The organism is Methylobacterium brachiatum (assembly GCF_020523825.1).
Taxonomy (GTDB): domain Bacteria; phylum Pseudomonadota; class Alphaproteobacteria; order Rhizobiales; family Beijerinckiaceae; genus Methylobacterium; species Methylobacterium brachiatum.
The window spans coordinates 166085-220898 of record NZ_JAJALK010000003.1 but is presented as its reverse complement, the minus strand read 5'-3'; the positions used below and the strand labels follow the sequence as shown (position 1 = coordinate 220898).

At 69.5% G+C, this 54814-nt stretch carries 59 protein-coding genes (1 of these 59 only partly in view); 31 read left to right on the top strand and 28 right to left on the bottom strand.

Translation table 11 applies throughout. From position 1 onward, the window contains the following. From LGR69_RS08150 to LGR69_RS08140, 3 genes are all read right to left on the bottom strand, one after another. Positions 1-283 carry the 5' end (the start) of a M50 family metallopeptidase gene (locus LGR69_RS08150; RefSeq protein WP_091862803.1) on the bottom strand. Its footprint begins 872 nt before the window's first position, so only the first 283 of its 1155 coding nucleotides appear in the window; its start codon is at positions 281-283; its stop codon lies off the left edge, out of view. A 181-nt stretch (positions 284-464) separates the two neighbouring features. Next, positions 465-2048 (bottom strand): DHA2 family efflux MFS transporter permease subunit, encoded by a 1584-nt coding sequence (locus LGR69_RS08145; protein WP_230365723.1) that lies wholly within the window; start codon positions 2046-2048, stop codon positions 465-467. An 8-nt stretch (positions 2049-2056) separates the two neighbouring features. Further along, a complete protein-coding gene (locus LGR69_RS08140) occupies positions 2057-3301 on the bottom strand; it encodes an HlyD family secretion protein (protein ID WP_230365722.1) in 1245 nt (414 codons plus the stop codon). Between the two features lie 139 nt (positions 3302-3440). On the opposite strand from LGR69_RS08140, the gene LGR69_RS08135 reads away from it, so the two are divergent. Beyond that, positions 3441-4100, top strand: a complete 660-nt coding sequence (locus tag LGR69_RS08135) for a TetR/AcrR family transcriptional regulator (RefSeq protein ID WP_230365721.1) — start codon at positions 3441-3443, stop codon at positions 4098-4100. A 195-nt stretch (positions 4101-4295) separates the two neighbouring features. Here the strand turns inward: LGR69_RS08135 and dxr are convergent, their stop codons facing one another. The 4 genes from dxr to pyrH form a co-directional block, all read right to left on the bottom strand. Beyond that, entirely contained in the window at positions 4296-5474 is a 1179-nt protein-coding gene (dxr, locus tag LGR69_RS08130; RefSeq protein WP_230365720.1) for a 1-deoxy-D-xylulose-5-phosphate reductoisomerase, read from the bottom strand. A 19-nt stretch (positions 5475-5493) separates the two neighbouring features. Continuing rightward, positions 5494-6351: a phosphatidate cytidylyltransferase gene (locus LGR69_RS08125; protein WP_230365719.1), complete on the bottom strand. Its 858-nt coding sequence runs from the start codon at positions 6349-6351 to the stop codon at positions 5494-5496. 19 nt (positions 6352-6370) lie between these two features. Beyond that, entirely contained in the window at positions 6371-6934 is a 564-nt protein-coding gene (gene frr, locus LGR69_RS08120) for a ribosome recycling factor (RefSeq protein WP_007561074.1), read from the bottom strand. Positions 6935-7102: 168 nt separating this feature from the next. Next, positions 7103-7825, bottom strand: a complete 723-nt coding sequence (pyrH, locus tag LGR69_RS08115) for a UMP kinase (RefSeq protein WP_007561072.1) — start codon at positions 7823-7825, stop codon at positions 7103-7105. Positions 7826-8013: 188 nt separating this feature from the next. Between pyrH and LGR69_RS08110 the strand changes: the two genes are divergently transcribed. After that, on the top strand, positions 8014-8916 hold the full coding sequence (locus LGR69_RS08110; protein WP_230365718.1) for a diacylglycerol/lipid kinase family protein: 903 nt from the start codon (positions 8014-8016) through the stop codon (positions 8914-8916). Continuing rightward, positions 8913-9728 carry a metallophosphoesterase family protein gene (locus LGR69_RS08105; protein ID WP_230365717.1) on the top strand — a complete coding sequence of 272 codons (816 nt, stop codon included), beginning with the start codon at positions 8913-8915 and terminating at the stop codon, positions 9726-9728. The genes LGR69_RS08110 and LGR69_RS08105 overlap by 4 nt, the downstream gene beginning before the upstream one ends. A 609-nt stretch (positions 9729-10337) precedes the next feature. Here LGR69_RS08105 and LGR69_RS08100 read toward each other — a convergent pair. The 4 genes from LGR69_RS08100 to LGR69_RS08085 all read right to left on the bottom strand — a co-directional run bounded on the left by LGR69_RS08100 (position 10338) and on the right by LGR69_RS08085 (position 14026). Next, complete coding sequence (locus LGR69_RS08100) at positions 10338-11315, bottom strand: sterol desaturase family protein (protein ID WP_230365716.1); 978 nt, start codon at positions 11313-11315, stop codon at positions 10338-10340. Positions 11316-11454: 139 nt separating this feature from the next. After that, positions 11455-11607: a hypothetical protein gene (locus LGR69_RS08095; RefSeq protein WP_230365715.1), complete on the bottom strand. Its 153-nt coding sequence runs from the start codon at positions 11605-11607 to the stop codon at positions 11455-11457. Positions 11608-11915: 308 nt separating this feature from the next. Continuing rightward, a complete protein-coding gene (gene tsf / locus LGR69_RS08090) occupies positions 11916-12842 on the bottom strand; it encodes a translation elongation factor Ts (protein ID WP_050733772.1) in 927 nt (308 codons plus the stop codon). Between the two features lie 116 nt (positions 12843-12958). Further along, on the bottom strand, positions 12959-14026 hold the full coding sequence (locus tag LGR69_RS08085; RefSeq protein WP_007561064.1) for a 30S ribosomal protein S2: 1068 nt from the start codon (positions 14024-14026) through the stop codon (positions 12959-12961). A 225-nt stretch (positions 14027-14251) separates the two neighbouring features. Between LGR69_RS08085 and LGR69_RS08080 the strand changes: the two genes are divergently transcribed. Next, positions 14252-14509, top strand: coding sequence for a CCDC90 family protein (locus LGR69_RS08080; protein WP_230365714.1), 258 nt, complete (start codon positions 14252-14254; stop codon positions 14507-14509). Between the two features lie 24 nt (positions 14510-14533). On the opposite strand, the gene LGR69_RS08075 is transcribed toward LGR69_RS08080, so the two are convergent. Together LGR69_RS08075 and LGR69_RS08070 are read right to left on the bottom strand one after the other, a co-directional pair. Beyond that, a complete protein-coding gene (locus LGR69_RS08075) occupies positions 14534-15274 on the bottom strand; it encodes a pseudouridine synthase (protein WP_122162463.1) in 741 nt (246 codons plus the stop codon). Then, the gene (locus tag LGR69_RS08070; protein WP_122163006.1) at positions 15271-16176 is read right to left on the bottom strand and encodes a class I SAM-dependent methyltransferase; all 906 of its coding nucleotides are present in this window, start codon (positions 16174-16176) and stop codon (positions 15271-15273) included. Before LGR69_RS08070 ends, LGR69_RS08075 begins: the two co-directional genes overlap by 4 nt. Before the next feature lie 242 nt (positions 16177-16418). On the opposite strand from LGR69_RS08070, the gene LGR69_RS08065 reads away from it, so the two are divergent. Further along, positions 16419-18497, top strand: coding sequence for a prolyl oligopeptidase family serine peptidase (locus LGR69_RS08065; RefSeq protein WP_230365713.1), 2079 nt, complete (start codon positions 16419-16421; stop codon positions 18495-18497). A 99-nt stretch (positions 18498-18596) separates the two neighbouring features. Here LGR69_RS08065 and era read toward each other — a convergent pair whose 3' ends face one another. From era to LGR69_RS08040, 5 genes are all read right to left on the bottom strand, one after another. Beyond that, positions 18597-19583 carry a GTPase Era gene (era, locus tag LGR69_RS08060; RefSeq protein ID WP_091862839.1) on the bottom strand — a complete coding sequence of 329 codons (987 nt, stop codon included), beginning with the start codon at positions 19581-19583 and terminating at the stop codon, positions 18597-18599. Further along, positions 19580-20344, bottom strand: coding sequence for a ribonuclease III (gene rnc, locus LGR69_RS08055; protein ID WP_039902523.1), 765 nt, complete (start codon positions 20342-20344; stop codon positions 19580-19582). The genes era and rnc overlap by 4 nt, the downstream gene beginning before the upstream one ends. An 11-nt stretch (positions 20345-20355) precedes the next feature. Next, positions 20356-21156: a signal peptidase I gene (lepB, locus tag LGR69_RS08050; protein ID WP_007561051.1), complete on the bottom strand. Its 801-nt coding sequence runs from the start codon at positions 21154-21156 to the stop codon at positions 20356-20358. A 249-nt stretch (positions 21157-21405) separates the two neighbouring features. Beyond that, positions 21406-21804, bottom strand: a complete 399-nt coding sequence (gene acpS / locus LGR69_RS08045; protein ID WP_007561049.1) for a holo-ACP synthase — start codon at positions 21802-21804, stop codon at positions 21406-21408. Next, positions 21801-22550 (bottom strand): pyridoxine 5'-phosphate synthase, encoded by a 750-nt coding sequence (locus LGR69_RS08040; protein WP_230365712.1) that lies wholly within the window; start codon positions 22548-22550, stop codon positions 21801-21803. The genes acpS and LGR69_RS08040 overlap by 4 nt, the downstream gene beginning before the upstream one ends. Positions 22551-22925: 375 nt before the next feature. On the opposite strand from LGR69_RS08040, the gene rpsF reads away from it, so the two are divergent. The 10 genes from rpsF (at position 22926) to LGR69_RS07990 (ending at position 31620) form a co-directional block, all read left to right on the top strand. Beyond that, entirely contained in the window at positions 22926-23384 is a 459-nt protein-coding gene (gene rpsF / locus LGR69_RS08035) for a 30S ribosomal protein S6 (protein ID WP_007561046.1), read from the top strand. A gap of 3 nt (positions 23385-23387) precedes the next feature. Continuing rightward, positions 23388-23639 carry a 30S ribosomal protein S18 gene (gene rpsR, locus LGR69_RS08030; protein ID WP_007561044.1) on the top strand — a complete coding sequence of 84 codons (252 nt, stop codon included), beginning with the start codon at positions 23388-23390 and terminating at the stop codon, positions 23637-23639. A gap of 129 nt (positions 23640-23768) precedes the next feature. After that, complete coding sequence (locus tag LGR69_RS08025) at positions 23769-24803, top strand: hypothetical protein (protein ID WP_230365711.1); 1035 nt, start codon at positions 23769-23771, stop codon at positions 24801-24803. A gap of 41 nt (positions 24804-24844) precedes the next feature. Further along, positions 24845-25417 (top strand): 50S ribosomal protein L9, encoded by a 573-nt coding sequence (rplI, locus tag LGR69_RS08020; RefSeq protein WP_007561034.1) that lies wholly within the window; start codon positions 24845-24847, stop codon positions 25415-25417. Between the two features lie 303 nt (positions 25418-25720). Further along, complete coding sequence (locus LGR69_RS08015) at positions 25721-27208, top strand: replicative DNA helicase (protein ID WP_007561032.1); 1488 nt, start codon at positions 25721-25723, stop codon at positions 27206-27208. A gap of 94 nt (positions 27209-27302) precedes the next feature. Beyond that, positions 27303-27752 (top strand): cupin domain-containing protein, encoded by a 450-nt coding sequence (locus LGR69_RS08010; protein WP_007561030.1) that lies wholly within the window; start codon positions 27303-27305, stop codon positions 27750-27752. Between the two features lie 10 nt (positions 27753-27762). Then, complete coding sequence (locus tag LGR69_RS08005; protein ID WP_230365710.1) at positions 27763-28665, top strand: SMP-30/gluconolactonase/LRE family protein; 903 nt, start codon at positions 27763-27765, stop codon at positions 28663-28665. After that, on the top strand, positions 28662-29564 hold the full coding sequence (locus tag LGR69_RS32015) for a VOC family protein (RefSeq protein WP_230365709.1): 903 nt from the start codon (positions 28662-28664) through the stop codon (positions 29562-29564). Before LGR69_RS08005 ends, LGR69_RS32015 begins: the two co-directional genes overlap by 4 nt. Before the next feature lie 83 nt (positions 29565-29647). Next, a complete protein-coding gene (gene lgt, locus LGR69_RS07995) occupies positions 29648-30553 on the top strand; it encodes a prolipoprotein diacylglyceryl transferase (RefSeq protein ID WP_230365708.1) in 906 nt (301 codons plus the stop codon). After that, positions 30550-31620, top strand: coding sequence for a class I SAM-dependent methyltransferase (locus LGR69_RS07990; protein WP_230365707.1), 1071 nt, complete (start codon positions 30550-30552; stop codon positions 31618-31620). Before lgt ends, LGR69_RS07990 begins: the two co-directional genes overlap by 4 nt. Before the next feature lie 33 nt (positions 31621-31653). Here LGR69_RS07990 and LGR69_RS07985 read toward each other — a convergent pair whose 3' ends face one another. Beyond that, complete coding sequence (locus LGR69_RS07985) at positions 31654-31851, bottom strand: fibronectin-attachment protein (FAP) (RefSeq protein WP_230365706.1); 198 nt, start codon at positions 31849-31851, stop codon at positions 31654-31656. A gap of 146 nt (positions 31852-31997) precedes the next feature. Here LGR69_RS07985 and pgeF point away from each other — a divergent pair, with 146 nt between their 5' ends. The 3 genes from pgeF to LGR69_RS07970 all read left to right on the top strand — a co-directional run bounded on the left by pgeF (position 31998) and on the right by LGR69_RS07970 (position 34872). Further along, the gene (pgeF, locus tag LGR69_RS07980; protein ID WP_230365915.1) at positions 31998-32768 is read left to right on the top strand and encodes a peptidoglycan editing factor PgeF; all 771 of its coding nucleotides are present in this window, start codon (positions 31998-32000) and stop codon (positions 32766-32768) included. 292 nt (positions 32769-33060) lie between these two features. Beyond that, entirely contained in the window at positions 33061-33900 is an 840-nt protein-coding gene (locus LGR69_RS07975; RefSeq protein ID WP_122162452.1) for an outer membrane protein, read from the top strand. 210 nt (positions 33901-34110) lie between these two features. Then, entirely contained in the window at positions 34111-34872 is a 762-nt protein-coding gene (locus LGR69_RS07970) for a DUF2076 domain-containing protein (protein WP_007558752.1), read from the top strand. A gap of 84 nt (positions 34873-34956) precedes the next feature. Here the strand turns inward: LGR69_RS07970 and LGR69_RS07965 are convergent, their stop codons facing one another. Continuing rightward, positions 34957-36339, bottom strand: a complete 1383-nt coding sequence (locus tag LGR69_RS07965) for an LLM class flavin-dependent oxidoreductase (RefSeq protein WP_230365705.1) — start codon at positions 36337-36339, stop codon at positions 34957-34959. Positions 36340-36827: 488 nt separating this feature from the next. On the opposite strand from LGR69_RS07965, the gene LGR69_RS07960 reads away from it, so the two are divergent. From LGR69_RS07960 to LGR69_RS07930, 7 genes are all read left to right on the top strand, one after another. Then, complete coding sequence (locus LGR69_RS07960; protein WP_230365704.1) at positions 36828-37859, top strand: ABC transporter substrate-binding protein; 1032 nt, start codon at positions 36828-36830, stop codon at positions 37857-37859. A 4-nt stretch (positions 37860-37863) separates the two neighbouring features. After that, on the top strand, positions 37864-38763 hold the full coding sequence (locus LGR69_RS07955) for an ABC transporter ATP-binding protein (RefSeq protein ID WP_230365703.1): 900 nt from the start codon (positions 37864-37866) through the stop codon (positions 38761-38763). Next, the gene (locus LGR69_RS07950) at positions 38760-39632 is read left to right on the top strand and encodes an ABC transporter permease (protein ID WP_122162447.1); all 873 of its coding nucleotides are present in this window, start codon (positions 38760-38762) and stop codon (positions 39630-39632) included. Before LGR69_RS07955 ends, LGR69_RS07950 begins: the two co-directional genes overlap by 4 nt. Before the next feature lie 61 nt (positions 39633-39693). After that, positions 39694-41043 (top strand): LLM class flavin-dependent oxidoreductase, encoded by a 1350-nt coding sequence (locus LGR69_RS07945; protein WP_230365702.1) that lies wholly within the window; start codon positions 39694-39696, stop codon positions 41041-41043. Positions 41044-41300: 257 nt separating this feature from the next. Continuing rightward, positions 41301-41441 carry a hypothetical protein gene (locus LGR69_RS07940; RefSeq protein WP_230365701.1) on the top strand — a complete coding sequence of 47 codons (141 nt, stop codon included), beginning with the start codon at positions 41301-41303 and terminating at the stop codon, positions 41439-41441. A 106-nt stretch (positions 41442-41547) separates the two neighbouring features. Further along, positions 41548-42810, top strand: coding sequence for a sulfite dehydrogenase (gene soxC / locus LGR69_RS07935; RefSeq protein WP_230365700.1), 1263 nt, complete (start codon positions 41548-41550; stop codon positions 42808-42810). Continuing rightward, on the top strand, positions 42797-43339 hold the full coding sequence (locus LGR69_RS07930) for a c-type cytochrome (RefSeq protein WP_230365699.1): 543 nt from the start codon (positions 42797-42799) through the stop codon (positions 43337-43339). The genes soxC and LGR69_RS07930 overlap by 14 nt, the downstream gene beginning before the upstream one ends. Before the next feature lie 36 nt (positions 43340-43375). On the opposite strand, the gene LGR69_RS07925 is transcribed toward LGR69_RS07930, so the two are convergent. Together LGR69_RS07925 and LGR69_RS07920 are read right to left on the bottom strand one after the other, a co-directional pair. Then, positions 43376-44338 (bottom strand): aliphatic sulfonate ABC transporter substrate-binding protein, encoded by a 963-nt coding sequence (locus LGR69_RS07925; RefSeq protein ID WP_230365698.1) that lies wholly within the window; start codon positions 44336-44338, stop codon positions 43376-43378. Then, complete coding sequence (locus tag LGR69_RS07920) at positions 44335-44880, bottom strand: OsmC family protein (RefSeq protein WP_230365697.1); 546 nt, start codon at positions 44878-44880, stop codon at positions 44335-44337. The genes LGR69_RS07925 and LGR69_RS07920 overlap by 4 nt, the downstream gene beginning before the upstream one ends. Before the next feature lie 507 nt (positions 44881-45387). Here LGR69_RS07920 and LGR69_RS07915 point away from each other — a divergent pair. Together LGR69_RS07915 and LGR69_RS07910 are read left to right on the top strand one after the other, a co-directional pair. Next, positions 45388-46710: an O-acetylhomoserine aminocarboxypropyltransferase/cysteine synthase family protein gene (locus LGR69_RS07915; protein WP_230365696.1), complete on the top strand. Its 1323-nt coding sequence runs from the start codon at positions 45388-45390 to the stop codon at positions 46708-46710. Between the two features lie 2 nt (positions 46711-46712). After that, on the top strand, positions 46713-46913 hold the full coding sequence (locus tag LGR69_RS07910) for a hypothetical protein (RefSeq protein ID WP_230365695.1): 201 nt from the start codon (positions 46713-46715) through the stop codon (positions 46911-46913). A gap of 138 nt (positions 46914-47051) precedes the next feature. Here the strand turns inward: LGR69_RS07910 and LGR69_RS07905 are convergent, their stop codons facing one another. The 3 genes from LGR69_RS07905 to LGR69_RS07895 form a co-directional block, all read right to left on the bottom strand. Next, positions 47052-47228, bottom strand: a complete 177-nt coding sequence (locus LGR69_RS07905; RefSeq protein WP_230365694.1) for a hypothetical protein — start codon at positions 47226-47228, stop codon at positions 47052-47054. Between the two features lie 43 nt (positions 47229-47271). Then, positions 47272-47556: a hypothetical protein gene (locus LGR69_RS07900; RefSeq protein ID WP_122162439.1), complete on the bottom strand. Its 285-nt coding sequence runs from the start codon at positions 47554-47556 to the stop codon at positions 47272-47274. Between the two features lie 112 nt (positions 47557-47668). Beyond that, entirely contained in the window at positions 47669-47956 is a 288-nt protein-coding gene (locus LGR69_RS07895; protein ID WP_230365693.1) for a hypothetical protein, read from the bottom strand. 147 nt (positions 47957-48103) lie between these two features. On the opposite strand from LGR69_RS07895, the gene LGR69_RS07890 reads away from it, so the two are divergent. The 4 genes from LGR69_RS07890 (at position 48104) to LGR69_RS07875 (ending at position 50658) form a co-directional block, all read left to right on the top strand. Continuing rightward, the gene (locus LGR69_RS07890; protein ID WP_230365692.1) at positions 48104-48325 is read left to right on the top strand and encodes a hypothetical protein; all 222 of its coding nucleotides are present in this window, start codon (positions 48104-48106) and stop codon (positions 48323-48325) included. Between the two features lie 27 nt (positions 48326-48352). After that, positions 48353-48841 (top strand): CinA family protein, encoded by a 489-nt coding sequence (locus LGR69_RS07885; RefSeq protein WP_091862901.1) that lies wholly within the window; start codon positions 48353-48355, stop codon positions 48839-48841. A gap of 130 nt (positions 48842-48971) precedes the next feature. Continuing rightward, positions 48972-49736, top strand: coding sequence for a histidine phosphatase family protein (locus LGR69_RS07880; protein WP_230365691.1), 765 nt, complete (start codon positions 48972-48974; stop codon positions 49734-49736). Between the two features lie 37 nt (positions 49737-49773). Beyond that, positions 49774-50658, top strand: a complete 885-nt coding sequence (locus tag LGR69_RS07875; protein ID WP_230365690.1) for an NAD(P)H-hydrate dehydratase — start codon at positions 49774-49776, stop codon at positions 50656-50658. Between the two features lie 137 nt (positions 50659-50795). On the opposite strand, the gene LGR69_RS07870 is transcribed toward LGR69_RS07875, so the two are convergent. The 3 genes from LGR69_RS07870 to LGR69_RS07860 are packed head-to-tail and all read right to left on the bottom strand — an operon-like array spanning position 50796 to position 54509. Beyond that, positions 50796-52538 carry an ABC transporter ATP-binding protein gene (locus LGR69_RS07870; RefSeq protein ID WP_230365689.1) on the bottom strand — a complete coding sequence of 581 codons (1743 nt, stop codon included), beginning with the start codon at positions 52536-52538 and terminating at the stop codon, positions 50796-50798. Between the two features lie 10 nt (positions 52539-52548). Then, positions 52549-53253, bottom strand: coding sequence for a siderophore-iron reductase FhuF (gene fhuF / locus LGR69_RS07865; protein WP_122162434.1), 705 nt, complete (start codon positions 53251-53253; stop codon positions 52549-52551). After that, on the bottom strand, positions 53250-54509 hold the full coding sequence (locus LGR69_RS07860; RefSeq protein WP_230365688.1) for an MFS transporter: 1260 nt from the start codon (positions 54507-54509) through the stop codon (positions 53250-53252). Before LGR69_RS07860 ends, fhuF begins: the two co-directional genes overlap by 4 nt. Positions 54510-54814 lie beyond the last annotated feature (305 nt).

Sequence of the window (54814 nt, the reverse complement as noted above, 5' to 3'; positions counted from 1 at the left end):
CGGGATCCGGGATGCTCGCGCCGTTCACGTCGCCGTGGAACTTGACGTAGCCGCCGAGCGGGATGGCGCAGAGCTTCCAGCGGGTGCCGCGGCGGTCGTTGAAGCCGAACAGCTCCGGGCCGAAGCCGAGCGAGAAGGCATGCACGCCGACGCCGCACCAGCGCCCGACCAGGAAGTGGCCCATCTCGTGGACGAAGACCACGACCGTGAGCACGAACAGGAACGGGATCACGGCACCGAAGAAGCCGCCGGCGGTCCCGCCCATCGCGTTGAGGAAGTCCATGAGCCGATCCCTGGCCGTCTCTGCGCCGGCGTCTCAGGCCGGCCATCGGGCCGGTTTAGCAGATCGGTGTTGTTTATCGCCAACGCAATCCGCCGGGACTGCCGCGGGAGGTCGCGGGGCGCGGGCGCGCACATCGGGGCGAAGGATCCCCGCTATCCTCGCTCCCATGCCCCCGAAGCCGTCAGTGGCCCCCGCCCCCGCCGGCGGCCGCGCGCGGGCGGCGGATCAGCGGCACGGCGCAGGCCATCGCCAGGAACAGCACGGTGAGCGCCATGAACACGTCCTCGAAGGCCATCACCAGCCCCTGGATCCGCACCGTGTTGGACATGGCCTTGAGCGCCATGCTCGGCGCGGCGCTGCCGAAGGACTCGAAGCCGCGCTGCATGGAATCGAGCCGCTCCAGCGCGGCGTTGTTGGCCCAGGTGAAGCGCTCGTGCAGCCGGGCGAGGTGCAGGTCCCAGCGGGCGTTGAGCACGGTGTTGATCAGGGCCAGGCCGACCGCGCCGCCGAGGTTGCGGGTGAGGTTGTAGAGGCCGGAGGCGTTCTTCATCCGGGCCGGCGGCAGGGTGCCGAGCGCGATGTTGTTGATCGGGATCATGCACAGCATCAGAGAGCAGCCGCGCAGGATCTGCGGCCAGAGCAGCTCCCAGAAATCCCAGTCCTTGGTCAGCCCGGTCACGATCCAGGTGCCGCTGGCGAAGCCGACGAAGCCGATCGCCATCATGATCCGCGGATCGACCTTGCCGGAGAGGCGGCCGGCGATCGGGGCGGTGGCGAACATGCACAGCCCCGAGACGAACATCGTCTCGCCGATCATCAGCGCCGAGTAGCCGCGCACCCGGGCGAGGTAGACCGGGTAGATGTAGGTCAGGCCGTAGAGCCCGATGCCGAGCACGAAGCTCGCCACGCAGCCGCTGGCGAAATTGCGGTCGGAGAAGGCCCGCAGGTCGACGATCGGCTGCTTGGCCGTGAAGGCCCGCCAGAAGAACAGCAGCCCCGAGACCGCGCAGATGACCGCGCAGGCGAAGACCGCCTCGTCCTGCATCCAGTCGTGGTTCGGCCCCTCCTCGAGGACGTATTCGAGGCAGCCGAGGAAGCCCGCCATGAAGGCGAGGCCGGCCCAGTCGAACGACTTCAGCAAGGCGTGGTTCGGCTTGTCGAAATCGACCAGGAGCCAGGTCGAGATCGTCACCCCGATGCCCGGCACGACGTTGATCAGGAACAGCCAGTGCCAGGACATCAGGTCGGTGAGGTAGCCGCCGATCGTCGGGCCGATGGTCGGCGCCAGCGTCGCGACGAGGCCGATCACCGGCGACACGATGGTGCGCTTCGACGGCGGGAAGATCGTGAAGGCCGCGGCGAACACGGTCGGGATCATGCCGCCGCCGATGAAGCCTTGCGCGGCCCGCCAGACGATCATCTCGGAGATCGACGAGGAGGTCGCGCACATCACGCTCATCAGCGTGAAGCCCCCCGCCGAGAGCGCGAACATCCAGCGGGTCGAGAGCACCCGCGACAGGGTGCCCGAGAGCGGGATCGAGATCACCTCGGCGATCAGGTAGCTGGTCTGGACCCAGGGGATCTCGTCCCCGGAGGCCGAGAGGCCGGCCTGGATCTCGTTCAGCGAGGCCGAGACGATCTGGATGTCCAGGATCGCCATGAACATCCCGAACACCATACAGAAGAACGCCACCATGCGGCGGCGGTCCATGGGGGGCTCTGCGGCGGCCGGGATTGCGGCCGAGAGGGCGGCGCTGGCAGCCACGGCCGGGCTCAGCGGCTCGCGGCGTCGAACCGCCGGTTCGCGGCCTGGTCGAGGACCGAGCGGTCGGTGCCACCGCGGGTATCGACCCGAACCTCGGCCGAGAGGCCGGGCCGCAGCAGCCCCTCGCGGGCGACGTCCTCGGGCACGAGCACCCGCACCGGCAGGCGCTGGACGATCTTGGTGAAGTTGCCGGTGGCGTTGTCCGGGGGCAGCAGGCTGAACACCGAGCCGGAGGCCGGCGAGAACGACTCGACCACCCCATGGATCTCGCGGTCCGGATAGGCGTCCACCGTCACGATCACCGGCTGGCCCGGGCGCATGCGCTGGACCTGCGTCTCCTTGAAGTTCGCGTCGATGCGCACGCTCTGGAGCGGGACCAGGGCGGCGACCCGGGTTCCGGGCGCCACGTAGGCCCCGGCCTCGACCGCCTTGTTGCCGACCACGCCGTCGAACGGCGCACGGATCACCGTGAAGTCGAGGTCGCGCCGGGCGCGATCGACGGCGGTGCGCAGCTCGGCCGAGAGCCGCTCGGCCTCGCGCTTCTGGGCCTGGAGCACGTCGACATTGGCGCGGGCCGCCAGGAGGCCGGCCTCCATGCCCTTGACCGAGGCCTCGGTGCGGTCCCGGTCGGCGCGGGCCTGGTCGATCCGCGACTTGGCGACGTAATCGGCCTGCATCTGGGTCGCCCGGGCGAAATCCGCCTGGGCGCGCACGGCGTCGGCGCGGGTCGCGTCGATCTGCGCGGCGGCCTGGGTGACCTGCGCCTGCGCGGCCTCGACCTGCCGGCCGATCCGCACGATCGTGCTTTCCTGCGTAGCGAGCTTGTCCTGCGCGGCCTGCAGCGCGAGGCGGTAATCGCCGTCGTCGAGCTTGGCAATCACGTCGCCCTTCTTCACCGAGACGCCGTTCACCACGGGCACGGATTCGAGATAGCCCGAGACCTTGGCGGCCAGGACCGAGATATCGGCCTGCACGTAGGCGTCGTCGGTCGAGACGAAGAACCGCCCGACGCTCCACCATTGCCAGCCCTCGTAGGTGCCGCCGCCGAGGGCCGCCGCCAGCACGCCGAGCAGCAGCGCCCGCCGGAGCGGACGCTTGCGGGCGGGGGGCGAGTCCGGCGCGGTCGGCGCGGAAGCCTGCGCCGCCTCGGCGTTGCGCGGGGTGGCATGGCGGGGCGCCGGACCCTCGGCGCGCTCGTCCTCCACGAACGCATTGTCGGCAACCGGCCGGTCGCCATCTTCGCGAAGGGACATCGTGGAGCCTCTGGTCTCATGACCGAACCGTTCGGTCAGCCGACAGGACGCGCCTTGACGCACGTCGAATCTGCCTTCAGGGTAGATTGACCGAACGGTTCGGTCAAGCGAAGCAGCGTCTCCGACGCGGAGCAGGGTGATGGTTCAGGGCGTGGTGCTGGAGCGGGGCTCGGCCTCGACCGAAAGCGACAAGCGGCGGCAGATCCTCGAGGGCGCGCGCCGCGTCTTCCTCGCCTCCGGGTTCGACGGGGCCAGCATGGGCGAGATCGCCCGGGCCGCGGGCGTCTCCAAGGGCACGCTCTACGTCTATTTCGACAGCAAGGAGGCCCTGTTCGAGGCCCTGATCATCCTGGAGAAGTCCAGCCTGGCCGAGACCCTGTTCACCTTCGACCCGGCCGATTCGGATGTCCCGGCCGTGCTGACGCGGTTGGGGATGAGCTTCCTGGCCGAGATGTCCAAGCCGGAGCACATCTCCGTGCATCGCATGGTCATCGGTGTCTGCGAGAAGTTCCCGCATTTCGGCCAGGTCTATTACGAGGCCGGGCCGGCCTGCGGTGTCGCCCGGTTGGCGGCCTATCTCGACGTCCAGGTGGAGAGCGGCCGGCTGCGCATCACCGATACGACCCTCGCGGCCCAGCACTTCCTGCATCTGTGCCTGGCGGGCCTCCTGACCCGACTCCTGTTCGCGGCCGGCGGCATGGCGGACGAAGCCCGGAAGCGGTTTCAGGTCGCGGAGGCGGTGCGGGTGTTTCTGGCCGGGTACGGGGCGGATGCCTCGGGCGGAGCGGCCAAGGATTGATCGATCCCACGCCCCCGTAGGGCCATCCGACGTCCCCCGCACGGCCTCATCCCGAGGTGGCGGAGCGAAGCGGAGGACACGACGGAGATCTCCTTCGAGGCCCGGCGATCTTCGATCGCCCGGCACCTTAGGATGAGGGGATTGGGTGGGAGTGCCGGTTCAGGCGGAGTCTGAAGACATTTCCGGCGGCCGCCACTACCCCGCCGCACGCAGCTCCGGCAGAGCCTCGGCGCTCCAGACGCGGACATGGGCGTCGATGGCCAGCGCCTCATCCACGTCGGCGGGCGCGGTCCGGTACTGCCCGGCGAAATGCCCGCAGGCGCGCTCGACCAGGTCGCTGATCCCGTAGAAGCCGATCCGGCCGGCGATGAAGGCGGCCACCGCGATCTCGTTCGCGGCATTCATGACGGTGGGCGCCGCCCCGCCGGCGGCGAGCGCCGTCCGGGCGATGCGCAGGCACGGGAAGCGCTCCTCGTCGGCAGCCTCGAAGGTCAGCGCGCCGAGCTTTACCAGGTCCAGGGGCCGACCCCGGGCGATGGTCAGACGGTCGCCGAGGCCGAGGCAGTGCGAGATCGGCACGCGCATGTCGGGGAGCGCCAGCTCGGCGGTGACGGCGCCGTCGAGCCAGTAGACCAGGCCGTGGATCACCGATTGCGGGTGGACGACGACGTCCAGGCGCTCGGGCTCGATGCCGAACAGGTGGTGCGCCTCGATCAGCTCCAGGCCCTTGTTCATCAGGCTGGCCGAATCGATGTTGATCTTCATGCCCATCGACCAGGTCGGATGGGCCGCGGCCTCGGTCGCGGAGGCGGCGGCGATCCGCTCCCGGGTCCAGGTCCGGAACGGGCCGCCCGAGGCGGTGATCATCATGGTGCGGACATCCGCCAGCGGCCGGCCGGCGAGCGCCTGGCTGAGCGCGTCGTGCTCGGAATCCATCGGCAGGATCGTGGCGCCGTAGCGCGCCGCGTCGCGCATGAAGGCGTCGCCGGCGCAGACCAGGCTCTCCTTGTTGGCGAGCGCGACCTTGCGGCCGAGCCGGAGCGCGGCATGGGTGGATTTCAGCCCGGCCGCGCCGCTCACCGCGGCGACGACGATATCGGCATCGCGGGCGGCGGCCTCCATGACGGCACCCTCCCCGGCTCCGTTGGGAATGCCGCTGCCCGAGAGCGCCTCGGCGAGGGCCGGGCCGGCACTCGCGTCGGCGAGCGCCGCGAAGGAGGCGCCGAGCTCACGCGCGACCTTGGCGAGCGCGACCGCGTCGCGACCGCCAACCACGGCGCCGGTGCGGAACCGGTCCGGGTGCTGGGCCAGCAGATCGGCGGTGGAGCGCCCGATCGAGCCGGTGGCGCCGAAGACGGCGACGGTCTGGGTCACGGGTGAAACTCCCTCATCGTCACGGGATCAGACCGCTTCCACGCAGGGCGAGATAGAGCCCGGCCAACACGGCCACTGCAAAAAATCCGTCGAGCCGGTCCATGACGCCGCCATGGCCCGGGATGATCTTGCCCGAATCCTTCACCCCGTAGCGGCGCTTGAGGCCGGATTCGAGCAGGTCGCCGGCCTGGCTCAGCACGGAGGCCAGGGCGCTCACCCCGGCCACCACCGGCAGCGAGGCGGCGCTCGGCAGGTCCAGCCCGGCGAGGTCGGCGGCCACCGCCACGAGCGACCCGGCTGCGACCGCGCCGACCAGGCCGCCGATCGCACCCGACCAGGTCTTGTTGGGCGAGACCCGGGGCATCAGCTTCGGCCCGCCGATCTTGCGGCCGGCGAAATAGGCCGCGATGTCGGTGGACCAGACCACGGCGAACATCCAGGCCGGGCCGACGAGGCCGATCCCGGGATCGTCGCGCAGGGCCACCGGCACCGACGCGATGGCCGCGGCTCCGAGCACGCCGGCGAGCGTCCGTACCCGGCCGAAGCCGGTGCGCGCCACCGTGGCGCAGGCCGCGGCCCCGAGGAGCAGGACGGCGAGGCAGGCGAGCGCCGGGGCGCCGCCGCGCTGGCAGAGCAGCAGGGCGCCGAGCGTCGCCGCGCCCAGCGCGATCAGCACCTCGCGCGGCTCGGTCCGGCTCATCACCATCCATTCGGCGAAGCCGATGATGCCGGCGGCGAGCCAGATCCCCGCGAAGGGCCAGCCGCCATAGACCAGGGCCGCGAGGATCGCCGGGGCGAGGACCACGCCCGAGGCGACGCGCAGCCAGAGCTCGCGCCGCCCGGAGGGGCGTGCGGCCGGTGGGGCGGTGGAGGTCACGCGCGTCTCGGCCTTCGCCTCAGACGTGCATGATCTCCTTCTCCTTGGCGGCCAGCACGCCGTCGATCTCGGCGATGAACTGGTCGGTCGCCTTCTGCACATCTGCAGCCTGGCGCTTCTCGTCATCCTCCGAGATGGCGCTGTCCTTCAGGAGCTTCTTCAGGTGGTCGAGCCCGTCCCGGCGGACGTGGCGCACGGCGACGCGCGCCTCCTCGGTGTATTTGTGGGCGACCTTGACCATCTCCTTACGGCGCTGCTCGTTCATTTCGGGGATGCGCAGCCGGATGGTCTGGCCCTCGGTCTGCGGGTTGAGGCCGAGATCGGATTCGCGGATCGCCTTCTCGACGGCGGTGACCATGCTGCGGTCCCAGACCGAGATCGACAGAAGCCGGGGCTCGGGCACGCTCACGGTGGCAACCTGCGCCATCGGCATCGACGAGCCGTAGGCGTCGACCTGGATCGGGTCGAGCAGCGAGGGCGTGGCGCGCCCGGTCCGCAGGGATCCGAGATCCTTGGAGAGCGACGCGACCGCGCCCTGCATGCGGCGCTTGATGTCGTTGAGGTCGAATTCCGGTGTGGCCATGGTGGTCGTCCCGACACGTCTGACGTTGTCTTCTCGCCCAGTACGGGCAGTCGCGGCCTCAATGGCGGAATTTTCCCGGTGCCGCAAACCTCCGGCGCATCCTCCGGAAAGCGGGTCACCGGCATTCCGAAGGCCGCGATGCGAATCGCGAGGCGCGCGGGTGCCGGATCAGGGCGCCACGAGGGTCGAAGGCGCCTCGCCCGACAGGATCCCGGCGATCGAGCTCGGCGGATGCAGGGAGCCGACCACGATCGAGAGCCGGCTCTCGCGGGCGAGCGCGAAGGCCGCGGTGTCCATCACCTTGAGGTCGCGGGCGATCGCCTCGTCATGGGTCAGCCGGTCGTAGCGGGTGGCGCTCGGATCCTTCTTGGGATCGGCCGAGTAGACGCCGTCCACCTGCGTGGCCTTGAGCACGGCGTCGCAGCGCAGCTCGGCGGCGCGCAGGACCGCGGCGGTGTCGGTCGTGAAGAACGGGTTGCCGGTGCCGCCGGCGAGCACCACCACCTGACCCTTGTCGAGATGGTGCAGGGCCGGCTGGCGGGCATAGGTCTCGCAGATCGTCGGCATCGACACCGCCGACATGGTCCGGGCCGGCACGCCCGCGGCGTTGAGCGCGGTCTCGATCGCCAGCGAGTTCATCACCGTGGCCATCATGCCCAGGGAATCACCGGTCGCCCGGTCGATCCAGCCGGCCGCCGAGATGCGGGCGCCGCGGATCATGTTGCCGCCCCCGACCACGATGGCGATCTCGGCCCCGGCCTCGATGGTCCGGGCGATGTCCTCGGCCAGGGCCGCCAGCGTGGGCGGATGGAGCCAGTAGCCGTCAGGAGCGGCCAGGGCCTCGCCCGACAGCTTGAGGAGGATACGGCGAAACGGCGTCGCTTCCGGCATCTCGATCTCCGGCTCCCCACCGCATCGCGCGAACCCGCGAGGCTTCTACGTCAGCCGCGGGAGCGGCGTCGAGGGGCGCGCGGCGATCCAGGCGGGGATCACGGGGACGATCTGCCACCGACACGCGATCGACGTGCAGCTTTGGCAGAGGAGCGAGGCCCGCCATCGGGATGGACGCCCGGGATTCCATGCGCATCGCACTCGTCATCAACGGCGCCTCCGGGGCGGTGGCGTCCGGCACGACGCCGGAGGCGATCCGGGAGAAGCTGGTCGCGGCCGGGATCGAACCGCTCGGCGAGGCCGATCGGGGGGCGCCCCTGCCGGTGCGGATCGCCGCCGCGGCCTCTGAGCCCGATATCGACGCCCTGGTGGTGGCCGGCGGCGACGGCACCATCGCGTGCGCGGCCGCGGCCCTCGTCGGCAAGACCACGCCGCTGGGGATCCTGCCGCTCGGCACCCTGAACCTTCTGGCCCGGGATCTCGGGGTACCGCTCGATATCGACGGCGCGGTGGCCGCGCTGGTTGCGGGCGGCCGACGCCGGATCGATGTCGGTGAGGTCAATGGCCGCACGTTCCTGATCAACTCGGTGCTCGGCCTGCCCGCCCGGGTGACGCGGCACCGGGAAGCGCATCGCCGCCATCTCGGCCTGCGCAGCCTGCTGCGCTGGGTCGTGGGGGTCCTGCGCCATCTCGGCCGGTATCCGCGCCTCACCGTGACCGGCACGATCGACGGCGCGGTCCGGACCTGGCGGTTCCGGCTGCTGGCCGTCGTGATCGGCGATTACGTCGAGCGCCCGGGCCACATGCTGGTGCGGGCGCCCGTCGATGCCGGGCGGCTCACGCTCTATGTCCTGGCGCATCTCTCACTGGCCCGGACCCTGCGCCTCGCCCTCGGCTTCGCCCTGGGCGATTGGCGGCGGCTGCCGGACGTGGAGCGGGTGCCGGCCACGAACTTGACCATCGCGTCGGAGGCCCGGGCGCTCCGGGTCATGAACGACGGCGAGGTGACCCTGATCCCCGCGCCCCTGCGCTACCGGATCCACCGGCAGGCGCTGACCGTGATCGTGCCGAAGACGGGCGGCCATCCGTGAGACGGATCAGCCATATCTCCGACCTGCATTTCGGCCGCACCGACCCGGCGGTGGTGGAAGCGCTGGTTCATGAGCTGAACGCCGACGCCCCGGACCTGATCGTCGCCTCGGGGGATTTCACCATGGCGGCGCGCCCGTCGGAATTCGCCGAGGCCCGCGCCTTCCTCGACCGGCTGAAGCCGCCCTGGATCGGGGTGCCGGGCAACCACGACATCTCGCCGTTCCGCCTGATCCAGCGCTTCCTGCGGCCGTTCACGCGCTACCGGCGCGCCATCGCGGCCGAGACCGAGCCGTGCTTCGAGGATGCGGAGATCGGGATCGTCTGCCTGAACACGGTGCGGCGCTGGGCGCCGGAGCCGGACTGGTCGCACGGCGTGATCCGCCGCAGCCAGATCGTCCGGGCCGAGGCGCGGCTCACGGCGATGCCGGATCACCTGTTCAAGATCGTCGTGGGTCACCACCCGTTCCTGCCGCCCCCCTGGGACGCGGAAGCCCGGATGGTCGGGCGGGCCGATCGGGCCCTGGCCGCGTTCCGGCGCTGCGGGGTCGGCCTGACGCTGGCGGGCCATCTGCACCGGCACTACGCCCGCTACGCGGACCCCGAGACCCCCGAGGATGCCTTGGTGGATCAGAGCGCGGTCCGCTCGCGCCCGGGGCGGTTGCTCGCCGTCCAGGCCGGCTCGGCGACCTCGACGCGGCTGCGGGGCAACGAGCCGAACGCCTACAACCGGATCACCATCGCGGGCGGTCTTGCGACCGTCACCGTGCGGCTGTGGGACGGGCGCGCCTGGGTCGATGCGGCGCCGGCATGACCGACATGGTCGCGCCGGCGCCGATCTTGTCAGCTCCCGGTGAAGACGCCGACGGAGCCGAGAAGCGTCATGACGAGACCGGACGCGAACACGCCGATCATCAAGTAGGAGAAGGTTTTCAAAGCCATGCACGTGATCTAGCGCGGCCGTGCCGCGGCCGGTGTGCGCTGCAACACGGGACGGGCGGGATTAGGTTTCCGGGCGTGTGGCGAGCCGTGTTTCAGGCTTTAAACCTGGTTGCTGTCAAGAATTTACAACCCGTTCACAAATGCGGATGCTCTACGAGGGGCCACTGGATGCGGCCGACGCATCCGCAAGCCGAATATCCTTCGCTCCGCTAGCCCGGAATGGTCAGGCAACGCGCTGGGTCTGTCGCGATTCACGCCCTCTCCAACAACGAGAAGGCTCAGGCTTCTTCGGACACGGCTCGCTCCCCGCCCTGCCCCGCTCATGCACGATACGGGCGGCTTACGCTTTGTTCGAGAGGTGTGACCGTAAAGATCCGCCTCGCGAAGCGAAGCCTGTTTTCGAACGATACGTCCCTGCTTTGCTCCCCGAAAACGCAGATGCAGGTCGACCTAGAAAAGAATCCTGCCGCGCAATAGTCCCTCACGGCTTTACCGTTTCAGTCTTTGGCGCCTCTGCTGACGGAAAATGCTTAGCAATACGCTTGTAGCTCCGCTTAATAGGATTAATGAAAGCGCCATGGATCGTATTAAATTTTTGCAGAGACGCATCACTATAGCCGGAGATGCCGAACACGGCCTTCTCGCCCTTCAGAGGCTTGTACGCAGTTCCGAAAGCCCAATCGAAAATCGATAAATTCGTCCCAAAATTTCGGTCCCAATGCGCCTGTGTCTTGCTGTGATGAATCTGGTGCATATGAGGACTGATGAATATTTTATCAAACCACCCAAGGCCGATTGGTATGTGAGAATGTTTCAAGGGATCCAAGGTCCAGACCAGAAGAATTCTGTTCGCGACGATGCTCAGAACCAGCGTTTCGCCGAGACTGAAACCATACAGGAACATGATTATCCCGGCGGGTATACCTTTAATGACACCGCCCGTCAGACCACTGGCAAACTGCAGGAAGGAGTGCTCCCTCTTCGTGGTCAGGGGCGTCATGTGTTCAGCGGAATGATGAACTTTGTGCAGTTCCCATAGAAATGGGACCTTATGCTCAAGATAATGAACAACATATTCAGAAAATTCGACGGCCAGAATCATCACACAGGTGCAACTAAACGCGGAAAACTGCGTGGCGGAAAGATTCGGGCTAAAACCGACAAAAATGGTGATCACGCGCTCGGACTGGCTTGCAATAAGCGTGAAAACTGCCAGCCCTGGCATAGAAAACACAACATCAGTAAATTTACGAAACAGATATATCACCATATCTGTTTTGACTGATGCGGAACTGATCGGATTAAAAGGAAGAAAATTTTCTTTGATTTCCTTTAAATTTATCCTCACGTCACTGCCGAAAGCCTGGAATACAATAAACGCCAAGCCCCCGAAAAAAAATACACCCCAAGTCAAGAAGAATGGATGGATTTCCATAAACAATTTGAGGACGTATTCCATCGCCGAGTCCGAGATTGGAGGATATTGGTAAAATTACTTGGTTTGTTGCTTGGCAAATCAATCAGACAAGAGGGAAGTTCGAGGGGTTTTTCAATCGTCGTGGGGTCAATCAAACCAAGGTAAATTGCCCGGTAACTACTTAGACGTGGATGCCGGGATCGAACGATGCGTCAAAAACGCGCATGGCCGGATGGAGAACTGGTCTTGTTCGCAGGCGCCCCGACGGTTTGAGCTTGGCCTGCAGTCTCTCAGTGGCGAGCACGGCAGATCCATCAATGGGCGTATCGTCCATCTGGCGCCATCCAACGCCGACCGTATTACGCCTTGACACCCAAGATGGCGGTGTTTGCCGAAAACCTTCAGAGTTTTTTGCGACTGACGAAAATCTATATCGCGTGCAACGCTGTCGTCATTGTTCAAGATGATTGCGCGGTCAAAACTGAGCTGAGTTAGATACGCAACGGCTACTTTGCCTTCCTGTGGCCTTCCCGAAAAACATCTTCGTCGCCGCACAAATCTGTACTTGATGCAAATGAAAACCCCGCCCGGCTCACGCCGGACGGGGTTTTTGAAATCGTCAGACCGAAAGGTCCGGACGAATCAGGCGCGACCGGCCTGCTGGGCGACTTCGGTGGCGAAGTCCGGGCCCTCTTCCTTCTCGATGCCCTCGCCCAGCGCGTAGCGGACGAACGCGGTCAGGGTGACGGGGCCGCCGACCTTGCCGGCGGCTTCCTTGAGCACCTGGCTGACCGTCTTCGAGCCGTCATGCACGAAGGGCTGCTCCAGGAGGGTGACCTCCTTGTAGTAGCTCTTCAGGCCGCTCTCGACGATCTTGGCGAGCACGTGGTCCGGCTTGCCGGCGTTCTTCTCGCGCAGGATGTTCGACTCGCGCTCCAGGGTCGCAGCGTCGACGCCGGAGGCGTCCAGCGCCACCGGGTTGGTGGCGGCGACGTGCATGGCGATCTGGCGGCCGAGATTCGACAGGGCGTCGACGTCGCCTTCGGACTCGAGCGCCACGAGCACGCCGATCTTGCCCAGCCCGTCCGAGACCTGGCTGTGGACGTAGGAGGCGATGACGCCCTTCTTGACCTCGAGCTTGGCGACCCGGCGCAGGTTCATGTTCTCGCCGATGGTGGCGATCAGGCTCTGCAGCTTCTCCGAGACGGTCTCGGTGGCGCCCGGGAACTTGGCGGCCTGGAGGCCCTCCAGGGTGCCGTCGGTGTTGAGGGCGATCTTGGCGGCCTCGCGGGCGAAGGCCTGGAAGGCGTCGTTGCGGGCGACGAAGTCGGTCTCGGAATTCACCTCGACGATCGCGGCATGATGGCCGGCGGATTCGACGGCGACCAGGCCCTCGGCGGCGACGCGGCCGGCCTTCTTGGCAGCCTTGGCGAGGCCCTTCTTGCGCAGCCAGTCGATGGCCGCCTCGATGTCGCCCTGCGTCTCGTTGAGCGCGCCCTTGCAGTCCATCATGCCCGCGCCGGTCTTCTCCCGGAGCTCCTTCACCATCGCGGCGGTGATGTTGGCCATGGCGGTCCCTTTCGTGTGGTCTGGATGAGAGAGGCCCGGCGCGCGGGTAAGCGGCCGGGCCCGGTATGCCTGGGTTCACGACGCCCCGATGACGGGGCGCCGCGACGTACCGAGAGTTAGACCGCGGCGGCGGCCTCGACGAAACCGCGGGCCTGCGAGACCCACGAATCGCGGTCGATGCGGCCGTTGAGCTTCAGGTCGGAATCGACCTTGGCGACCTCGTCCGGGGTCATCGCGGCGATCTGCCAGTAATGGTAGATGCCGGCATCGTTGAGCTTCTGGACGATCTGCGGACCGGCGCCATGCAGCTTGGTCAGGTCGTCCGGCGCGCCGCGCGGAGCGGCGAGCAGCTCAAAATGCTCGGTCGACTCGGCGAGCATCGCCACGTCGGCCGGGTCGAGCGCGTCGGACTCGACCGAGACGGCCGCGTCGTCGTTCGCCGGCAGCTCCTCGGCCTGCGGCTCCTCGGAGGCGCCGAGATCGACGCCCGACGAGCCCTGGGCCCGCGAGATGCCGTCGATGGCGGCCTTGGCGATCAGGTCGCAGTAGAGCGCGATGGCGCGGCCGGCATCGTCGTTGGCCGGGACGATGTGGGTGATGCCGTCCGGGTTGCAGTTGGTGTCGACGATGGCGGCCACCGGGATCCCGAGGCGGTTCGCCTCCTTGATCGCCAGCTGCTCCTTGTTGGTGTCGATCACGAACAGCAGGTCGGGCACGCCGCCCATGTCCTTGATGCCGCCGAGCGCCTTCTCGAGCTTGTCCTTCTCACGGGACAGCATCAGGCGCTCCTTCTTGGTCAGGCCCGGGCCGCCGGTCTCCAGCGTCTCGGTGACCTTGCGCAGGCGCGCGATCGAGCCCGAGATGGTCTTCCAGTTGGTGAGCATGCCGCCCAGCCAGCGGGAATTGACGTAGTACTGGGCCGAGCGCTTGGCGGCGTCGGCGATCGTGTCGGCCGCCTGGCGCTTGGTGCCCACGAACAGCACCCGGCCGCCCTTCGCGACGGTGTCGCTTACCGCCTGCAGCGCGGTGTGCATCGCCGGCACGGTCTGGGCCAGGTCGATGATGTGGATGTTGTTGCGGGTGCCGAAGATGTACGGCTGCATCTTCGGATTCCAGCGGTGGGCCTGGTGACCGAAATGGGCGCCCGCCTCGAGGAGCTGACGCATAGTGAAATCGACGGCCATGTCTTTGTACTCTCCGGTTGGATCCGCCGCGGAGGGATGCAGCCGCCCGACGCATTCGGACGGCCACCGGAAGACGCCTCATTCAGGCATGAGGCCGGCTCCGCGTGTGGGATGGGCGGGCGCTTAGCAGAGCCCGGGGCGGGGCGCAAGGATTCGGGTGAAATCGAAGGGCGGCCGCCTCTCAGAGCTTGCAACCCGAGGCCTCCGACACCGATAAGTCCCCGCATGGCGGGCGTCGCATTCGATACGCTGAAATTTGCCCGGACCCTCCGGGACAAGGTCAAGCTCTCGTCCGAGCAGGCCGAGGGCTTGGCCGATGCCATGGCCGAAGCGCTTCAGGGCGATCTCGTCACGAAGGCAGATCTGCGCGCCGAATTGGCAGAGACTCGCGCCGAGATCGTGCGCTGGGTCGCCGGATTGATCGGCTTTCAGACGCTGGCGATCATCGGAGCCGTCGTCGCCCTCGCCCGGTCGCTTCATTGAGGCCGTAGTCCAGGTGCAGAGCGATCAGGTGCCCGCGAACACGGCGGCGATATCGGCCGGACCCATAACCCGGTAGCCCCCGGCCGGCAGGTCCGCCGGCAGGTCGAGCCCGCCGACCCGGTCCCGATGCAAAGCCACGACGTGGTTGCCGATGGCGGCGAACATCCGGCGCACCTGGTGGTAGCGGCCTTCCGTCAGCGTCACCGCGCAATGGGTGGGATCCTCGACGTCCAGATGCACCGGCAGCAAGGGCCGGTCCTCACCCTCCAGCACTAGCGTGCCGGACGCGAAGGTCGCTCCCTCGGTGCCGTCGAGCGGCCGGTCTAGGGTGACCCGGTAGCGCTTGGCCACATTCGCCTTGGGCGCGATGATCCGGTGGAGCAGCGCGCCGTCATCGGTGAGCAGCAACAGGCCGGAGGTCTCCTTGTCGAGGCGCCCCACGGTGGAGAGCGGCGGGTCGCGCCGGCGCCAGCGTTCGGGCAACAGCCCGTAGACGAGGGGCCCGGCCTCCTTGTGCGAGCAGGTCACGCCGAGCGGCTTGTGCAGCATCAGGCACAGGCCCGGCAGCGGATCGACCGGCGCGCCGTCGACGGTCAGACGCTCCGGAAGATCGGGATCGAGGGCGATCCGGTCGCCGGCATCCGCCAGCTCGGCGCCGTCCAATAGGATCGCGCCGGCGCGGGCCAGCCCCTGGATCTCGCGGCGCGACCCGTAGCCGAGATTGGCCAGCAGCTTGTCGAGGCGGACGGATTTGGCCGCCTTCATCGGCGCGCCTCGTAGACCCGGTAGCCCCCGGCCTGCACCGTGACCGAGACGTCACGGAACGCGGCACCCAGGGCGGTCTCGTAGGGCAGGTGCGCATTGGCCACGAGCCACAGCGTGCCGCCCTTGCGCAGCGCCTCCGCGGCCCGGGCAATGAAGGTTCGGCCGAGCGCCTGATCCTCGGTGCCGCCATCGTGGAACGGCGGATTCATCACGACGAAGTCGAGGCTGCCCGGCACCGCGCCGGCCGCCCGGATATCGGCCCAGACGATCGTCGCCCGCGGATCGGCGACGTTGCGATGCGCCATCTCGACGGCCCGGCGATCGATCTCCACCAGCGTCAGCGCGGTGACCGCGGGCGAGCCCAGGATCGCCCGGGCGAGGATCCCGAGACCGCAGCCGAGATCGGCCCCCTTGCCCTTCAGCGGCGGCAGGTTCGCCAGGAGCAACGCCGTACCGGGATCGAGCCGGTCCCAGGAGAAGACGCCGGGCTGCGTGCACAGAGCGAGGTTGTCGACGTGGCGCGGGCTACCCTCGTCGATCGCCGCGGTCAGCCCGGCCGGCTCCGGCGGCCGGACGAGCCTGCAGATCCGGTGGTGGCGGCGCGGCTCGTCGGCAGCGTGACACGCGAAAGCGGCCAGTTCCTTGGCCAGCCGCGTGCCGCCCCGGTCCTTCGGCGCGAGTGCCAGCATCCGGCCGCCGGGCACGAGCGCCCGCAACGTATGAGCGAGCACGTAGCGCCGCTCGATCGTGCCGGGGGGCGCCAGCACGGTCGCGGCATCGAGGCTGCCCTCGGTCAGGTCCTCGAGCCGGGCTGAGCCGGGGATCAGGGGGGAAAGCTGGACGGCGTCGCCGGGGACCTCTGCGAGGTCGACCGGCGGCAGGCCGTAAACGGCATGGCGCATGAACAATTCAGGATCTGGAGAGCTGGCATCGGAACGCGAATCCACAGCGGAGCGGGAAGCCCGCACCCGACTCGGATCATCCGGAGGGAACGTCGCCTGTTACCCGGAATGGCTCCGAAAGCCCAGCCTCGGGGTCGCCGCACGGACTTGTCAGAGGGCAGACCGTCCGCCGCGGGCGAGCCCCTGCCCCTGCTCCATCGGGGCGGTTCCCGAATCCCCAAACCCGGGTCTATCTTGCGGTCATGACCGCTCCGAACGACCCGCGCCCGACCCTCCAGAATCCGGACGACGATCCCTACCTGTGGTTGGAAGAGATCGATGGGCCGGAGGCGCTGGCCTGGGTCGAGGCCCGCAACGCCGAGACCCTGGCCCGCTACGGCGATGCCGCCTTCGCCCGGGATCGCGACACCGCGCGGACCATCCTGGATCGGCCGGAACGTATCCCGTTCGTCTCGCGCCGGGGCGGGCTGCTCTATAATTTCTGGACGGATGCCGAGCACCCGCGCGGCCTGTGGCGGCGCACCGACGAGGCGAGCTTCCGGACCGAGTCGCCGGACTGGGACATCCTGCTCGACCTCGATGCGCTTGCCGCCGCGGAGGGCGAGGATTGGGTCTGGGCCGGGTCGTCGGTCCTGAAGGAGGGTCACGACCGCGCCCTGCTGTCCCTCAGCCGGGGCGGCGGCGACGCCAAGGTCGTGCGCGAGTTCGACCTGACCGCCCGCCGCTTCGTGGCCGACGGCTTCGTCCTGCCGGAGTCGAAGGGCGGTGCGGCCTGGCTCGACCGCGACACGCTGCTGGTCGCGAGCGCCTACGGCGACGGCATGGCCACCCGCGCGGGCTACCCCCGCGCCACCCGGATGTTGTCGCGCGGCTCGGATCCGCTGGCCGCCGCAGTGCTGTTCGAGGTACCGGAGACCAGCATGGCCGCCTGGGCCTCGGTGGACCGGGAGACGGGCGTCGAGCGGCTCGTCTTCATCGAGCAGATCGGCTTCTTCGACACGACGATCCACCTCGGCGACCGGAGCGGCCCGCGCACCCGGCTCGACCTGCCCTCGGACGCGGACGTCCAGATCGACCGGGATTACCTCGCGGTGCGGCCGCGCCAGCCCTGGCTGGTAGGCGGCGTGGAGCACGCGACCGACACGGTGCTGGCGATGCCGCTCTCGGCATTCCTGGCGGGTCGCCGCGACTTCACGGTCCTGTGGCGGCCGGACGAGCGACGGGCGCTCCAGGACGTGTTCTGGTCGGCGGGGCGCCTGTTCGTCCATGCGCTCGACGACCTGCGCCCGACCTACACGGTCTGCACGCCCGAAGGGGGGGCCTGGACGACACGGCCGCTCGACGGGCTGCCGGCCCTCGGCAGCGTCCATGTCTGGCCCCTCGACGGCGACCCCGAGGAAGCGGACGGCACGCTGCTGGCGACCGTGCACGACCCTGTGACGCCCGCGACGCTGCTCAGCATCCCGCCGAGCCTCGAAGCACCCACGGTGCTGCGCCGGACCCCGCCGGCTTTCGACGCGCAGGGCCTGCGGGTCACCCGGCACGAGGCAATCTCGGCGGACGGCACGCGGGTGCCCTACGTCCAGACCGGACCGGAGGCCCTGACCGGCGAGGCTCCGGTGCATATGACGGCCTATGGCGGGTTCCGGCTCCCGCTGCTGCCGAGCTATTCCCCGGTCCTGGGCAAGCTCTGGCTGGAGCGAGGCGGCACGAGCGTCGTCGCCAATATCCGCGGGGGCGGCGAGTTCGGCACGCGCTGGCACGATGCCGGCCGTCGCGAGGGCAAGGCACGGGCCCATGACGATTTCGCCGCGGTCGCGGCCGACCTCGTGGCGCGCGGCGTGACCCGGCCGGGCCGGATCGCCGCGGAAGGCGGCTCGAATGGCGGCCTGCTGATCGCCAACATGCTGACCCGCTATCCGGAACGGTTCGGAGCGCTGTTCTGCACGATCCCGCTGATCGACATGCGCCGCTACACCAAGCTCCTGGCCGGGGCGAGCTGGATCGCGGAATACGGCGACCCGGACGATCCGCAGGATTGGGCCTTCCTCGGCGCGATCTCGGCCTACCACAAAGCCGAGGCGGGCCGGCCCTATCCGCCGATCCTGCTGGCCACCAGCCGCCGCGACGACCGGGTGCATCCCGGCCATGCCCGCAAGATGGCCCGGAAGCTGAACGCCCTCGGCTACGACGCGTCCTTCTACGAGCCCGCCTCAGGCGGTCACGGCTACGGCAAGGACAATGCCGAGACGGCATCGTTCCTGGCGCTCGGCCTGACCTTCCTGCGTCGCTCAATCGGCTGGGATGCCCCGGAGGCCTAGAGTCCGGGTTTCAAAAGGTCTTCGACCTTTTGCGGGTGTAGGGCAGAGCCCTGCAAGTCTGGGGGGCTCTGCCGAAGGGCGAGCCCCCGGAAACCCGGTTCAGCCGCGGGGGAATTCCAGGCCCATCTCGCGGTAGCGGGCGGGGTCGTCGGCCCAGTTCTCACGCACCTTCACGTGCAGGAACAGGTGGACCTTGGCGTCCGCCGCCTCGGCGATCCCGATGCGGGCCGCCTGACCGATCGCCTTGATGGTCTGGCCGCCCTTGCCGAGCACGATCGAACGCTGGCTCTCGCGCTCGACGAAGATCGTCTGCTCGATCCGGACCGAGCCGTCCGGCCGGATCTGCCACTGGTCGGTCTCGACCGTGGAGCGGTAGGGCAGTTCCTCGTGCAGCCGGTCATAGATTTTTTCCCGGGTAATCTCCGCGGCGAGCATGCGCAGCGGCGCGTCCGAGACCTGATCCTCCGGGTAGAGCCACGGGCCCGGCGGCATCCGGGCGGCGAGCGCACGGCGCAGGTCGCCGACGCCGTCACCCTTGAGCGCCGAGATCATGAATGTCTCGGCAAACGGCGAGGCCGCGTTGAGCTTGGCGGCCAGATCGAGCAGCCGCTCGCGCGGGATCAGGTCGATCTTGTTGAGGATCAGCATCTTCTCGCGCTTCACCTCGCCGAGGCGGCTCAGAATCGCCTCGACCTCCTCGTCCAGGCCCTTGCGGGCATCGACCAGCAGGCAGACCGCATCCGCGTCGGCGGCGCCGCTCCAGGCGGAATGCACCATCGCCCGATCGAGGCGGCGCTTGGGCGCGAAGATGCCCGGGGTGTCGACCAGGATCACCTGGGCCGAGCCCTCGATCAGGATGCCGCGCACGAGCGCCCGGGTCGTCTGCACCTTGCGCGAAACGATCGAGACCTTCGTGCCGACCAGGTTGTTGAGGAGGGTCGACTTGCCGGCATTCGGCACGCCGATCAGCGCGACGAAGCCCGCCCGTGAATCCGCGGGCGTGCCCGGAAGCGTCGATGGCGCCTTGGGGGCCGGCCCCTCGGCATGCCCCTCGTCCTGTCCGTCGTCTTGTTCGTGGTCGGTCATGCTGTCTCCGTCGGCCCCGTCTCCGGGACGGTGCCGATTCCCTCGCGCTCCATCAGCGCGCGGGCGGCCTCCTGCTCGGCGACACGCTTCGAGGTGCCCTCGCCGTGACCCGGCTCGAGCCCCTCGACTTGTACGGCAATGCGGAACCGGGGCGCATGATCCGGGCCGGTGCGCTCGACCACCGCGTAGACGGGGATCGGCAGGCTCCGGCCCATGGCCCATTCCTGCAGGGCGGATTTGGCGTCGCGGCCGCGATGGGCTGCCATGGGCTCGGCTGGATGGAAATGCGCCTCGACGATCACCCGGGCGGCCTCGAAGCCGGCATCGAGGTAGATCGCACCGAGGATCGCCTCGCAGACGTCGGCCAGGATCGTCTGGTTGCGCCGGCCGCCGCCCATCACCTCGCCCTGGCCGAGGATCAGGTGCGGCCCGACCTCCCAGGAGGCGGCCACCGCCGCGCAGGTCTCCCGGCGCACGAGGCCGGCCAGGCGGCGTGACAGGTCGCCTTCGTCCGCGTCGGGAAAGGCGGCGTAGAGGCGGTCGGCCACGGCTAGCCCGAGCACCCGGTCGCCCAGGAACTCCAGGCGCTGGTAGCTGCCGCCGCGCCCGGTGGCCTTGCTGGTATGGGTGAGCGCCCGGGTCAGCAGGTTCTGATCGGCGAAGCTATGGCCGATCCGCTCCTCCAGGACGCCGAGCGGCGGCCTGGGCTTGTGGGAACGCCGTGCCCGGGAAGACGGTCGGGCCTGTCCAGCCTCGTCCAAGTTCGGGCCGTTCAATGGATGGTCGAGAACAGGCGCGACCAGCGCACATGGGCCGGCCAGTTCCAGAGCTGCCAGGCCGGGGTGCCCTCGTCGATCGAGAAGAAGATCATCTCGGCGCGCCCGACCAGATTGGCGAAGGGCACGTAGCCGACGCTCGCGAGATCGCGCGAATCGGTGGAGTTGTCGCGGTTGTCGCCCATCATGAAGAAGTGGCCGCTGGGCACGGTGTAGAGCTCGGTCTTGTCCCAGAAGCCGTTGTCGCCGTCGCGCTCGATCACCCGGTGGACGACGCCGTTGGGCAGCGTCTCGAGATACTGGGGCACCTTGGTCGCCTGCCCATAGGGATCGGTGGTCTCGTAATCGGCGATCCGCTCGCGCTTGACCGGCTTGCCGTTGATGTTGAGCACGCCGTCGATCATCTGGATCTTGTCGCCCGGCAGGCCGATCACGCGCTTGATGTAATCCGTGGCGTTGTCCTTGGGCAGCTTGAACACCGCGATGTCGCCGCGCTTCGGCTCGGCCGCCCAGACGCGCCCATCCGCCTGGATCGGAATGTATTCCGAGAGCGGCAGGGAGTATTTCGAGTAGCCGTAGGAATACTTCGAGACGAACAGGTAATCGCCGATCAGCAGCGTCGGCACCAGCGACCCCGACGGGATGTTGAACGGCTGGAACAGCAGCGTGCGGACCACCAGGGCGATCAGCAGCGCCTGGACGCCGACCTTCAGCGTCTCGCGGATGCTGGCCCAGGTGCCGGTCTCGACCGGTTTCGTCAGCGGCTTGCCGTCGTGATCCACGCGTGCGCGTTCCATCTTCAGACTCAGATTCCGTCGCCGGAGCACGCCCCAGCTTTTCCGTTCTCGTACGATACGCCCGGAACCGGCTTCCGCCCGTCCGCATCATACGCCAGCCGCCCGCGAGGCCCGGCCCCGCCGCCTGCGGCTGATCTGCGGTTGTCCCGAGGAATGCGCCGCAATCGTGTCCGCTGGTGCGGCGGTCTAGACCAAGCGCGAGCCCCCGGCAACGCGCGAGGGTAGCGGGCTAATCCGCCATCCCGGGTCTCACGCCGGCAGCGCCTCGATGATCACGAAGGCTTGAGCCATGGGCGGATCGTCCGTGAGGCTCACATGCAGCCGGCCCTCATGCCCCGCCGGCAGCATCTCGGCGAGTCGCGCGGCGGCACCGCCGGAGAGCCGCAGGGTCGGCTGGCCGGAGGGCAGGTTCACCACCTCCATGTCGCGCCAGAACACGCCGTTGCTGAGGCCGGTGCCCAGCGCCTTGGCGCAGGCCTCCTTGGCGGCAAAGCGCCTGGCGTAGCCCGGCGCGCGGGCGGCGCGGCGGTCGCAGCGCGCCCGCTCGCCATCGGTGAACACCCGGTGCGTGAAGCGGTCGCCATGGCGCGCGAGCGTCCGGGCGATCCGGTCGATGTCGCAGAGATCCGAGCCGATGCCGATGATCATGGGCGCCGCGCGCGATCCATGGCGGCCCGCATGTCGCGCACCGCCTGGGCGAGCCCGACGAAGATCGCGTCGGCGATCAGGGCGTGGCCGATATTCAGCTCCCGGATCTGCGGCAGCGCCGCCACCGGCCCGACGCTCCGGACCGTGAGCCCGTGCCCGGCATGGATCTCCAGGCCGAGCCCGGCGCCGTGCTCGGCCGCCCGCGTGATCCGCGCCAGTTCGTGGGCAACCCGCGCCTCATCGCCCGCCACGGCGGCCTCGCAATAGCTGCCGGTGTGCAATTCGACCACCGGCGCGCCGAGCGCACGGGCGGCGTCCATCACCGCAGGCTCGGGCTCGACGAACAGAGAGACGCGGATCCCGGCCTCCGCCAGGGCGCGGATCCGGGGGGCGAGGTGATCGCGTCCGTTGACGATGTCGAGGCCGCCCTCGGTGGTGCGCTCCGCGCGCTTCTCCGGCACCAGGCAGGCGGCGTGGGGGCGTGTCGCCAGGGCGATCGTCACCATCTCGTCGGTGGCCGCCATCTCGAAGTTGAGGGGCACGGTGAGATCGCGCTTCAGCGCGGCGATGTCGGCGTCCCGGATGTGACGCCGGTCCTCGCGCAGATGCGCCGTGATGCCGTCCGCCCCGGCCTCGACCGCCAGGAGGGCGGCCCGCACCGGGTCGGGATAGGACTCGCCGCGGGCGTTGCGCACCGTGGCGACGTGATCGATGTTGACGCCGAGGCGCAGCTTTTCGGAGGTCATGGGCCGATTCGTCCCGGGGCCGCCACGGTCCGGCGGGCGCCCTCGAACCGCCGATATGTTGGCGATCCGCCCGATGGGCAAGCCGCGCCGGCGCTCAGGCGGTCGAGCCGCGTCGAGACCGGCCGGTCTTGCCAGCCTGCGAAAAACCGATTATGCGCCGCCCCTCGCGTTCGCTCCGGCCGGGGGCTGAACGGACGGTGCCGCTTGCGGCATAGGATCCTGAACGATCCGTCGTCCGGTGTCTCCGCCTTCGATCAACCGCTCGGGCCTGCAAAAACGGCTCGAAGGGCTTGGCGCCGAGCGTCTCGCGAATGAACCGGCCCGAACCAGCCGCCTCCGGGCGGCCGGGCTCCTTTTGACACTGAAAGGCCCGATATGCCTCTCTACGAGCACGTGCTCTTGGCCCGGCAGGACGTGACGTCCCAGCAGGTCGAGACGATGATCGACACCTACAAGGGTGTGATCGAGCAGAACGGCGGCCGCCTCGAGAAGATCGAGATGTGGGGCGTGAAGTCCCTGGCCTACCGCATCAAGAAGAACCGCAAGGCGCATTTCGCGCTCCTCAACATCGACGCCCCCCCGGCCGCCATCGCCGAGATGGAGCGTCAGATGCAGATCTCCGAGGACGTGCTGCGCTTCATGACCGTCCGGGTCGAGGATCTCGATTCCGAGCCGTCGGCGATGATGCAGAAGCGCGACCGCGACGACCGCAAGGATCGCGAGCGCGGCCGGCGTCGTGACGATGACGGCTTCGGTGGCGGCGGCGGGTTCGGCGGCGGCGAGCGCCCCGAGCGCGGCGATCGTCCCGAGCGCAGCTTCGGCGGGGAGGGCTAAACCATGGCTTTCGGTGCTGGTGCAGGCGGCGGACGCCGTCCCTTCTTCCGTCGTCGTAAGACTTGCCCGTTCTCCGGCGCGAACGCGCCGAAGATCGACTACAAGGACGTCAAGCTCCTGTCCCGCTACGTGTCCGAGCGCGGCAAGATCGTCCCGTCCCGCATCACCGCGGTCTCGGCCAAGAAGCAGCGCGAGCTCGCCCAGGCGATCAAGCGCGCCCGTTTCCTTGGCCTGCTGCCCTACGTGATCAAGTAGGCTGATTCGACTGGCCGGCCCGGCATCGACCCGGGCCGGCTTCCTCAGAGAGCGATGCGACATCGCTCGATCGTTGGGGCGCAGCGACGCCTCTAACCCTGCCGTGACGGCAGCGGGACAGCGGAACCCATGGCACAGCATATCGGCATCGGTATCGGCGCGGGCCTCGTCTCCGCACTCCTGTTCGGGGTGCTGCTGAAGGCGACCCCGCTGGCGATCCTGCTCTACCTCGTCGCGCCTCTGCCGATCCTCATCGTCGGCCTGGGCTGGAGCCACAAGGCCGCCCTCACGGCGGCGGCCGCCGGCAGCCTCGCCCTGGCGCTCGTGATCGCGCCCTTCATGGGCCTCGCCTACGCCGCCTACATCGCCCTGCCGGCCTGGTGGCTCGCCTACCTGACGCTGCTCGGCCGCGAGACGCCGTCCGGCCTCGAATGGTACCCGACCGGCCGCCTCCTCGGCTGGACCGCCGCCACGGCCGCCCTCGCCTTCATCGCCATCGCGGTCCTGTCCTCGCCGAACCACGCGGCCTTCGACGCGCAGCTGCGCGGGCTCGCCCGCACGCTGGTGCAGGTCCGCGACCCCGCCGCCCGGCCGGCGACCGAACCCCGCCGCACCGACGCGCCGCAAGCCGAAGCCGGCTCTCCCGCCCCCGACGCGGGTGCCAAGCCGGACGCGACGCCCAAGCCCGGCCAGGACGAGGCCGAGGTGACGCGAGGCGAAGTCGCTGACGCCCTCGCGCGCGTCGTGCCGGCCTTCGCGGCCAACGGGCTCACCCTGCTCTTGACCTTCTATCTCTGGGCCTCGGCCCGGATCGTGAGGATCTCCGGGCGCCTGCCTCGGCCCTGGCCGGACCTGCCGTCGACCGCCATGCCGCGCACGACCCTGGTTACCCTGGCAGCCGCCGTGCTGATGTGCTTCGCCCCCGGCTTCATCGGGGTGTTCGGCGTCGCGCTGGTCGGCGCCTTCAGCGCGGCCTTCGCGCTCCAGGGGCTCGCCGCCTTCCACGACCGCTCGCGCGGCCGGCCGGGGCGCGGGCTCATGCTGTTCGGCATGTACCTGATCCTGTTCGTGACCCAGGGCGTCGCCCTGGTGGCACTCACCCTGTTCGGCCTGGCCGACACCGCCCTCGATCGCCGCCGTCCGAAGGACAACCCGGCGCCGTGAGTCCCCGGCCCGTGCGGCCGACCAACTGAAGGAAAATGACGATGGAAGTGATCCTGCTCGAGCGCGTGGCCAAGCTCGGCCAGATGGGCGAGACCGTGAACGTCCGCCCGGGCTTCGCCCGCAACTTCCTGCTCGCGCGCGGCAAGGCGCTGCGCGCGACGGAATCCAACAAGAAGCACTTCGAGTCGCAGCGCGCCCAGCTCGAGGCCCGTAACCTCGACCGGAAGAAGGACGCCGAGGCCGTCGCCGAGAAGCTGAACGGCCAGAGCTTCATCCTGATCCGCCAGTCGGGCGAGACCGGCGTGCTCTACGGCTCCGTCTCCACCCGCGACCTCGCCGAGGTGGTGGCCAAGGAGGGCTTCACCGTCGATCGCGGCCAGTTCATCCTGAACCAGCCGATCAAGACGCTGGGCCTGCACACCGTCCCGGTGGTGCTGCACCCCGAGGTCGAGGTCCAGATCACCGTCAACGTCGCCCGCAGCCCCGAAGAGGCCGAGCGTCAGGCGCGCGGCGAGTCGGTCACCGAGCGCGAGGCGTTCAACCTCGACGACCTCGGCCTGGAGGTCGGCATGGCGCTGGCCGATGCCGGCGAAGGTGCCGACGACCGCGGCTGAGTCCGTCGGGATCCACGGCTGGCGCCGCTCCGCAAGGGCCCTTCGGCTCGCGCGGGGCGGCGTCGCCCGCATCCCTGTATAGCGGTGAACATTGGGGATCATTCGCCCCAAGACTTGACACGTTCCAGTTTTGTTCCAGCATGGACGCCCGCCCCTCGCGAGAGTCGGCGGGCGTCCGTTCGTCCGGGCCGAGGACCGGATGAGCCGGCCGTCGGCTAGGCTTCGGTAACCTTACCGTGGCCAATGTCGCGCGGTGTGATCCTGGTGCGCCCGTCGCGGCGCCTGATTCGGAGTCGTCCGCCGATGGCCCTGCCCAATGCGCTCACGGCCAAGCTGGAAGCGGTTCAAGCTGAGTACCGCGTCGCGCCGCACAACATCGATGCGGAGCAGGCGCTGCTCGGCGCCATCCTGGTGAACAACGACGCCTATTACCGGGTGTCGGACTTCCTGCTGGCCGAGCACTTCATGGAGGATGCCCACCAGCAGATCTTCTCGGTGGCCGCCTCGCTGATTCGGGCCGGCAAGCTCGCCACGCCCATCACCATGAAGACCTATCTGGGCGACGCCGATTTCGGCGGCCAGACGGTGATGCAGTACCTCGCGAGGCTGGCGGCCGACGCCACCACGGTGATCAATGCCGGCGCCTACGGCCGGACGATCTACGACCTCGCGATCCGCCGTCGCCTGATCACGATCGGCGAGGATCTGGTCAACGGCGCCTACGAGGCGCCGGTGGAGCAGGCGCCCCGCGACCAGATCGAGGAGACCGAGCGCCGGCTCTACGAGCTCGCCGAGGCCGGGAAATACGACGGCGGCTTCCAAAAATTCTCCGACGCGCTCACCGCCGCGGTGGACATGGCCGCCAAGGCCTACCAGCGCGACGGCAAGCTCTCGGGCATCGCCACCGGCTTATCCGACCTCGACGCCAAGATGGGCGGCCTGCAGCCCTCCGACTTGATCATCCTCGCGGGCCGCCCGGCCATGGGCAAGACCTCGCTGGTGACCAACATCGCCTTCAACATCGCCAAGGCCTATCGCGGCGAGAAGCAGGCGGACGGCACGATGCAGACCGTCAACGGCGGCATCGTCGGGTTCTTCTCCCTGGAAATGTCGGCCGAGCAGCTCGCCACCCGTATCATCGCCGAGCAATCGGGCGTGCCCTCGTACAAGATCCGCCGCGGCGACATCCGGCCGGAGGATTTCTACAAGATCACCGACGCCGCCCGGGACATGCAGACGATCCCGTTCTACATCGACCAGACCGGCGGCATCTCGATCGCCCAGCTCGCCGCCCGGGCCCGGCGCCTGAAGCGCCAGAAGGGCCTGGACCTGCTGATCGTCGATTACCTGCAGCTGCTCTCCGGCTCCGGCAAGCGCAGTGACAACCGCGTGCAGGAGATGACCGAGATCACCACCGGCATGAAGGCGCTGGCCAAGGAGCTGGCGGTGCCGATCATCGGGCTCTCGCAGCTCTCGCGTCAGGTCGAGAACCGCGACGACAAGCGCCCGCAGCTCTCGGATCTGCGTGAATCCGGCTCGATCGAGCAGGACGCCGACGTGGTGATGTTCGTGTTCCGCGAGGAATACTACGTCAACAACAAGAAGCCGCGCGAGGGCACGGAGGAGTTCTTCGCCTGGGAGGCGGAGATGAACCGCGTTCACGGCAAGGCCGAGGTCATCCTCGGCAAGCAGCGTCACGGCCCGACCGGCACGGTCGAGCTGCAGTTCGACGCCAACATCACCCGGTTCTCGAACCTGGCGCAGAGCGAGCGGCTGCCCGAGCAGATGTGATCACCTTCGTGGCGGCCGCTCCGCGCGGCCGCGAACCATCGCCACACCCGGCCGTTGTGCGGAAGACGATTGTCCCGCCGCCGCAGGAGCGATGATGAGCGAGCCGACCCCTCCGAAGATGCCGTATTGGCACGTCTATACCGACGCGGAGGGGGTGAGCCGCCAGGAGCGATTTTTCATCGAGCGTTTCAAGTTCGAGGGGATCAACCCCGAGACGGCGCCGCAATGGAACGACAAGATGGAGCCGGCGCCCTCGGTGGTGACCTTCACGGTCCTGCCGGTCGGCTGGGTCGGCGAATGGCATGAGAATCCGAGGCCGCAATGGATCGCGATCCTGTCGGGCCGCTGGTTCGTGGAGACTATGGATGGCCACCGGGTCGAGATGGGCCCGGGCGAGCTGATGATGGGCGAGGATCAGAACACCAGGGCGCGCGACGGCAGGAAGGGCCACCTCTCGGGCACCGTGGGCGACGAGCCCTGCACGATGATCGTCACGGGGCTCCAGGTGGAGCCCACCGTGAACCAGCCCGGCCGCTTCAAGTAGGGGCCGCGGCATGGACGGTTTCGAACTGACGCAGCCACGCTTCAAGGCGTATGTGCTGCCGAACGCGCCGCTGGAAAAACTCGCCGAAGGCTTCGGCTGGGCCGAAGGCCCGGTCTTCTTCGGCGACCGCAACGAGCTGCTGTTCTCGGATCTCCCGAACAATCGGGTGATGCGCTGGACGGATGCGGGCGGCCTCAGCGTCTACCGCGCGTCGAGCGACTTCGAGAACGGCCATGCCCGGGACCGCCAGGGGCGGCTCCTGTCCTGCTCGCATCGCGGCCGGCGCATCCACCGGACCGAGCTCGACGGCAGCATCACCAGCCTGGTCGAGCGCTACCAGGGACGGCGGCTGAACTCGCCCAACGACATCGTCTGCAAGTCCGACGGCACGATCTGGTTCTCGGACCCGCCCTACGGCATCCAGACCGACTACGAAGGCGGCAAGCAGGAATCCGAGCTGCCTGCCGCACTCTACCGGTTCGACCCGCGCGACGGCTCGCTGCGGGTGGTGGCGGACGACTTCCAGGGACCGAACGGCCTGTGCTTCTCGCCGGACGAGCGAAAACTCTACGTGGTCGAGACCGGGCTGCAATTCGCCACCGATCCGCTTCAGAACATACGTGTGTTCGATGTGGCCGAGGATGGCCGTCTGTCCGGCGGGAACGTGTTCTGCACGATCGCACCGGGCAATGCCGACGGGATCCGGTGCGACGAGCAGGGCAATCTCTGGTCGAGCGCCGGCGACGGCGTCCACTGCATCGATCCCGGCGGCGAATTGGTCGGCAAGATCCTGGTGCCCTCGCCGGTTGCGAACCTCGCCTTCGGCGGCCGCAACAACAGCCGCCTGTTCCTGTGCGCTTCGCATGCGCTCTACGCGATCTACACCAACGTGCGCGGAGCGCGGCTGCTGTGAGCGGCGTTCGGGCCGTCGCCGGCTTCAGCCGTACCGTTGCGGACCTCGCGGTCACGGAGGACTTCTACCGCGACGCTCTCGGCTTCGAGCGGGTCGCGCCACCCGAGCCGGTGCCGGCCGCGCACATTGAGGCGATGGGGCTCGCCGGGGTGAAGGGGCGGCAGCTGCGCCTGCGGCTCGGCCGCCAGACGGTAACGTTCGTGGCCGTCGAACCGGCCGGTTCCCCCTACCCGGCCGATCCCCTGGCGACCGATCCGTTCTTCCAGCACCTGGCCATTCCGGTTCGCGACATGGACGCCGCGATGGCTCGGCTTACCCGGCTCAACCCGACCACGATCAGCCGGGGCGGCGCGCAGGTCCTGCCCGCCGCCACGGGGGGCGTCACCGCCTACAAGTTTCGCGATCCGGACGGGCATCCGCTCGAGCTGATCTTCTTTCCCGATGGCCCGCCGGCGGACCGCTGGCGCGACGCGCCGGGCCTGTTCCTCGGGATCGACCATTCGGCGATCACCGTCGCCGATCTCGACGCGACCCTGTCGTTCCTCACCGGGCCCCTCGGCCTCGCGGTCGCGCAGAAAGGCGTGAACCGGGGGCCCGAACAGGGCCGGCTCGACGGCATCGACGATCCCGATGTCGATGTCATCGCGCTCGAGCCGCCGGTGCCGGCGCCGCATGTCGAGCTGCTGCATTACCGGCACCCGGCGCCCCGGCACGCGTCACGCACCGTGTTCGGGCCGGCCGACCGCGCCTCGACCCGTTTCGTCTTCGCGGTCGCGGATATGGGCAGCCTGCTGGCGGCGCTGCGCCAGGCGGGCTTCGCGCCGCGCGCCTCCGCGGACGGCCGGGCTGCCTATTGCGCGGGCCCGGATGGGCACGGGTTCCTGTTCGTGAAGGCCTGATGCCCGCAGGCGGAGGCTGCGTGCCGCGCACTTGACGCGCCGCCCCTCCGGCGTCCAATCCGGCCGCCCCGGAGGTCAGACCGATGCCGCTCCTCGCCCTGCCCTTTCCGGCCATCGATCCGGTGGCGATCGCGATCGGGCCGATCACGATCAAATGGTACGCTTTGGCCTACATCGCCGGCCTGATCGGCGGTTGGTACTACGCGCGCCGCCTGGTCATGGCCGACAGCCTGTGGGGCGTGGTCAAGCGCCCGCAGGTGGTCGACATCGACGACCTGGTCGTCTGGGTGGCGCTCGGCGTCGTGCTGGGCGGGCGGATCGGCTACGTGCTGTTCTACAACCTGCCGATGTACATCGCCGACCCGATGGAGATCCTGGCGATCCGCAACGGCGGCATGTCGTTCCACGGCGGGTTCCTCGGGGCGATCCTGGCCTTCCTGTTGTTCGCCCGCGCCAAGAAGCTCAACGGTTACACGCTGCTCGATATCGGCGCCGTGGTCGTGCCGATCGGCCTGTTCTTCGGGCGGATCGCGAATTTCGTGAACGGCGAGCTCTGGGGGCGGGTCGCGCCGGACTTCCCCTACGCAATCGTGTTCCCCACCGGCGGTCCGCTGCCGCGCCATCCGAGCCAGCTCTACGAGGCCGTCACCGAGGGCCTGCTGCTGTTCATCGTCATGGCGCTCACTGTCCGCCGGTTCGGGTTCCGCAAGCCGGGCCTGCTCGGGGGGATCTTCGTGCTCGGCTACGCGCTGGCCCGGACATTCTGCGAGTTCTTCCGCGAGCCGGACCGGCAGCTCGGCTTCCTGTTCGGCGACCATCTCGGGCCGATGGGCGGCGGTGTCACCATGGGCATGCTGCTCTGCGTGCCGATGATGATCGTCGGGCTCACCTACATCCTGCTCGCCGCGACCGGGCGGACCCGCCCGCGCAATCCGGTGGCCGTGTCCGGGACAGACCAGGAGGCGCGTGAGGCGCCCGCCAAGGCGTGACGCCGCTCGGAGCCGAGATCGCGGCGCTGATCCGCCATGGCGGGCCGATCGGCATCGACCGCTACATGGCGCTGTGTCTCGGCCACCCGGTCCACGGCTATTACCGCACCCGTGATCCGCTCGGCGTGCGCGGCGATTTCACGACCGCACCCGAGATCAGCCAGATGTTCGGCGAGCTGCTGGGCGCCTGGTCGGGCTACGTTCACGGCCGGATGGGTCGGCCGGACCCGCTGGTCCTGGTGGAACTCGGCCCCGGCCGGGGCACGCTGATGGCGGATGCCCTGCGGGCCCTCGGGACGGCGGCTCCGGGCGTCCGGGTGACTCCGCATCTCGTCGAGACCGGCGCGGTGCTGCGGGCCGTCCAGGAGCGAACCCTCGCGGGGAAAGGCGCCACCTGGCACGCCGGAATCGAGACCCTGCCCGCGGGCCCGGCGATCATCCTGGCCAACGAGTTCTTCGATTGCCTGCCGGTCCGGCAGTTCGAGCGTCGCGCGACCGGCTGGCACGAGCGCCAGATCGGGCTCGGCCCCGAAGGCGATTTCGTCTACGGCCTGGCCCCCGAGGCGACCCCGGGGATCGAGGCGGAGGGCCCCGAGGGCAGGCTGCTGAGCGTGCCGGGGGTCGGGCTGGCGCTGATGCGGCAACTCGCCCGCCGCCTGCGCGAATCGGGCGGCGCGCTGCTGGCGATCGATTACGGCCATAGCCGGCCGGGCTTCGGCGACACCCTTCAGGCCCTGTCCGGGCATCGCTTCACCGATCCGCTGGCGGCGCCCGGAGACGCGGATCTCACGCATCACGTCGATTTTGCCGCCCTCGCGAAGGCCGCCCAGGCCGAGGACGCGACGGTTCACGGGCCGGTGGCGCAGCGGGACTTTCTGCTTACCCTGGGCCTGAACGCCCGCGCCGAGCGCCTGAAGGCCCGCGCCACCCCGGCTCAGGCTGCGGCGATCGATGCGGCCGTCGAGCGACTCACAGATGCGAGCCCGACGGGAATGGGCAATCTGTTCAAGGTGTTGGCCGTGACGGGCCCGGGTCTCGGGCCGCTGCCCGGGTTTCCCGAAGCCTGAGGCTCCGAACCCGGACGGCAGCGCGGGATGTGCTCAGCCGAACGAACCGAAGCCGGCGTCGGAGCCGCTCGGTGCCCGCGGGGTCGGCGGTGCGGGCGGGTTCGGGTCGGAGGGGTCGAGTTCGCCGAGCTCACGCACGACGGGGTGTTCGGATGAGCTCGGGTTCCGGTGTTCCGGGACCTCGGGGGCCTTGGTCTCGATCGGGGAGTCGTTCTCGGTCCGTCGTGACATTGCGATCCTTCTCGGAAGAATCCGGAACCCGGACTCATGCTGCAATGCAGCAAGAATCTGACGGTTCCACGACATCGTCAAGGGGCAGCCATTCCGCTATCGAGCGCGACACCAGGACCGCGAGGGAGCCGACCGTGACCGCAGGCATGTACATCGAGGCGCCGGAACTCTCGTCGCATGCACGCGTGCGCCACGCCTTCTTCACCCGGGTCGGCGGCGTGTCCGAGGGCATCTACGCCACGCTCAACGGCGGGCTCGGCTCCCAGGACGTCCCGGAGCGCGTCGCCGAGAACCGGACGTGCATGTGCGCGCAGCTCGGCCTGGCGCCGGACCGGCTCGTCAGCCTGTATCAGGTCCATTCCGCCGAAGTGGTCACCGTCGAGGCGCCCGTCCCGGCCGCGGATCGCCCGAAGGCCGACGCCATGGTAACGCGGGTGCCCGGTCTCGCCCTGGGAATCGCCACCGCCGATTGCGGGCCGATCCTGTTCGCGGATCCCGAGAACGGGGTTGTGGGCGCAGCCCATGCCGGCTGGAAGGGCGCGCTCACCGGGGTGATCGAGGCGACCGTCCGCGCCATGGAGGCGCTGGGCGCCCGGAGACGGCAGATCGTGGCCGTGCTCGGGCCGACGATCAGCCAGGCCTCCTATGAGGTCGGCCCGGATTTCGTCGCACGCTTCCGCACCGAGGCGCCGGGCATGGACCGGTTCCTCGGCCCGGGCACCCGCGAGGACCGCGCGCAGTTCGATCTCCCGGGCTTCATCCTGGCCCGGCTCGGCGAGGCGGAGATCGGCGAGGCTGCGATGCTGAACCTCTGCACCTATGCCGATCCGGAGCGCTTCTACAGCTATCGCCGGACCACCCACCGCGGCGAGCCCGATTACGGGCGCCTGATCTCGGCCATCGCGCTGACGCCCTGACCTTTTCGACACGCCCCGACGCAAGCGTGGCCGATGCCGTCCAGGGGGTGCGACACTTTGTCAAACCGAATAGGCGGAAAAAAGCGTGGCCATAAGCGAACCTTGACCATTCGGGCGCGTTTAGACGCTCGAGGTGCCGGGGAAGAACCGCGGATTGCCAGAAGGGGCCGTGATGAGCGGTCGGCGATACCGCAGCGCGTAAAGCAGCCCTGGAACCGCTGGAATGCAGCCAGATCCGCGTTCCGTTTCGGCCTTGCGAGGCCGGGGCGGGGCCACCCGTGAGGACCAGATGATGAAATCCCTGCTTCGCGCCACCACCGCCCTTGCGGGCGTCGCCCTCGCCGGCTCGGCCTTCGCCGCCGACCTGCCGCGCCGCGCCGCCCCGCCGCCCGTCTTCACCCCGGTGCCCGTGTTCACCTGGACCGGCGCCTATTTCGGTATCAACGCCGGCTACGCGTTCGATGCCAGCAGCCGCTCGAACAACTCCACCTTCGGCGTGCCCTTCCCCTACGCCGCCCCCGGCACCACCGCGACGTTCCGCGACCGCAGCCAGGACGGTTTCTCCGGCGGTGGTCAGATCGGCTATAACTACCAGTTCACCCCGGGCTCGGGCGTGGTGGTCGGCATCGAGGCCGACGCCCAGTACCTCGACTTCGGTCGTAACCGGAACAACGCCTTCATCAGCGGCGCCGTGGCCCCGGGCTACTACGTCACCGACCCGCGCGGCCTGTCGAGCCTCGACTACTTCGGCACCGTGCGCGGCCGTCTCGGCTACGCCTTCGACCGCACCCTCGTGTACGGCACCGGCGGCTTCGCCTACGGCTCGGGCAGCGCCGACCGTTCGTTCGGTGGTTTCGCCGGCAACGACAGCTTCCGCACCGGCTACGCCGTCGGCGGCGGCATCGAGTACGCGCTCCCCACCGACTCGTTCCTGAACTTCTTCCGCTCGTCGGCCGTGACGCTCAAGGTCGAAGGCCTGTACGTCAACCTGGAGCGCGGCACCCGCAACCAGGGCGCCCTGGTGGTCAACGCCGCCAACCTCGTCCCGGTCGCCTACAGCGCCATCGGCCGCCGCGACGACGAGTTCGCCGTGGTCCGCGCCGGCCTGAACTACAAGTTCGGCTCGTACTAAGAACGAGACCCGGCGCGCCCCGCGCGCCGGTCCGGATCCGAACGATGAAAGAGCCCGGCCGAAAGGCCGGGCTCTTTCGCGTTTGGGCCCTGCGCCGGCCTGAATGAAGTTTTCGCAACCGCCCCTGACAAAGCGTCACCGCACACCCATGTCCTCTGCGGCCGTGCGGCGCGTTCGAGCCCGCGGGTACGACTTGAGGAGGAGAACTCCATGAATAGCGAAGAACGCGACGTCATCTCCGGCATCTTCCAGCGCCTGGAGCAGGCCCAGAGCCAGCCCCGCGACGCGGAGGCCGAGCGCTTCATCGCCGAGAAGATCCGCGCTCAGCCCTACGCCCCCTACGCGATGGCGCAGCTGATCTACGTGCAGGAAGAGGCGATCAAGAGCCTGAACCAGCAGCTGGAGCAGGCGCGAAGCCAGGCGGCGCCGGCCCAGTCCTCGGGTGGCGGCGGCTTCCTGTCGAGCATCTTCGGCGGTGGCGGCAGCCAGCGCCAGGAGCCGCAGCCGGGCTACGGCCAGCAGCGCCCGGCCGGACAGCCCTGGGGCGGCGGTGGCGGCGCGCCGCAGGGCTATCCCCAGCAGGGCTACCCGCAGCAGCCGGGCTACCCGCCGCAGCAGCAGGGCGGCCCGTGGGGCGGCCAGCCGCAGGCTCCGGCCCGGGGCGGCGGCTTCATGGCCACCGCGCTGCCGATGGCGGCCGGCGCGGCCGGCGGCATGCTGCTCGGCAGCGCCCTGTCGAACGCCTTCGCGGGCGGCCATTCGAGCCTCGGCAGCGCCGCGGCTGCGGGCCTCGGCGGCGGTGGTGAGACGGTGGTGAACAACTATTACGGCGACGGCGGCGGCAACCAGGATCTCGGGTCGGCGCTCGACGGCGGCGGTAGCGGCAGCGACTTCCAGGATGCCAGCTTCAGCGATCCCTCGGGGGATTTCGGCGGCGATCTCGGCGGCGGCGACGACAGCGACTGGACCTGATCGATCCGGCCACCCCACAATCAGGCCCGGTCGCGCTCACGCGCGGCCGGGCTTTTTGTTTCGAGACCGCCCGAACGGTTTCGGTCAGACGGGTTGAACCCACCCCGCCGCCGCTCCCCGGAAGGCGTGGGCGGCGTGGCGTTCCGGCAGCCGGTCGCCCTGCCCGAACAGCTTCCGTCGATAGGACCCGTCGGCGTAGGCGGTCTTGTAGAGCCCTCGGTCCTGTAATTCCGGGATCACAATATCGATGAAGTCGGAGAAGCTTTCGGGGACGACGATGCGGCTGAGGTTGAACCCGTCCACTTCGCCCTCCTCGACCCAGGCCTGGAGTTCGTCGGCGATCGAGACCGCGTCGCCCGCCAGCACCGCGTAGCGCCCGCCGAGCTCGAGCTCTGCCAGGAGGTCGCGCTTGGTCAGGCCGCGCTTCGCGGCAGCCGCGTTGGCGGACTGGATGGCGTTGCCCGGACCATAGGGAATCGCCTCGTCGAGGCCGTAGCGCGCGAAGTCGATCCCGGTCGAGGCGGAGAAATGCGCCAGGCCCGCCTCCGGACTCGCGTAGCGCAGGTAATCGGCGCGCTTTTCCTCGGCCTCGGCCCGGCTGCGCCCGGGTATCACCGCCAGCCCGACGAACACCTTCACGTCCTCCGGGTGGCGCCCGGCCGCCACCGCCTCGGCGCGGATGGCGCGAACGGCCTCCCGGGCCGTCCCCCGGTCGCGGGCCGAGATGAACACGCACTCGGCGTGGCGCCCGGCGAAGGCCCGGCCGCGGCCCGAGGCGCCTGCCTGGTAGAGCACCGGCGTGCGCTGCACCGACGGCTCGCACAGATGATAGCCTTCGACGTCGAAGAACGTGCCGTGATGCGAGACCGGGCGGATATGGGCCGGATCGCTGAACACCCGGGCCTCCCGGTCTCGGCGCGCGGCCGCGTCGTCCCAGCTGCCCTCCCAGAGCTTGTAGAGCACCTCGAGATACTCGTCGGCATAGTCGTAGCGCCGGTCATGGCTGGGCAGGGTGCCGCCGCTCAGCCCACGATGGGCGCTGTCGAGATAGCCGGTGACGATGTTCCAGCCGATGCGGCCGCTGGTGAGGTGGTCGAGGGTGGAGAGGCGGCGCGCGAAGGTGTAGGGCGCCTCCGTGTGGACATTGACCGTCACGCCGAAGCCGAGATGCTCGGTCACCGCCGCCATGGCCGGGACCAGCAGGCTCGGGTCGTTGACCGGGAGCTGCACGGCCTCGCGCGCGGTGACATCGATGCCGCCGCCGTAGATGTCGTAGACGCCGCTGATATCGGCGATGAACAGCCCGTCGAACAGGCCGCGCTCCAGGAGCTTCGCCTGATCGGTCCAGTAGCGGAGCGTGTTGTAGTCCGACGAGCGGTCGCGCGGATGGGTCCACAGCCCGTGGTTGATGTGGCCGACGCAGTTCATGTTGAACGCGTTCAGCCGGATCTGCTTTCTGGCGACCATTCAGAGCGCTCCGTGCCGGGGCGGCAGCCGGCCTTCGAGAAGGGCGGCGCCGATCCGGCGATACGTCCACCACACGGGGTCACGACGCAAACGATCCCCTGTCAGCCGAACGGGCAGGAGCCTGATCCGTTCGGAACGCGCAAGCCCTGCGGCGTCGATGCCGCGGCTTATCGATCATCGCATCGCAACGGCTCCGCAGCAGCGTTCTGAATCTCGTCGGTCGCGCGGCATTCCGCACCCCGAACCGTACGAACCGCGCCGGGAGAGAAGAGCGTTCTGCCGTGTCGCGCCGGAGCGGTCATGGCGGCCTTCGAGCGCGATCGAAGGAGCGAGAATATCCTTTCGACCGAGCCGCCGAGAGATATAGCATCTCTTCTGTATTGTTCTGTAAAAAGAACGTTCTCGTTGACCATTCAACGCACCCTAGGCAGATTGCACCCTGTAATCGGGCTGTGCCTGCACGCCTCTACCGACCCCTGCGAGGAATTATGATCGGCACGCGACGCACCCTGTTCTCGCGCCGCCATGCGGCCGCCTTGTTGGCCTCCGTACTGGCCGTTGCCGCACTCGGCCCGGCCGCCGCGGCGGAGGGGCAGCTGCGCATCGCGAAGCAGTTCGGCGTCGTCTACCTGCTGCTCAACGTGGCGGAAGATCAGAAGCTGATCGAGAAGCACGGCGCGAAGGCCGGCCTCGACATCAAGGTGGAGTACGCGCAGCTCTCCGGCGGCTCGGCGGTGAACGACGCGCTCCTGTCGGGCAGCATCGACGTCGCGAGCGCGGGCGTCGGGCCGCTGTTCACGCTGTGGGATCGCACCCGCGGCCGGCAGAATGTGAAGGGCGTCGCGTCGCTCGGCAACTTTCCCTACTACCTCGTCTCCAACCGGCCCGAAGTGAAGACGATCGGCGACTTCACCGACAAGGACCGGATCGCGCTGCCGGCGGTCGGCGTCTCGGTTCAGGCCCGCATCCTGCAATGGGCCTCCGCCAAGCTCTGGGGCGACAAGGATTTCGCCCGGCTCGACAAGATCAGCGTCGCCGTCCCGCATCCGGAAGCCTCGGCCGCGATCATCAAGGGCGGCACCGAGATCACCGGCCATTTCGGCAACCCGCCGTTCCAGGAGCAGGAGCTCGCCGGCAACCTGAACGCCCACGTCGTCCTGAATTCCTACGCGGTCCAGGGCGGCCCCGCCTCCTCGACGGTGCTCTACGCCACGGAAAAGTTCTACCGCGACAGCCCGAAGACCTACACGGCCTTCGTGGACGCCCTCGCGGAAGCCGCGCAGTTCATCACCGACAATCCCGAGACGGCCGCGGATATCTACATCAAGTCCAACGCCAGCCGGATCGACCGCGACCTGCTGCTCAAGGTCATCCGCAACCCCGAGGTGACCTTCAAGATCGAGCCGCAGAACACGATCGGGCTCGGGCAGTTCATGCACCGCGTCGGCGTGATCCGGAGCGAGCCGAAGACCCTCGACGATTACTTCTTCGCCAATCCCCGCATCGCGACCGGCAGCTGAGCCGATGAGTCTGGTCGATGAGCGCCGCGCTATCGCGCGGGTCCAGCGGGACATCGCGGCCGCGCCGGTCCTTGCCCACAATGCGGAATCCGAGTCTGCGCCGACGCCCCTGCCGGCGCCATTGCTGCGGGTCTCGGACCTGACCCTGGAATACCGCACCCCGGAGCGCGTGGTTCGGGCGACCCACCGGGTCGGGTTCGATGTCTACGAGGCCGACCGCTTCATCCTGCTCGGCCCCTCGGGCTGCGGCAAATCCACCCTGCTCAAGGCGATCGCCGGCTTCATCCCGCCGGTGGAGGGATCGATCACCCTCGGCGGCGAGGTCGTGCGCGGGCCGGGGCCGGACCGCATCGTGGTCTTCCAGGAATTCGATCAGCTGCCGCCGTGGAAGACCGTCGCGCAGAACGTGGCCTTCCCGCTGCGCGCCGCCGGCCTGGTCGGCCGGCGCGAGGCCGAAGCCCGGGCGCGGCACTCCATCGACAAGGTCGGCCTCACGCCGTTCGCGGACAGCTACCCGCACCAGCTGTCCGGCGGCATGAAGCAGCGCGTCGCCATCGCCCGCGCGCTCGCCAGCCAGCCCAAGGTGCTGCTGATGGACGAGCCCTTCGCGGCGCTCGACGCGCTAACCCGGCGCAAGATGCAGGAGGAGTTGCTGGCCCTCTGGGAGGAGGTGCGCTTCACCCTGCTGTTCGTGACGCATTCCATCGAGGAGGCGCTGGTGGTCGGCAACCGGGTGGCGCTGCTCTCGCCCCATCCCGGCCGGTTGCGGGGCGAGTACAACAGCCACGATTTCGACCTGGCGAGCGTCGGCAGCGCGGCGTTCCAGGCGGCGGTGCAGCGCCTGCACGGCCGCCTGTTCGAGACCGACCCCGAAACCTCCGTCCCGGTGGCTCCCGCACGATGACCCAGCACGTCCGTCCGCCGATCCGATCGGAATACGATCTCGTGCTGGCGCCCTTCGTGGAGGCGCCGGTCGAGCGCAGGCTGCCGCTCTCGACGCGGGTCTGGCAGCAGGGCTGGCTCCGCAAGGGCCTGATCCTCGTCGTGCTCGCCCTCGCCTGGGAAGCGCTGGCCCGGTGGCAGGACAACGACCTGCTGCTGCCCGGTTTCGGCGCCACCCTGTCGGCCCTCGCGGAGGGCCTGGGCAGCGGCGAGCTTCTGGAGCGGGCCCGGATCTCCCTCACGGTGCTGGCGGAAGGCTATGTCGGCGGCGTCGTTCTGGCCTTCGCCCTGACGACGCTCGCGGTCTCGACGCAGTTCGGCCGCGACCTGCTCTCGACCCTGACGGCGATGTTCAACCCGCTGCCGGCCATCGCGCTGCTGCCGCTGGCCCTGCTCTGGTTCGGGCTCGGCTCCGGCAGCCTGATCTTCGTGCTGGTCCACGCGGTGCTGTGGCCGCTGGCGCTCAACACCTTCGCGGGCTTCCAGGGCGTGCCCGAGACCCTGCGCATGGCCGGGCGCAATTACGGCCTGACGGGCCTGTCCTATGTCTGGCAGATCCTGATCCCGGCGGCCCTGCCGGCGATCCTGTCCGGGCTCAAGATCGGCTGGGCCTTCGCCTGGCGTACCCTGATCGCGGCCGAGCTGGTCTTCGGCGCCGCCTCCGGCCAGGGCGGGCTCGGCTGGTACATCTACCAGAACCGCAACGAGCTCTACACCGACCGGGTCTTCGCCGGCCTCTTGCTGGTCATCGCGATCGGGCTCATCGTCGAGAACGTCGTGTTCGCGACGTTCGAGCGGCTCACGGTCCGGCGCTGGGGCATGGTGCGCTGACGCCGCCCGAGGCCTCCTCGCCTTCGCCCCGAAACGCATCGCCTCCAACCCCGATCGGCCGATGACACAGGACACGCTTCGCCTCGGCGCCTTCTTCTACGCCACCGGGCACCACGTCGCCGGATGGCGCCACCCGTCGAGCGAGGCCGATGGCGGGCTCAACCTGGAGCGCTACGTCGGCTGGGCGCGCCGGGCGGAGGACGCGAAGTTCGATCTTGTGTTCCTGGAGGACGGGACCGGCATCCGCGACGGCAACCTGCGCTCCAGCGAGCGCACGGCCCGCTCGGCCCATTTCGAGCCGGTGACGCTGCTGTCGGCGCTGGCGGCGGTCACGAGCCGGATCGGGCTGGTCGCCACCACCTCCACCAGCTTCAACGAGCCCTACAACGTCGCCCGGCGCTTCGCGTCGCTCGATCACCTGAGCGGCGGCCGGGCCGGCTGGAACCTCGTGACCTCGACCACGGATGCCGAGGCCGCCAATTTCGGCACCGATCAGATCGCGCGCCACACCGACCGCTACGAACGGGCCGAGGAGTTCGTCGACGTCGTCCTCGGCCTGTGGAACACCTGGGACGACGGCGCCGTGATCATCGACCGGGCCAGCGGCCAGTTCTCGAAGCCGGACGGGTTCCGGCCGCTGAACCACCGCGGCAAGCATTTCCAGGTGCGCGGCCCGCTCAACATCTCGCGCACGCCCCAGGGGCAGCCGGTGCTGGTCCAGGCGGGCTCCTCGGGCCCCGGCAAGGATCTGGCGGCCCGCACGGCCGAGATCGTGTTCACCGCCAACCAGACGCTCGACGAGGCGGTCGCGTTCTACGGCGACCTGAAGGAGCGGATGACCCGCTTCGGCCGGAGCCGGGACGACCTCAAGGTGATGCCGGGTCTGTTCCCGGTGGTCGGCCGCACCGAGTCGGAGGCGCGCACCAAGTTCGACGCGCTTCAGGACCTGATCGACCCGGTGGTCGGCCTGGCCTTGCTCGAGCGCATGGTCGGCGGCTTCGACCTGTCCGGCTACGATCCGGACGGGCCGGTGCCGGAGCTGCCCGAGGCCGAGGGCGCCAAATCCCGCCAGCAGCTGATGTTCGATCTCGCCCGGCGGGAGGGCCTGACGCTGCGCCAGCTCTACCTGCGGATCGCCGGCGCCCGGGGCCATTCGCAGATCGTCGGGACGCCCGCCCAGATCGCCGACGAGATGGAGGAGCGCTTCCGGGCAAACGGCGCCGACGGCTTCAACATCATGCCGGCGACCCTGCCGGGGGGCCTCGACGACTTCATCGAACTCGTGCTGCCCGAGTTGCGCCGGCGCGGGCTGTTCCGCAGCGAATACGAGGGTCGGACGCTCCGGGACCATCTGGGCTCCCGGCCGCCCGCGCGGCCCGCCGCGATCCCGGGATCCCCGGCCGGTGCGTGAGCCGGATCCGGCGAAGACTTGGAACGTAGAGGATGAGATCTGGGGGACACCGTCCTCTGCAGCGGCCCAATAAAAGACTTCGCTTCGTTTGACTGCCGGCGCCTGCGACGACACGATCGGGGCTCAGCACGATTCCGGCAGCGCGGGTGCGGGATCCTCATGAGAGGGGCGCAGCACGCCCGCCTCCGGCGCGGAGCCTCGCGAGGCGATGCGTCGGCCCTGCCGCGATCAGGACGGAGCGCAGCGAAGACGTGTCCATGCCGTTGAGCCACGACATCCCGGATCACGCGCTGGCTTTCGCCAGCGATCCGCCTGCATCCTGCGCGGAAAGCCGGATGCGGAGCTACATCGCCGCCTCCGCACTCCTGATCTGCCTCATCGGATGGGTCCTGCACTGATGGCGGCCGTCTCCGAAGACGTGGTCGCCACCGACAGGCCCCCGGCCGGGCGTGGACCACGCGTGTTTCCCGTCCCGCAATCCGGACGCTGCCGGAGCCCCATGCGATGAGCGACGACGCCCCGAAGAAGAGCCCGGCGCGGCGACGCTTTCTCGCCCAGGGCGCCGCTGCGGCGGCGGGTATCCTGGCCGGGGGCGGTGCGCCGGGCCGCAGCCGGGCCGAGGCGGCCGCGCCGCCCGGCATCCCCGACTGGATGAAGGAACCGGGCGCGGATGTCGGCAGCCAGACCTACGGCCAGCCATCGCGGTTCGAGAGCGGCCTCATCCGCAACGTGCCGAAAGGCCTGAAGCAATACACCTCGGCCTCCAGCCGGACGCCGCTGCAGGATCTCGACGGCATCCTCACGCCCAACGGGCTGTTCTACGAGCGCCACCACGGCGGCATCCCCGATATCGACCCCGCGCAGCACCGGCTGCTGGTCCACGGGCTGGTGGAGACGCCCCTGGTCCTGACCCTGGACGACATCCGCCGCTTCCCGTCGGAATCGCGCATCCACTTCCTGGAATGCTCGGGCAATCCGGGCTTCGAGGCGATCAAGGCGGGCCGGACCGCGTCGGACCTCGTCGGCCTTGTCAGCTGCGCCGAATGGACCGGCGTCCGCCTCGCGACGGTGCTGCGGGAGGCCGGGCTCAAGCCCGACGCCAGATGGGTCGTGGCCGAGGGCGCCGATGCCGCCGCCATGACCCGCAGCCTCCCGATCGCGAAATGCCTCGACGACGCCCTGCTGGTCTACAGCCAGAACGGCGAGCGGCTGCGCCCGCAGCAGGGCTATCCCCTGCGGGTGCTCCTGCCCGGCTTCGAAGGCAACATGAGCGTGAAGTGGCTGCGGCGCCTGAATGTCACCGCCGAGCCGGCATTCTCGCGCGAGGAGACCGCGAAATACACCGACCTGATGCCTGACGGGACGGCGCGGCAATTCACGTTCGTCATGGAGGCGAAATCAATCATCACGCGGCCCTCCGGCACCCAGCGGATCGCCCCGGGCTTCCACGAGATCACCGGCCTCGCCTGGACCGGCCGGGGCAAGATCAGCGGCGTGCAGGTTTCGGTCGATTCTGGACGGACTTGGCAGGACGCCGCCCTGCAGGAGCCGGTCCTGACCCGGGCCCTGACCCGGTTCCGCCTGCCCTGGACCTGGGACGGGCAGCCGACCACCATCGCCAGCCGCGCGATCGACGAGACCGGCTACGTCCAGCCGGGCTTCGCGGATCTCACCGCGGTGCGCGGCCTGAACTCCTTCTACCACAACAACGCGGTCGTGCCCTGGCGCATCGCGGCGAGCGGCGAGGTCGCCAATGGCTACGCGTAGGGTTGCGGCTCTGACGGGCGCCGTGCTCCTGCTCGGGATCGCCGGGGCGGCGCGCGCCACCGAGCGTCTCGGGATCGGCCGACCGGCGACCGAGGCGGAGATCGCGGCCTGGAACATCGACATCGACCGCGACGGCCGGAAACTGCCGCCGGGCAGCGGCAGCGTCGCGCAGGGACGCGCGGTCTTCGAGGCGCACTGCGCGTCCTGCCACGGGTCCCGCGGCGAAGGCGGGATCGGGGACAGGCTGGTCGGCGGCCAGGGAACGCTGGCCACCGCCAAGCCGATCAAGACCGTGGGCAGCTTCTGGCCCTACGCGCCGACATTGTTCGATTACATCCGGCGAGCGATGCCGCTCAACGCACCGCAATCGCTCAGCGCCGACGAGGTCTACGCGGTGTCGGCCTATCTCCTCCACCTCAACGGCCTCGTCTCCGACGAGACGATCCTCGACGCGAAATCCCTGGCGTCGATCCGGATGCCGAACCGCGACGGCTTCGTCCCGGATCCGCGCCCGGATGTGAGGCCCTGACGGATCCGGCGGCGCAATCGCCCGCTGCGGGGTCGCTCAGCTCCGCGGCGGCGTCCAGACCGCGTCGCGGACCCGGACGGCGCGCGGAATCAGGCCGAGCCGGAAAAACCGGTCGGCGGTCGTCTGCTGGCTGGACAGGATGGCGTCGGAGAGCGGCAGCACGCCGAAATGCGTGCGGTCGGCCGCGACCTTCTGGATGGCGAAGGAGAGCCCGGTCACGTCCGCGAGCGCCTGGGCAACCTGATCCCGATGGCCATCAGCCCAATCCGCCGCGTCGGACAGCCCGGCCAACGCGCCGGCCACGACGCCCGGATGCGTCTCGGCGAATGTCCTGTTGGCCAGGAAGAACGCCGGAGCCTCGAAGGTCTGGCCGGACGTGACGAGGATCCGCGTGTCGTTGCGGGCCTGCGTCAGGGCGAGATACGGGTCCCAGATCGTCCAGGCGTCGACGCTGTCGTTGGCGAATGCCGAGCCGGCATCGGCGGGCAGCAGGTAGGCGGGCTTGATGTCGGCGAAGCCGAGGCCGGCCTTCTCGAGGGCGGCCACCAGCAGGTTGTGCGAGCTGGTCCCGCGCGCGACCGCGACCGTGCGGCCCTTGAGATCCCCGACCGTTCGGATCGGCGAATCCGCCTTCACCACGATGGCCTCGCTGTCGCCGGAGGGCGGCACGGCGCCGGCATAGACGAGGTTGCCGCCGGCCGCCTGCGAGAAGATCGGCGGCGTGTCGCCCGTGTAGCCGAAGTCGATGCCGCCGGCGTTGAGGGCTTCGAGCAGGGGCGGGCCGGCCTGGAACTCGACCCAGCGTACACGCGTCCCGGCGGCGGCCAGTCGTTTCTCGATGGTGCCCTGCCTGCGGGCCACGACGATCAGGCCGACCTTCTGATAGCCGATCCGAAACTCCTTCGGGGCAGGCTCCTGTCCGGCCGCCCCCGGGATTACCGGGAGGCCCGCCGCCAGGGCGAGGATCAGGGCCGAGACCCCGCGTCTGGTGCTCGTCACGCGGCGCTCTCCTGCGAGGTCCGGCCCTGAACGAAGCGGCCGCCGACAATCTGTGGCTGGCGCAGCAGGTTGAGGATCGGGCAGGCCTTCTCGACCCGCACCTGGAGTGCCGCGATCACCGCCGTATCGGCTGGCGAGTCGATCTGCACCGTGTAGGCGAGATCCTGCGGGTGCACCGGGATATCCTCGAAACCGTCCGCCCCCGCACGCGGATCGAACGTCCCGGTCACCGCGACCTCCAGCGCCGTGATCGGGATCGCCTGGAGCGCGGCCTGGATCAGGATCGTGTGGGCAAGGCACGAGCCGAGGACGCCGAGCTGGAGCTCGGGCGAGCCGGGCCCCAGATCGAACCCGGCGAAGTCCGGCGCGCTGTCGGACACGATGGCGTGCCGGCGGATCCCGATCCGGCGCACGCCGCTGCCGCCCTCCACCGTCGCCCGCGCGGTCAGCGGCACGGGCGACACCTCCCCCCCGCGGATCCGCGCGTCGCGCGCCGCCAGCGCGCGGCGCTTCTCGTCGAGATAGTCGTCGATGTCGGCCATGGATCCTGCCCGCGGTGGAAGAGCGTCGCGGCCGTGCCTCGCGACATCCGAAGTCTAGGTTCGGGCCGACGAAAAAGGCTTCCGTAGATCCGGTGCCGGCAAGGATGTCGTTCTGTGACGGCGCGCGGCCGCAAGACGGATGTTCATGCCCGCTCGGTCATGCGGCCGCGGTCGAACGTCAGCAGATCCGGACGGGATTCATCGATTCGCGGCCATCTTCGGAGGCCAGGACGATAGCGCCGGGGCGACGCAGGGGATCGACCGGCCCAAATGGGGCGGCCCTGCAAGCTCACCGGAGCAGGTCGTGCGTGAGACTTTCCCCCGCCGGAGTTGTCTCACAGGCTACAGAAAAGGGTATTCCCGAACTGAGTGGCCGGACAGGTTCGAATTTTCCGGCCGTCCGGAAAATCGATCATCCCGTTTCATTGACCGGCACATCGCGCGGAGGAACGATGGACTGCGCGGTGCGAGTTCTGCGCCGCGTCCCGATCGATCAGGAGCCGTCCCGTGCCGAGCCAGGACCTGACCCACGCCAAGCCCGAGACGCTCGCCCTCCATGCCGGCTGGCGGGCCGACCCGTCGAGCGGTTCCGTGGCGGTGCCGATCCACCAGACCACCTCCTACCAGTTCCGCGACACGGCGCATGCCGAGGATCTGTTCGCCCTGAAGGAACTCGGCAACATCTACACCCGGGTGGGCAACCCGACCGTGGACGTGCTGGAGCAGCGCCTCGCGGCCCTGGAAGGCGGCGTCGCGGCGCTCGCCCTAGCCTCCGGCCAGGCGGCCTCGGCGCTCGCCGTGCAGAACCTGGCCCGCGCCGGCGACAACATCGTCTCCTCGACCGATCTCTACGGCGGCACCTGGAACCTGTTCGCCAACACCCTGTCCGAGCAGGGCATCGCGGTGCGCTTCGTCGATCCCACCGATCCGCAGGCCTTTGCCCGCGCGACGGACGAGCGGACGCGAGCCTACTACGCCGAGACGCTGCCGAACCCGAAGCTGGCGGTCTTCCCGATCCGCGAGGTGGCCGAGATCGGCCGGCCGCTCGGCATCCCGCTCATCGTCGACAACACCGCCGCGCCGCTGCTGGCCCGCCCGTTCGATCACGGCGCGGCCATCGTCGTGTACTCGACCACCAAATACATCGCCGGCCACGGCATCGCGATCGGCGGCGCGATCATCGACGGCGGCACCTTCGAATGGGCGGCCCACCCGCTGCGCCAGCCCAATCTCAACACGCCGGATGCCAGCTATCACGGTGCGATCTGGACGGAGGCCGCGCAGCCGATCGGGCCGGTCGCCTACGTCCTGCGGGCGCGGGTACGGCTGCTGCGCGACCTCGGCCCCGCGGTCTCGCCGCTCAACGCGTTCCTGACGCTTCAGGGCCTGGAGACGCTGCCGCTGCGGATCGAGCGGCACAGCCGCAACGCCCAGGCGATCGCGGCTTGGCTGAAGGACCGGCCCGAAATTGCGCGGGTGATCCACCCATCGCTCCAGACCGGCGCGGCGCGCGCCCGCGCCGACGCGGTGCTCAGCGGCGGCTATGGCGGTCTCGTCGGTTTCGAACTGGCAGCCGGGCGTGCGGCGGGGCGGCGGTTCATCGACGCCCTGAAGCTGTTCTACCATGTGGCCAATATCGGCGACGCGCGCAGCCTCGCGATCCATCCGGCCAGCACGACGCATGCACAGCTCGGCCCCGAGGCGCTGAAGGCCACGGGCGTCTCGGACGGTTACGTCCGTCTCTCGGTGGGGCTGGAGCATATCGACGACCTGCTCGCCGATCTCGATCAGGCGCTGGCTGCCGCCGGCACCGTGGCGCGGGCGGCCTGACGATGATCCGGCTTCTCACCCGCTTCGCCCGGTTCTTGCCGGGGGCCGCCCTGCCCCACGGCGAACAGCCCGCGACCCGCCTGCCTGATCTCCATATCCCGATGCTCGACGGCGGCATCCTCGCCTGCGCCGACCTCGCAGCCCAGTTCGTGGACCTGCCCGCTCTCCTGCGAGAGCGTCAGCCCCCTGCTTCCGGCCGTTGACGGGCCGTCGCGTCGGCCGGTTGTGTCGATCTGCGACGCGCCGCGTCGCGACGGCCTCGATCCGTGCTTATGCAGGAGACGTGACTGTCAGCACGTCGGCCGAGCGGCGACCGCGTGCGCGACGCGTCCACAATGGCGCTACTGCCTGCTGACGGGGTTGACCGAGGGCATCGAAGCATCGGCGCCAAGCTTCGGAGCCGCCTGGCTCATCGGCGGCGTGCCGGGCGCCGGCTCCGAACCCGACGTTTCCCAGTGGGCGAAGGCGACGCTTGCGAGGATGATGATGATCGCGGCGGGGAACAGGAGACGAGACATGGGCCGGCAACCGAGGCCGCCGGCCTCGGTTCCGACGGTGCGGCTATCGGGCCGGCGCCGTGGTGCTGGTTCCAACGCCCACACCCGGCCGCGCCGTGCCGGTGCCCGGGACCGTTGCGGCGCCGGCCGCGCCGGTGGTCGAGCCTGTCGTCGCACCGGTGGCTGAGCCAGTCGCGGCCTCGTTCGCCTTCTGGCTGTCGCTCTTCACCGAGCCGGGATTGTTCATGTTGCCGGTCGCGCTGCCGCCGCCGGCGGGCTGCTGGGCGTAGGCGGTTCCGGTCAGGGCGATGGCGAGGGCGGCCGCGAGGCCGAAAGTCTTCATGGGCATGTGCGTTTCCTCAGGTCGGCCCGTCTTCGGGCTCCTACGGCAACGCAGCCGGGGCCGGTCCGTTCGCGGCACTTCTATCGAAGGTTGAAGCGGCTCTGCACGATCGCGCCGATTACCGCCGCGGCGGATCGATCCACACCCGTGTGCCGGCCCCTGCGGAGGGGCCGAACTCCTCGGCTGCCCAACCGGACTGGAACGACGCCGTCAGGGTTGCGCCCTCGTTGACCGCCGGCGTGATCGAGCCGGTGGTCACCGGGTCGGCCCAGTCCGATGCGTGCCCGGCGACATGCACGATCGGCTCCGGCAGGTTGCGCTCGTAGCCCACGACGATGGCGGTCAGCCCGGCGCCGACGAGGACGAGGGCCAGCCCGTCGACGATCATGTGGCCCAGTCTCGGCATGATACCCACGCGTGTTGAGGAGCCTCCGGGCTACGACCGTAGGCTTAACGAATTGTACCGATCCGGCACCCGAGCGGCCGGTCGCGCAACGATCCATGCCGATGGGCGCTTACCGCCCGCGACACGATCGGTTGGGAGACGCCATCCATGGAAGCCAGCGACCTCAAGCAACACCCGCCCTTCCGGGTGATCACCTTCCGCGACGACCAGGAGGTCATTTCCGAGGATGTCGAAACCGAGGTGGCGGCCCGGACCCGCTTCGCTTCCGCGATCGACCTGTGCAAGACGCGGGATCCGGTGCACGCTCACCGCGTGGTGCTGCAATCCGGCGGCGAGACGATCGAAGCCTGGCCGCAAGCCGGCGCATAGCCGCGGCATCACATCCGGGGATCTGCCATGGAAACCTTGTTGCCGACGGCCACGACGCTCGGAGCGGCGCTCAGCGCGCGCAACGAGACGCTGGCGGTCGCGGAATCGTCGTCCGGCGGTCTCGTGGCGGCGGCGCTCCTGTCGGTCCCCGGCGCCAGCGCGTATTTCCTCGGTGGCGCCGTGGTCTACACGGCCGCGGCCCGCTCGGCTCTCGTCGGCCTCGACGAAGCCGCTATGACCGGCCTGCGCTCGGCCTCCGAAGATTATGCGCGCCTGCTGGCCCGGACCGTCCGCACACGGCACGGCGCAACCTGGGGCATCGCGGAGACCGGCGCCGCCGGCCCGAGCGGCAACCGCTACGGCGATGCCGCCGGGCATAGCTGTCTGGCCGTGAGCGGCCCCGTCGAGCTCGTCGCCACGATCGAGACCGGCGGCACGGATCGGATCACGAACATGCGGACCTTCGCCCGCGCCCTCCTCGATCTGCTGGGCGATGCCCTGGCCGGTCGGCGCTGAGCAACGCAAGGCGTCCGGGCGTCTGGACGCGACCGGGTACGGCCCGGTCAGGGCGGACGGCCGGTCGCTGGAACGGGGATGCCGGCGCGACGTTCCGACCTCTCGGACGGGACCGCGCCAGGAGATCAACGTGCCTCAGAGACACCCGCTCCTGTTGTGGGTCGTGCGCCACGGCGAGAGTTCCGGGAATGTCGCCCGCGACGCCGCCCAGGCCGCGGGCGCTGCCCGCATCGACATCCCGGAGCGCGATGTGGACGTGCCGCTCAGCGCGCTCGGTCACCGGCAGGCCGAGGCGCTCGGGCGCTGGTTCGCCGGTTTGCCCGACGATGAGCGCCCGAACCTGGTCCTCGCCTCGCCGTACCGTCGAGCGGTCCAGACGGCCGAACACATTCGCGGGGCGGGCGGTCTGGCGTCCGGCACGCCGCGGCTGCTGATCGACGAGCGTCTGCGCGAGAAGGAGTTCGGCATCCTCGACCGGCTGACCCGGGTCGGGATCGAGCAGCAGCATCCCGAACAATCCGCGTTGCGGCACGATCTCGGCAAGTTCTACCATCGCCCGCCGGGCGGCGAGAGCTGGTGCGACGTGATCCTGCGCCTGCGCAGTTCCCTCGACACGATCGGCCTGCACCATGACGGGCGCCGGATCCTGCTCGTCGCCCACCAGGTCGTGGTTTTGTGCCTCCGCTACCTGCTGGAGGGGATGACCGAGGCCGAGATCCTCGCCGTCGATGCCGAGGGCGATGTGCTGAATTGCGGCGTGACGGAGTATGCGTTCTCGGCCACGGCCGCCCCCGACGGCGGCTTGGCCCTGGTCCGCTACAACTTCGTCGCACCCCTTGAGGCGGGGGGTGCCCCCGTTACCTCCGAACCAGATGCCGAAGCGGCCGCGACGTGATCCCTCACGGAGCCTGCGCAGGGCGACCGGGGGATCCATGAGCACCGTTACGCCGGTCACCGAGCACGTCCTGCGGACCATGGCCCCGCCCGAGCCCGACGGCGACAGCAAGGACGGAAGGGGCCGGGTCCTGATCGTGGCAGGGTGTACGGGCCTGCCGGGCGCGGTGTTGCTCGCGGCCCATGCCGCGCTCCGGGTCGGTGCGGGAAAGCTGCAGATCGCGGTCTGCCGGGACCTGGCGATCCCGATCGGGATTGCGGTGCCCGAAGCGCTGGTGATCGGGCTGCCGCAGACCGACGACGGCGGTATCGATAAAGCCTGTGCCGCCGATCTCGCGCAGCGGGCGGAGCGCGTCGATGGGGTTCTGGTCGGCCCCGGCATGTCCGAGGATTCGGATGCCGAAGCCGTGACCGCCGCCCTGATCCGGGGCGCCGGCGAAGCGGCCCTCGTCCTGGATGCCGGCGCCCTCGTGGCGTTGCGGGCCGAGCCGGATCTGACCCGGCGCTTGTCCAAGCCGGCGATCATCACCCCGCATGCCGGCGAGATGGCGCAGCTCCTTGGGGAGGAGCGCGACGCGATCGAGGCGGATCCGCTGGCGGCGGCGCGGCGGGCGACCGAGCGCTTCGGCACGGTCACGGTGATGAAGGGTGGGCGGACGCACGTCGTCGCCCCGGACGGCAGGGCCTGGTGCTACGAGGTCGGCCATGTCGGGTTGGCGACGTCGGGCTCCGGCGACACGCTGGCCGGACTCGTCGTCGGCCTGCTGGCCCGCGGCGCCGCGCCGGAAGCGGCCGCCCTGTGGAGCGTCTACGCCCATGGCGAGGCCGGCCGCCGGCTCGCCCGCCGCTACGGCGGCATCGGCTTCATGGCCCGGGAGATCCCGGGCGAGGTGCCGTGCATCCTCGCCGAGGTGATGACCTAGCGCCTGCAGCCTACGGCGATCATCCTGTGCCGGCCTAGCGAGCACGGCGAAGCGACCCCGTGCCGCGCGCGATTCCCGAACCTTGGCGCTTCCCTGGTTTGCTTCGCTTCGCTCGTTCGGACGGATGAGGCCGAGCCTCACTCCGCCGCAGTCGCCGATACACTATCCGCTCCGAATTGCGCCGCGTGCAGGCGCCGGTAGACGCCGTCGGCATCGAGCAGCGCCGCGTGCCGCCCCTGCTCGACGATGCCGTCCTCGCCCAGAACCACGATGCGGTCGGCGTCGCGGATCGTCGCCAGCCGGTGGGCGATGACCAGCGTCGTGCGTCCCCGCGCGAGGTCGGCGAGCGCCTGCTGGATCTCCCGCTCGGTCTGCGTGTCGAGGGCGGAGGTCGCCTCGTCGAGGATCAGGATCGGCGGGTTCTTGAGGAATACCCGGGCGATGGCGATGCGCTGCTTCTGCCCGCCGGACAGGCGCACGCCGCGCTCACCCACCACCGTGTCGAGCCCGGCCGGCAGGCCGTCGATGAGCGCGCCGAGCCGGGCGCGACGGGCGGCCTGGTCGATCTCGGCCTCGCTCGCGTCGAGGCGGCCATAGGCGATGTTCTCGCGGATCGTGCCGGCGAACAGGAACACGTCCTGCTGCACGATGCCGATCTGCCGCCGCAGGGAGGCGAGGGTCAGGTCGCGCACGTTGATGCCGTCGATCGTCACCCGCCCCGCCGCGACCTCGTAGAAGCGCGGCAGCAGGGCGCACAGCGTCGTCTTGCCGACGCCCGACGGGCCCACGAACGCGACCGTCTCCCCGGCCGCAATCGTCAGGTCGAGGCCGGCGAAGATCGGGCGGCCGGTATCGTAGCCGAAGCTCACGCCCTCGAAGCGGATGTCGCCGCGCAAGGCTCGCGCCTCGATCGCATCCGGACGATCGACGATGTCGGGCTCGGTCGCGAGCAGTTCCTGGTAGCGACGGAAGCCCGCCACCCCCTTGGGGTAGGTCTCGATCACCGCGCCGATCTTCTCCAGCGGGCGGTAGAACACGCCGACCAGCAGGAGGAAGCCGACGAAGCCGCCGGCCGTGAGATCGCCGCGGACCACGAAGGCCGCGCCGCCGAGCAGCACGGCGATCTGGACCAGGCGCAGGCCGAGATAGTTGATCGACAGGCTGGCCGCCATGAGGCGGTAGGCTTCGAGCTTGGTGTCGCGGTAGCGGGCGTTATCGCGGGCGAACAAGGCGCGCTCGTGCTGCTCGTTGGCGAAGGCCTGCACGACCCGGATCCCGCCGACATTCTCTTCGATGCGGGCGTTGAAGGCGCCGACCCGGCCGTATTGCGTCTGCCAGTTCCGGGTCATCCGCCCGCCGTAGCGCAGGCTCACGAAGGCGATGACCGGCAGGATCGCGCCGGTGATCAGCGCGAGCGTCGGGTGGACCCAGACCATCAGCCCGAAGGCGCCGACCAGCGTCATCACCGCGATGAACAGATCCTCGGGCCCGTGATGGGCGACCTCGCCGATCTCCTCGAGATCCTTCGTCACCCGGGCGACGAGGTGGCCGGTCTTTTGGCCGTCGTAGAACCGGAACGAGAGCTTCTGCAGGTGGTCGAAGGCCCGGGCCCGCATCGTCGTCTCGATGTTGATGCCCAGCACGTGGCCCCAATAGGTCACCACCACCATCAGGCCGGCATTGGCCACGTAGACCAGCGCGAGGCCGCAGGCCGCCAGCAGGATCAGGCTCCAATCCTGCTGCGGCAGCAGCCGGTCGACGAAGATCTTCACCGCGATGGGAAAGCCGAGCTCCAGCAGGCCGGACAGGACCGCGCAGCCGAAATCCGTCAGGAACAGTGCCCGATGCGGCCTGTAATAGGCGAGGAAGGCCTTCAGCATGATCCGCGGGTCAGCGCTCGGTGGCGCGTTCGAGGGGGCAGAGCGCGCCACAGGACGGGACGCCCGGAAGGCGGTGACGCAGGCAGCAGACGCGCCGCCGGCGGCAGCCCGACGCGTCCGCGCACAGGGCCTGCGCGAGGGGGTTCCTACCGCAGGCGAGGTCGCCGCGCCATCCGAGCCGTGTCGCGGCCGCCGGGCAGGTCGGCTCGCCCGCGCAGCCCAACTCCCCGGCGACGTAGTCGAGGATCACCGCGGCGTTCCCCCACAGGACCCGGGGGGCGATCCCGCATCTTGCGTGGCACATGTCGACGAAGGGGCGCAGATGGCCCTCGACCAGGCCCGCGAGGCCGGACGCGCAGCCGGACCGGCAATCCGGCGTCTCTGCCGGGACCAGGAGGCGGGCCGGTCGGCCGGCGTCATCGAGTTCGAGACGCGTCGTGTCGAAGGCGAGCGGCAGGGGGCGCCCGAGACAGGCCAGGGCGGTCAAGGCCGGCGTGGCGAGGGCGGCCAGATAGAACTGGCTCCAGTACGAGACGAGGACGCGCCGGTCGACCGCACCGTAGCCCGCTCCGAAGGTCGAGAGGGTCGTCTCGAACACTTCGGGATCGCGCAACGCGGCCACCGGCAGCGCGGTCGCCCCGCCGGGCCCGACGGCGACACCGTGACGGTACGTCTCCAGCGACGCGGGAACGCGCGCGGCGATCTCGTCAATCATCGCGTCCCCGCCCCGTCGGCCCGGAGGGTCCGATCAACCGTCACCAGCAGCCAGGCCACCGCCGCCGCGTAGAGGGGCAGCGTCGCGCCGAAATAGGACGGCCATCCGGCCCATTCGGCCAGAGCCGGGGCGGCGACCCGCAGGGGCATCGCGGCGAAGAAGGCCGCGCCGAACAGCAGCGCGTAATCCGTGGCCGGCCGCGGCCCCTGCGCCCAGCGGTAGATCATGTTGAACACCGGAACACCCAGGATCCCGCCGCAGAGGAAATTCAGGATCGTCGCCGCGATCGCCAGCTCCACCGCGCCGGCCGCGCAGGCGGACGCCATCAGGCCGCCGGAGACCAGGACGCCGAACGCCCCGAAGGCGATCAGCCGCACCGTGCCGAAGCGTGCGGCGAGGCCGCCCGCGACGAGCGCCATGACGAGGTTGATGGCCGGCAGGACGGTGCCGGTGAGAAAGCCGACCTGCGCGAGCGGCACGCCGAGGTCGAGGAGGGCCAGCGTGTTGGGGCCGGACAGCAGGTAGGAAGCGGCGAAATACGCGCCCAGCACCAGGATCCGCGCCGCAAGCGCGCGCAGACGCGCGAACGAGCCCGACCACCGCTCGGGTACGCCGCCGACCCCGTGGAGACGCGCCTCCGGGTAGCCGAAGATCGGCAGGAGGCACAGCGCGTCCAGGGCCGCGCAGGCCAGGACCGCCAGGCGCCATCCGAGGAGATCGTAGGACCCGACCAGGATCCCGACGCCGAGAATGCCGCCGAGGGACGCGCCGCAGAGCTTGGCCGAGGCGACGAAGGCCCGCCGCTCCGCCGGCACGGTCTCGACCACCAACGCCTCCAGCGCGATGTCCATGGTGGCGACGCAGGCGCAGGCCGCGACCGCCAGCAAGAGCAGCGCCAACAGCGGCCAATGCTCGCCGAAGCTGAGGACGCCCAGGAGCAGCACCGTCGCGCCCTGCGCGGCCACGATCCACCCGACGCGGTGATCGAGGAACGGCAGGCGGACCCGGTCGAGGACGGCGGCCCACAGGAAGGTGAGACCCACCGGCAGATTGATGAGCTGCAGCAGCCCGATTTCGGCCAGTTCCAGGCCCCGGACCCGCAGGATCAGCGGCGCCCCGCCGGACAGGAAGCCGAGGGTGGCGCCGAAGGTCATATACAGACAGAAGAACGGCGCCAGCGGGCGCATGCCGGACAGAAACCTGTCCAACCTCACCCGAACGCTCCCGACGGCGGCGGGGCTCACCACCTGCAGCATCGCGCGCCCCTGCGGAAGGGACGGCGCTGACCCGCCCTACGGTGACGCTCGGACCCCGAACCGTGCTGACTTCGCCAGTTTATAATCAAACTAACTCAATATTGTGCCTCTGATCATTCATTTAGACGTGACACAAGGCTCTGAGCAAGGCGATCGCGCCGGCAAATCCATAGCAACGACCCTGCAGAATGGGTGTCGATAGGACAGCTCATCTCACCCGGGAACGAGCGGTCGATGGACCGCCCGCGACGCTCATCGTCCACGAAGGCCTGCCGCGGGGACGAAGACGCTCAGTGGCCTTCCCC

Coding starts and splice junctions, on each gene's coding strand:
- rplI (WP_007561034.1), top strand. CDS start 24,845: ATGGAAGTGATCCTGCTCGAGCGCGTGGCCAAGCTCGGCCAGATGGGC.
- rpsF (WP_007561046.1), top strand. CDS start 22,926: ATGCCTCTCTACGAGCACGTGCTCTTGGCCCGGCAGGACGTGACGTCC.
- tsf (WP_050733772.1), bottom strand. CDS start 12,842: ATGGCCAACATCACCGCCGCGATGGTGAAGGAGCTCCGGGAGAAGACC.
- rpsR (WP_007561044.1), top strand. CDS start 23,388: ATGGCTTTCGGTGCTGGTGCAGGCGGCGGACGCCGTCCCTTCTTCCGT.
- frr (WP_007561074.1), bottom strand. CDS start 6,934: ATGGCCACACCGGAATTCGACCTCAACGACATCAAGCGCCGCATGCAG.
- LGR69_RS08065 (WP_230365713.1), top strand. CDS start 16,419: ATGACCGCTCCGAACGACCCGCGCCCGACCCTCCAGAATCCGGACGAC.
- LGR69_RS08080 (WP_230365714.1), top strand. CDS start 14,252: ATGGCGGGCGTCGCATTCGATACGCTGAAATTTGCCCGGACCCTCCGG.
- LGR69_RS07985 (WP_230365706.1), bottom strand. CDS start 31,851: ATGTCACGACGGACCGAGAACGACTCCCCGATCGAGACCAAGGCCCCC.
- LGR69_RS08135 (WP_230365721.1), top strand. CDS start 3,441: ATGGTTCAGGGCGTGGTGCTGGAGCGGGGCTCGGCCTCGACCGAAAGC.
- LGR69_RS07975 (WP_122162452.1), top strand. CDS start 33,061: ATGAAATCCCTGCTTCGCGCCACCACCGCCCTTGCGGGCGTCGCCCTC.
- LGR69_RS07930 (WP_230365699.1), top strand. CDS start 42,797: ATGGCTACGCGTAGGGTTGCGGCTCTGACGGGCGCCGTGCTCCTGCTC.
- LGR69_RS07905 (WP_230365694.1), bottom strand. CDS start 47,228: ATGTCTCGTCTCCTGTTCCCCGCCGCGATCATCATCATCCTCGCAAGC.
- LGR69_RS07860 (WP_230365688.1), bottom strand. CDS start 54,509: ATGCTGCAGGTGGTGAGCCCCGCCGCCGTCGGGAGCGTTCGGGTGAGG.
- LGR69_RS07965 (WP_230365705.1), bottom strand. CDS start 36,339: ATGGTCGCCAGAAAGCAGATCCGGCTGAACGCGTTCAACATGAACTGC.
- LGR69_RS08025 (WP_230365711.1), top strand. CDS start 23,769: ATGGCACAGCATATCGGCATCGGTATCGGCGCGGGCCTCGTCTCCGCA.
- LGR69_RS08095 (WP_230365715.1), bottom strand. CDS start 11,607: ATGGACGATACGCCCATTGATGGATCTGCCGTGCTCGCCACTGAGAGA.
- lepB (WP_007561051.1), bottom strand. CDS start 21,156: ATGGAACGCGCACGCGTGGATCACGACGGCAAGCCGCTGACGAAACCG.
- LGR69_RS07890 (WP_230365692.1), top strand. CDS start 48,104: ATGGAAGCCAGCGACCTCAAGCAACACCCGCCCTTCCGGGTGATCACC.
- LGR69_RS07970 (WP_007558752.1), top strand. CDS start 34,111: ATGAATAGCGAAGAACGCGACGTCATCTCCGGCATCTTCCAGCGCCTG.
- fhuF (WP_122162434.1), bottom strand. CDS start 53,253: ATGATTGACGAGATCGCCGCGCGCGTTCCCGCGTCGCTGGAGACGTAC.
- LGR69_RS07910 (WP_230365695.1), top strand. CDS start 46,713: ATGATCCGGCTTCTCACCCGCTTCGCCCGGTTCTTGCCGGGGGCCGCC.
- LGR69_RS07895 (WP_230365693.1), bottom strand. CDS start 47,956: ATGCCGAGACTGGGCCACATGATCGTCGACGGGCTGGCCCTCGTCCTC.
- LGR69_RS07955 (WP_230365703.1), top strand. CDS start 37,864: ATGAGTCTGGTCGATGAGCGCCGCGCTATCGCGCGGGTCCAGCGGGAC.
- LGR69_RS07945 (WP_230365702.1), top strand. CDS start 39,694: ATGACACAGGACACGCTTCGCCTCGGCGCCTTCTTCTACGCCACCGGG.
- LGR69_RS08100 (WP_230365716.1), bottom strand. CDS start 11,315: ATGGAATACGTCCTCAAATTGTTTATGGAAATCCATCCATTCTTCTTG.
- LGR69_RS07950 (WP_122162447.1), top strand. CDS start 38,760: ATGACCCAGCACGTCCGTCCGCCGATCCGATCGGAATACGATCTCGTG.
- LGR69_RS08015 (WP_007561032.1), top strand. CDS start 25,721: ATGGCCCTGCCCAATGCGCTCACGGCCAAGCTGGAAGCGGTTCAAGCT.
- LGR69_RS07885 (WP_091862901.1), top strand. CDS start 48,353: ATGGAAACCTTGTTGCCGACGGCCACGACGCTCGGAGCGGCGCTCAGC.
- LGR69_RS07940 (WP_230365701.1), top strand. CDS start 41,301: ATGCCGTTGAGCCACGACATCCCGGATCACGCGCTGGCTTTCGCCAGC.
- LGR69_RS08110 (WP_230365718.1), top strand. CDS start 8,014: ATGCGCATCGCACTCGTCATCAACGGCGCCTCCGGGGCGGTGGCGTCC.
- LGR69_RS08040 (WP_230365712.1), bottom strand. CDS start 22,550: ATGACCTCCGAAAAGCTGCGCCTCGGCGTCAACATCGATCACGTCGCC.
- LGR69_RS07870 (WP_230365689.1), bottom strand. CDS start 52,538: ATGCTGAAGGCCTTCCTCGCCTATTACAGGCCGCATCGGGCACTGTTC.
- lgt (WP_230365708.1), top strand. CDS start 29,648: ATGCCGCTCCTCGCCCTGCCCTTTCCGGCCATCGATCCGGTGGCGATC.
- LGR69_RS08070 (WP_122163006.1), bottom strand. CDS start 16,176: ATGCGCCATGCCGTTTACGGCCTGCCGCCGGTCGACCTCGCAGAGGTC.
- LGR69_RS08140 (WP_230365722.1), bottom strand. CDS start 3,301: ATGTCCCTTCGCGAAGATGGCGACCGGCCGGTTGCCGACAATGCGTTC.
- era (WP_091862839.1), bottom strand. CDS start 19,583: ATGACCGACCACGAACAAGACGACGGACAGGACGAGGGGCATGCCGAG.
- LGR69_RS08085 (WP_007561064.1), bottom strand. CDS start 14,026: ATGGCCGTCGATTTCACTATGCGTCAGCTCCTCGAGGCGGGCGCCCAT.
- LGR69_RS08075 (WP_122162463.1), bottom strand. CDS start 15,274: ATGAAGGCGGCCAAATCCGTCCGCCTCGACAAGCTGCTGGCCAATCTC.
- LGR69_RS07960 (WP_230365704.1), top strand. CDS start 36,828: ATGATCGGCACGCGACGCACCCTGTTCTCGCGCCGCCATGCGGCCGCC.
- soxC (WP_230365700.1), top strand. CDS start 41,548: ATGAGCGACGACGCCCCGAAGAAGAGCCCGGCGCGGCGACGCTTTCTC.
- acpS (WP_007561049.1), bottom strand. CDS start 21,804: ATGATCATCGGCATCGGCTCGGATCTCTGCGACATCGACCGGATCGCC.
- LGR69_RS08005 (WP_230365710.1), top strand. CDS start 27,763: ATGGACGGTTTCGAACTGACGCAGCCACGCTTCAAGGCGTATGTGCTG.
- LGR69_RS08010 (WP_007561030.1), top strand. CDS start 27,303: ATGAGCGAGCCGACCCCTCCGAAGATGCCGTATTGGCACGTCTATACC.
- pgeF (WP_230365915.1), top strand. CDS start 31,998: ATGTACATCGAGGCGCCGGAACTCTCGTCGCATGCACGCGTGCGCCAC.
- LGR69_RS07920 (WP_230365697.1), bottom strand. CDS start 44,880: ATGGCCGACATCGACGACTATCTCGACGAGAAGCGCCGCGCGCTGGCG.
- pyrH (WP_007561072.1), bottom strand. CDS start 7,825: ATGCCGGAAGCGACGCCGTTTCGCCGTATCCTCCTCAAGCTGTCGGGC.
- LGR69_RS07875 (WP_230365690.1), top strand. CDS start 49,774: ATGAGCACCGTTACGCCGGTCACCGAGCACGTCCTGCGGACCATGGCC.
- LGR69_RS07900 (WP_122162439.1), bottom strand. CDS start 47,556: ATGCCCATGAAGACTTTCGGCCTCGCGGCCGCCCTCGCCATCGCCCTG.